The organism is Paeniglutamicibacter sp., assembly GCF_046714615.1.
In the GTDB taxonomy this organism is placed as follows: Bacteria; Actinomycetota; Actinomycetes; order Actinomycetales; family Micrococcaceae; genus Paeniglutamicibacter.
The window spans coordinates 115,344-172,654 of the sequence record NZ_JBKKAP010000146.1 but is presented as its reverse complement, the minus strand read 5'-3'; the positions used below and the strand labels follow the sequence as shown (position 1 = coordinate 172,654).

Sequence of the window (57,311 nt, the reverse complement as noted above, 5' to 3'; positions counted from 1 at the left end):
GCTCGAGGAGGTCCCGAACATCTCCTACGCCGACATCGGCGGGCTCAGCGACCAGATCGAGGCCATCCGCGACGCCGTCGAGTTGCCCTTCCTGCACCCGGACCTCTACCGCGAGCATGGGCTCACCGCGCCCAAGGGCATCCTGCTGTACGGCCCCCCGGGCTGCGGCAAGACGCTGATCGCCAAGGCGGTCGCGCACTCGCTGGCCGAACGCACCAACGAGCGCAACGGCGACACCGGCACCGCCAAGAGCTACTTCCTGAACATCAAGGGCCCCGAGCTTTTGGACAAGTACGTCGGGGAAACCGAACGCCACATCCGGTTGATCTTCTCCCGGGCCCGCGAAAAGGCCGCCGGCGGCAACCCCGTGGTGGTGTTCTTCGACGAGATGGACTCGCTCTTCCGCACCCGCGGCACCGGCATTTCCTCCGACGTGGAAACCACCATCGTCCCGCAGCTGCTGGCAGAGATCGACGGGGTCGAGCGGCTGGACAACGTCATCGTCATCGGCGCCTCAAACCGCGAGGACATGATCGACCCGGCCATCCTGCGCCCCGGGCGGCTGGACGTGAAGATCAAGATCCGCCGCCCCGATGCCCAGGGCGCCGCGGAGATCTTCGCCAAGTACCTCACCAGTGACCTGCCGCTGCACCCGGGGGACCTGGCCGAGCACGGCAACGACGCCGAGGCCTGCGTGCGCGCCATGATCCAGGCGACTGTCGATGCCATGTACTCCACCGGGGAACAGAACCAGTTCCTCGAGGTCACCTACGCCAACACCGAGACCGAGATCCTCTACTTCAAGGACTTCTCCTCCGGGGCGGTGATCCGCAACGTGGTGGACCGGGCCAAGAAGTCGGCCATCAAGGCGCTGCTCACCGGCCAGGAGCGCGGGCTGCGCATGGAGTACCTGCTCGAGGCGGTCGTGGAGGAATTCCACGAGCACGAGGACATGCCCAACACCACCAACCCCGACGACTGGGCGCGGATCTCCGGGCGCAAGGGCGAACGCATCACCTTCATCCGCACCATCGTGGCGGACAAGAACGGACGCGGCAAGACCCTGCAAGCACCCGGGGCCGACGAGACGGGGCAGTACCTGTGAGCGTGCACCGGGTCATGGGGCTGGAGACCGAGTACGGCGTGCTCGCCCCCTCCATGCCCGGGGCGAACGCGACCATGCTCTCGGCCCAGGTCATCAACTCCTACGCCGCCACCATCCGCGAGGCGCGCGGAAGGATCGCCGGGACCCACTGGGACTACACCGACGAGACCCCGCTGAACGACGCCCGCGGCTTCACCCAGCCGCGCGCCACCGCCGATCCCTCCCAGCTCACCGACGTGGAACCGGAGCTCGACGCCGAGCAGGTCGCGCTGGCCGGCGGCGACGTCACCATCGGCTCCACCCTCTACGAGAGCGGGGAGAACGACCACGAGGTGCTGATGAACATGGTGCTGGGCAACGGCGCCCGGCTCTACGTCGACCACGCGCACCCGGAGTATTCCTCCCCGGAGACCACCAACCCCTTCGACGCGGTGCTCTACGACCAGGCAGGGGACCACGTGGCCCTGGCCGCGGTGCGCCGCATCGAGTCGCTTGCAGGGGTGCCGGACGTGCACCTGTACAAGAACAACACCGACAACAAGTCGGTTTCCTACGGGGCGCACGAGAACTACCTGATGCCCCGGTCCGTGCCCTTCGACTCGATCGCCGCCGGGCTCATCCCGTTCTTCGTCACGCGCCAGGTCATCTGCGCCTCCGGGCGGGTGGGCCGCGGCATGCTGGGTTCGCACCCCGGGTTCCAGGTCTCCCAGCGCGCCGACTTCTTCGAGGCACAGATCGGGCTGGAAACCACCATCCGCCGCCCCATCATCAACACCCGCGACGAACCGCACGCGCACTGGGAGAAGTACCGCCGGCTGCACGTGATCATCGGGGATGCGAACCTCGGGCAGGTCTCCACGCTGCTGCGCACCGGCACCACCGCCCTGGTGCTCTCGATGATCGAGGCCGGCACCGCCCCGGCGATCGAGCTGCGCGACCCTGTCGCTGCCCTGCAGGCCATCAGCCACGACCCCACGCTGAAGACGACGGTCGAGCTGATGGACGGACGGCGGCTCACCGCCCTGGAAATCCAGTGGATCTATGCGGAGGCCGCCGCCGAGCACAGCGGGGCCACCGACGCCGCCGACGAGGCCACGGTGGAGATCCAACGGCGCTGGGAGGAAACCCTCCAGCTGCTTGAAACCGACATCCTGGCCGCCGCCTCCACGGTTGACTGGGTGGCCAAGTACAAGCTCATGACCGCCTACGCCCAGCGCCATTCCGTGGACTTCACCGACCCGCGGATCGCGCTGATGGACCTGCAATGGGCTGACATCCGCCCGGAAAAGGGGCTCTACCACCGGCTGGCCGCGCGCGGGCTGATGGAAACGCTCTACTCCCCGGAGCAGATCGCCCGGGCCGCGACGAACCCGCCGACCGACACCCGCGCCTATTTCCGCGGACGGGTGCTCAGCCAGTACCCCGAGCACGTGGTCGCCGCCAGCTGGGACTCGGTGTCCTTCACCGTGCCCGGGGCGCGCAAGCTCGAACGCATCGCCACCCTGGAGCCCCTGCGCGGCACCAAGGCCCTGGTCGGGGACCTGCTGGATGCGCAATTGTCGATTCACGAGTTCATCGCCACGCTGCGGAGCTAAAACCCCTACCCAGTGGCAAGATGGAAGTACCAGCGAAAACAGGGCCGGGCACCGCAGCGAATGCGTCCGGCGCGCGAGACACGGAAAAGAGCGGGACGGCAATGACACAGGAACAGCACTCGGGACAACGCCGCGAGGACACCGGGGCCCAGGAGACCGAGCAGGAAGTTGCCGCCGCGGCCGGCCAGGATGCAGGGGTCGATGACCTGCTCGACGAGATCGACGGGGTGCTGGAGCGCAACGCCGAGGAATTCGTGCGCGGCTTCGTGCAAAAGGGCGGCCAGTGATCGAGCTCGGTCCCGGTCCCTCCTTCATGGAGTACCTGAACCGGGACCGGCCAGACCTCCTGCCCGGGGCCCAGGTGACGGCCCCCGCACCTGCGGGAGCCGCGGGTCAGGTGCCGCACGGCACCACCATCGTCTCCCTGTCCTACACCGATGGCATCGTCATGGCGGGGGACCGGCGCGCGACCATGGGCAACGTCATTGCCAGCCGCCGCATCGAGAAGGTCTTCGAGACCGACAGGTTCTCGGTGGTCGGCATCGCCGGCGCCGCCGGGGTCGCGATCGACATCGCCAAGCTCTTCCGCGTCGAGCTGGAGCACTACGAGAAGATCGAGGGCACCCGGCTCTCGCTGGACGGCAAGGCCAACCGCCTGGCCTCGATGATCCGCGCCAACCTGGCCCTCGCCATGCAGGGCATGAGCGTCATCCCCCTCTTTGCCGGCTACGACACGCTCGCGCAGACCGGGCGGATCTTCTCCTTCGACATCACCGGCGGGCTCTACGAGGAGGTGGAGCACCATTCGATCGGTTCCGGCTCCCCGTACGCCAGGGGCGCATTGAAGAAACTCTGGCAGCCCGGGATGGATGCCACGGCCGCCGTGCGGGTCGCCGTGGAGGCGCTCTACGACGCCGCCGACGACGACTCGGCCACCGGGGGACCGGATGCCGTGCGCAAGCTGTGGCCCGTCGTCTACACCGTGGACTCCACCGGGGCCCACCGCGTCGAGGAGGCGATCCTCGCCGAGATGGCGACCGAGATCATTGCTGCACGGACCGCCAGCGGGAAGGAAGCCTAGATGAGCGCGCAATACTACGTTTCACCCGAGCAACTCATGAAGGACCGGGCGGATTTCGCCCGGAAGGGGATCGCCCGGGGACGTGCGGTCATCGTGGCATCGTGCGCCGACGGGATCGCGCTGATCGCGGAGAACCCCTCGGGCTCGCTGCACAAGATCGGGGAGATCTACGATCGCATCGCCTTCGCCGCGGTGGGCAAGTACAACGAGTTCGAGTCCCTGCGGCAGGCCGGGGTGCGCTATGCCGACACCCGCGGCTATTCCTACTCCCGGCACGACGTGACGGGCCGCGGCCTGGCCAGCGTCTACGCCCAGTCCCTGGGCGCCGTGTTCACCGCCGAGGCCAAGCCCTTCGAGGTGGAACTCGCCGTGCTGGAACTGGGTGCAACCCCCGGGCAGGACACCTTGTTCTCGCTGAACTTCGACGGGTCGATCGCCGAGCAGCCCGGGCACATCATCATGGGCGGTGACACCCCGGCGCTGCGCGCGGCCTGGAACGGGTACTGGGCGAACAAGGACCTGGCCGCCGCCGGGACCGACGAGGTCATCCGCGCCGCTGCCCTGGTGCTGCCCGGGGTCGGGGACAGCCCCGACGACGCCCGGCTGCTGGAGGTCGCGGTGCTCGAACGCGTCATTTCCTCCGGCTCGCACCGCCATTTCCGCCGTCTCGACACCCCCACCATTGCCCGGTTCCTGGGCGCAGGGAAGTAGGCCCGCATGGACCGCAGAATCTATGGCATCGAGACCGAATACGGGATCAACTACTCGGACCCCGATGGCCGCCCGCTCACGCCGGAGGAATCCGCCCGCTACCTCTTCCGCCGGGTGGTGGCGTGGGGGCGCAGCTCCAATGTCTTCCTCACCAACGGCTCCAGGCTGTACCTCGACGTCGGCTCGCACCCCGAATACGCCACGGCCGAGTGCGACGAGCTCACCCAACTGATCGCCCACGACCGGGCAGGGGAGTCGATCCTCAACGACCTGGTGGCCAGCGCCGAGGAGCGGATGGCCGCCGACGGCTTCAACGGCCGTCTCTACCTGTTCAAGAACAACACCGACACCGCCGGGAACTCCTACGGCTGCCACGAGAACTTCCTGATCCCGCGCAAGCTCGAGTTCGCCAGGCTCGCAGAGATCTTGATCCCGTTCCTTGTCACCCGTCAGCTGATCGCCGGGGCCGGCAAGATCGTGAACATCGACGGCGAACCCCTGTACGCCTTCTCCCAGCGCGCCGACCATGTGTGGGAGGGCGTCTCCTCGGCCACCACCCGCTCGCGGCCCATCATCAACACCCGAGACGAGCCGCATGCCGACGCCGAGTACTTCCGCCGCCTGCACGTGATCGTGGGGGACTCGAACATGTCCGAGACCACCCAGCTGGTGAAGCTCGGCGCGACGGACTTGATGCTGCGGATCATCGAGTCGGGAAAGATCATGGAGGACCTGCGTCTGGAGAACCCGATCCGGTCCATCCGCGAGATCTCCCACGACTTCAACGGCAGCACCGTGGTCAAGCTCGCCAACGGCAAACAGCTCACCGCGCTGGCGCTCCAGCGCCGCTTCCTGGCGCTGGCCACAGACTTCGTTGCCCGCGAGGGGGCGCACCACGAGCAGGTGCCGGCGGTGCTGGATCTGTGGACCCGCACCCTGGACGCGGTCGAGTCGGGGAACTTCTCGGGGATCGACACGGAAATCGACTGGGCCATCAAGCACAAGCTGATCAATTCCTACGCCAATCGTCACCAACTGGACCTGGGAGCACAGCGCCTGGCACAACTGGATCTGACCTATCACGACATCGACACCAAGCGCGGGATCTTCCATCTGCTGGCAGCCCGGGGCAGGGTGGCTTCGGTGGTGGATCCGGCGGAAATCGCCTTCGCCGTGGACAACCCGCCGCAAAGCACGCGGGCCAAATTGCGCGGCGACTTTGTCCGGGCCGCCAAGAATGCCGAGCGGGACTTCACGGTGGACTGGGTGCACTTGAAACTCAACGACCACCCGGGGCAAACGGTGCTGTGCAAGGACCCCTTCGCCAACGAGGACCCGCGGGTTGATGCGCTCATTTCCGCCATGGGCGGGCAACCCTAAAGGGGCCCGTTTCAGCGTGCAATAAGGAGATTCACAGTTTCGGCCTTTAAGCTTGCTGTAGACAGTCTCGAAGGCTCACCAATCGCTGTGGGTGTTTCCAGTCCCAAAATCCCCAACTGAAAGTTGATTTCGTGCGCAAAGTAATGGCACTTGTTGCAACGGCCTCGTTGCTGCTGGTGACGGCCTGTGGTTCGACCACCGCGGCGTCCAGCGGTGAGATTGCCCCCCTGGAATCGATCAAGGTCACCCCGGGCGCGGATGACTCCTCGGATCCGACCGTCACCTTCGACACCCCGCTGGTTGCCACCGCGACCGGAGCCAAGGTCATCGTTGATGGCAAGGGCGAGGCGATCAAGGAAAACCAGAACATCAAGTTCAAGTCCATTGCCTACAAGGCAGCGGATGCGAGCCTGCTCGGATCGGGCTTTGCCGGGGAACCGGTCACCTTGCCGACCAATGAGGAATTCAAGGCCCAGCTTCCGGCGCTTTATGAAACCCTCATGCAGGCCAAGGTCGGCTCATGGGTAGCCATGGTCGAGCCCGCAGCCGAGGCAGCACCGGCCGAAGGCGCATCGCCCTCGGCAAGCCCCAACGAGGCAAAGGCCGAAACCGTGGTTGTGATCAAGGTCGTGGCCACCGAGCCGATCCCCGAGGCATCCAAGAAGCTCGGTGCCGATGAGGTCAAGAAGCTCAAGGACGAAGCTTCGCTGCCCACCTTCGAGATGAAGGATTCCAAGCCGGCCATCACCATCCCCAAGGACAAGGATGTTCCGGCCGGCTTGGTCGTTGACATCGTCAAGGAAGGAACCGGCAAGGTCGCCACCGCCACCTCGGACGTCTCGGCCAACTACACCGGCGTCCGCTGGGAAGACGGTAAGCAGTTCGATTCAAGCTACGACCGTGGCGAGGCCTCCGACTTCAACCTGTCCGGCGTCATTCCCGGCTGGACGCAGGGCCTGGAAGGCTTGAAGGCAGGCACCCAGGTCATGTTGACGATTCCGACCGACCTGGCCTACGCCGGGAGCGCCGGAGCCCCGGAAGGCCCGTTGGTCTTCTTTGTTGAACTCAAGGAAGTAAAGTAGCTAGAAGCTTTTAGCAAACAACCGAAGGGATTCCACCATGTCTTTTGGACAGCGTGAATACGACCGCACCAAGCCGGAGATCGAATTTCCGGGCACCGACGCTCCGACCGCGCTGAAGATCGAGGACATCGCCGTTGGCGATGGCGCCGAGGTCGTTCCGGGCTCGAACATCTCGGCCCACTACGTCGGTGTGGCCTGGTCCACCGGCGAGGAGTTCGACTCCTCCTGGGGCCGCGGCACCCCGCTGGACTTCCGCGCCGGTGTCGGCCAGGTAATCCAGGGCTGGGACCAGGGCCTGATCGGGATGAAGGTCGGCGGCCGCCGCCGCCTGGACATCCCCTCGGAGATGGCCTACGGTTCCCGCGGTGCCGGTGGAGCCATCGGCCCGAACGAAGCGCTGATCTTCGTTGTGGACCTGGTGGCCGTGCGCTAAGCACCGCAATACGCATTTGGCCGTGTTTTCCCAAGTTAAACCGGGAGAACGCGGCCAAAGGTCGTTAATGCGGCGTTGCATTGGTCCGGGTTCGATGCCACGGGGTAATCTTGCGAACGTGGCTCAAAATAATTCCGGCGGTCCTTCCCGTGCCGAGAAACTCGTCAGTCTCACCTATGCGTTGATCAACACCCCGCATGGATTTTCCAAGCGCGAACTCCGCAAGATCGTCGATGACTACCAGTCGCTGAGCGACGCCGCCTTCGACCGGAAGTTCGACAGGGACAAGAAGGACCTGCGTGAGATGGGCGTGCCGGTGAAGACCCTGGGCACGGGCTCCGAGGAACGCTACCTGATTACCCCGGCGAGCTACAGGTTGCCCGAGGTGAGTTTCAGTACCGAGGAGGCCGCCGTGCTGGGCCTTGCGGCGCAGCTGTGGAAGGACACCGATCTGGAATCCTCTGCCGCCCGGGCCACCGGCCGGCTGTCGGCCGGGCTGGAGGACACCGGCAGCGGGGTACGGTTCACCGAGTACGTCCCGCGCCTGCATGCCGCCGGCCCGGCATTTGCCGCCTGCCTTGAAGCGGTCTGGGCACACCAGGTGCTCTCCTTCGACTACTTGGATGCCCAGGGACGTGCCAGCGGGCGCACCGTCGATGCCTGGGGGATCGGTTCGCGCTTCGGCTACTGGTACCTGGTCGGTCTCGACCAGGACCGCCAGGACGTGCGGATGTTCCGCCTGACCCGGATCCTCAGTGACATCCGCACCGGCCAGCCGCACTCCTCGCGTCCCGCCGGATTCTCCATGGCGGAGACCCTGGGCCGGCTGGATCCCGACATTGCCGGCGAAACGGCCCGGATTTCGGTGGCCAAGGATTCCGGCTGGGCACTGCGCTCCCGGGCGCAATCCATTACACCGGGCGATGGCCACGATGTAGTCATGCTGCAATTCCACGACCTCATGGGGCTGGCGGCCGATGTGGCGAAGCTGGGGGCTGAGGCCCACGTGCTGGAACCTGCGCCCCTGGCAACGGCGGTGCGCCGCAGGCTGGAGGGGGCACTGGCAGCGCAACAGGCCACGGTTCCCGACTACAAACTCAGCAAGCGCCGCAATGCAGGGCGCCCGCCGTCCACCGAGGCCGTGGCCCGAAACCTCGACATCATTTCCTATGTGGCCAAGTTCGGTTCACCCACCGTTGAGCAAACGGCCACCCACTTCGGGTTGACTGAAAAGCAGCTGTTGGCCCACCTGCAAACGATCATGATGTGCGGGGTGCCAAACGGGCTGCCGGATGAACTGATCGACGTGGAATGGGAGGCGGGAACCATCAGCATCAACAATGCCGAGGCCCTGAATTCCCCCATCCGGCTCAGCCTGACGGAGGCCGCCACGATGCTGGCTGGCCTGGCATCCCTGCGCGGGCTTCCGGACTTTGAACATGCGGGGGCGGTCGACGCGGCCTATGGCAAGCTGCAGGCCGCCGCGGTGGGGTTCGAGGGCCTCGAATCGGTGTTGTCCATCGCGCTGCGCTCAACCGAGGAGAACGAGATCTATGCAACCCTGGTGCGGGCGATCCGCGAGCACCAGGTGGTCGAGCTGAACTACTACAGCGCCTCCAGCGACGCGTTGGGCCTCAGGCAGGTTGAGCCCATCCGGCTCGTCGAGAATGCCGGCCGGCAGTATTTGCGTGCGTTCTCGGTGCCCAACAACGAAATCCGGAGTTTCCGCATCGATCGGATCCAGTCGGCGGCCTTCAGCGGACAGGGCTTCACCCTCGATCCGCGCCGGCACGATGACCAGGACGATATCTTCTTCACCCCCAGCCCCACCGACGAGCTCGTTGTCCTGGGATTCGGGCCGCGCCTGGCTTCGCTGGTGGATGAATATTCCCCGGAGCAGTGGGCCAAGGGTGCGGACGAGAACATCGCAGAGATCCGGATGACCTCCACATCCGCCATCCCGGGGATGGTCGCCTACCACGGCGGGGATCTGCGGGTCATCGAACCGACCTCGTTGCGCACCGAGGTCGAGGCTTGGCTCCGTGCGGCAGTGCCCGGCCTGGAGGTGAAGTAGCGATGTTGCCTTGGTGGTTTTGGCTGTTGCTGTGGATCGTGCTCGCGCTGGGCACGCTGTTGTTCCTTGTCCTGGCAGGAATCCGGCTCTTTCGCGGTTCCATAGCCCTGGTCCGTGAGGCCGGAGATGCCATGGATCGGGTGGGGTCTTCGATGGATGCGGATCCCGAACCGCGCGAGTACCCCGAGGTGACGGAGCGTACTCCGGCGGGCATTGCTGCCCTTTTCCAGGATCCTGACGAAGCCCGCGAGGCGCACGAAGCCGGAAAATTGCGCCGTTCCATCGCCCGGCGCAATGCGCGCATTGAGCGCAAGACCCTGCGAGGACAACCCCAGCGCGTGGGCGACCTCGAACTGTTCTGACTGTAGACTTAACACGATTGAAAGGTAGGTTCCCCATGGGTGGAATCCAAGGATGGCATCTGGTCATCATCGTAATTTTGGCACTCCTGTTGTTCGGTGCCCCGAAGCTTCCAGGTCTGGCGCGCTCCGTTGGCCAGTCCCTGCGTATCTTCAAGTCAGAGGTCCGTCAGATGAAGGACGATGAGAAGGCTCCTGCGGCCGGCGAAGAAACCGTCGAGGGCAAGATCGTTGATCCCGACCGTCGTGAGAACAACGCCTAATCTTTCGTGAGCGAACAAGAAGTGAACTCCAAAAAGGGGCGGAAGACCAATCCCGAGGGCCGCATGGCCCTGAAGGCCCACCTGGTTGAGGCCAGGAACCGTCTCTTCATTTCGCTGATAGCCCTTGTCCTGGGAACGGTCGGCGGATTCTTTCTCTATGACGAGGTTCTTGGGCTGATCATCGCCCCGGTGCGCGCATACGGTGGGGAAGTCAACTTCACCTCGGTCATGGCGCCCTTCGACATCATGCTCAAGACCTCGTTGCTCTTGGGGCTGGTGTTCTCGGCACCGATCTGGATCTATCAGCTCTGGGCCTTCATCGTTCCGGGGCTGAAGAAGAAGGAACGCAACACGGCAATCGCGTTCGCCGCGGCGGCGGCTCCGCTCTTTGTCTTGGGCGTCGGGATGGCCTACTGGGTCCTGCCCCATGCGTTGAAGTTCTTTATCTCGTTGACCCCGGAAAACGCCCAGTCCTGGCTGACGACCGACACCTACCTGCCGTTCGTGTTCCGGCTCCTGATCGCCTTCGGGCTGGCCATGCTGGCACCGGTGCTGATGGTCGGGTTGAACTTGGTCGGTGTGCTGAAGGCCAAGTTGATCCTGCGGCACTGGCGCATCTCCGTCTTCCTCATCGCGCTTGTGGCCGCCATGGCGGCGCCGGGCGGCGACGCGATCACCATGTTTGCATTGGCCGGACCGTTGTTCGTGACCTTTGCCGGGGCAACACTGATTTGCCACTTGAATGACCGCAAGCGCGACAAAAAGCGGGCCCAGCTTGAGGCCGAGAACGCCGCCAGTGCCGGCGAGGGATCCATCATTCCCGATTCGCCGGATCTTCCCTAGGAACCCCGTGTCCTCAAGTACGGACACGGGCGCACCTACTACCCTCCTGAAAGGGGTCGCAGCGTGAGCATGCCGGCCGAGCGATATGACGCAGCCAAGGAACAAACACAGGGGAGCGAAACCGGGCTTCCCGAGTTCCGTGCCACCCTGGGTTTCGACCTTGATCCCTTCCAAGAGGAAGCATGCCGGGCCGTGGCCTCGGGGTCCGGGGTCCTGGTTGCCGCCCCCACCGGCGCAGGAAAGACGGTGGTGGGGGAGTTCGCCATTTTCCAGGCACTCCGCTCCGGCCGCAAGGCTTTCTACACGACCCCCATCAAGGCGCTCAGCAACCAAAAGTACAGCGACCTTGTGGCCACCTACGGTGCCGAACGCGTGGGGCTGCTCACCGGTGACATGACCATCAACGGCGAGGCCGAGATCGTGGTGATGACCACCGAGGTCCTACGCAACATGTTGTACGCGGATTCGGACACCCTGGATTCCCTGGGCTACGTCGTCATGGACGAGGTCCACTACCTGGCGGACAAGTTCCGCGGCGCGGTGTGGGAAGAGGTCATCATCCACCTGCGCGAGGATGTCCAGGTCATCTCGCTTTCCGCCACGGTGTCCAACGCCGAGGAATTCGGCGGCTGGCTCGATGCCGTGCGCGGGGATACCCGCATCATCGTCTCCGAGCACCGTCCCATCCCACTCTTCCAGCAAGTGATGGTCGGCGGCCGGCTCCTTGACCTGTTCGCCGAGGACGTCTCCTTCGACCAGGTCGCGGATGCCCCGGAGCGCGTGGCGGAGGTCAACCCCGAGCTCACCAAAATGGCCCATCGGGGCCTGACCGGCTCCCGGGGCCGCGTGCAGCGCGGCCGTGGACGCCGCGGTGGCGGGGGAGGAACCTGGGGGGAGAAGGGCGAGCAGCTCAGCACCCGCGTCTCGCGGCCGGACATGATCATGGCGCTGGACCGTGCAGGCTTGCTGCCCTCGCTGGTCTTCATCTTTTCCCGCAACGGCTGTGACGCCGCCGTGGCCCAGTGCGTGCGTTCGGGGCTGTCCCTGACCACCATTGCCGAGGCCACCGAAATCGAACAGACCATTGACTTGGTCGCCCACAAGCTCCCGCCGGACGACCTCGAGGTGCTGGGATTCTGGCCCTGGCGCGAGGGACTCATGCGCGGCTTCGCAGCCCACCATGCAGGGCTGCTGCCGATCTTCAAGGAAGTCGTCGAAGACCTCTTTGTCCGCGGCCTGGTCAAGGCCGTCTTCGCGACCGAAACGCTGGCCCTGGGCGTTAACATGCCGGCCCGGTCGGTCGTCATGGAAAAGCTTGAGAAGTTCAACGGCGAATCGCACGTGGCCGTCACGGCGGGGGAGTACACCCAGCTGACCGGCCGCGCCGGACGCCGGGGCATCGACGTCGAGGGCCACGCCGTGGTGCTGTGGCAGCAGGACACCGACCCCGCGGCGATTGCCGGACTCGCCTCCAAGCGGACCTACCCGTTGAACTCGAGTTTCCGCCCCACGTACAACATGTCGCTGAACCTGACCTCTCAATTCGGCCGGGAACGTGCCCGCGGCATCCTGGAAACCTCCTTCGCCCAGTTCCAGGCCGACCGTTCAGTGGTCGGCATGGCACGCCAGGTGCGTTCCCGCGAGGAGTCCCTGGCCGGTTACGCCAAGTCGATGACCTGCCACCTTGGGAATTTCACCGAGTACGCGGCTCTGCGTGAGGAGCTGTCGGTGGCGGAGAAGGACGCCTCGAAAACCATTTCGCGGCTGCGCCGCGCAGCGTCGACCGAATCCCTGGAAACCCTGGCACGGGGGGACATCATCGAGATCCACGGCGCCCGCAAGCTGGGCCGCTGCGTTGTCATCGAGCTGGACAACTCGTGGCACGACCCGCGCCCCACGGTCCTGACCGAAGACAAGCACGTCCGGCGCGTCGGGGTCCAGGACCTCAACGGCCCGGTCGAGGTTATTTCCCAGATCCGGATCCCCAAGGGGTTCACCGGCCGCAGTCCCAAGGAGCGAAGGGACCTGGCTGCGTCGCTGCATAACGCGCTGACCGAGTCCCGCCCACCCCGCAGTGACGCCCCCGGGTTCAACTTCACCGGCAGCGACGAGCAGGAAGCACGCATCGCCGGGTTGCGCGCCGCGCTCAAGGCCCACCCGTGCCATGCATGCCCCGAGCGCGAGGACCATGCCCGCTGGGGCGAGCGCCATTCGAAGCTACTGCGCGACACCAACAAGCTGCGCTCCCAGATCAGCGGCCGCACCAATACCATTTCGAAGACGTTCGACCGGGTCGCCAAGGTGCTGGAGGACTTCGAGTACCTCGTGCCCGCCTCCAACGACCTGGGCCAGGCCCAAATCACCGAGGCCGGGCAGCGGTTGCGACGCATCTATGGCGAACGCGACCTGCTGACCTCCCTGGTCATGGAAACCGGGGCCATGAACGAGATGACCGCCGAGGAACTGGCCGGGTTCATTTCCGCCCTGGTGTTCCAGGCGCGTCGCGAGGACCACGGACCCGATCCGCGCATGCCATCCGCGAAGGTGCAGATCGCCTGGGAGACCTCGGTGAACCTGTGGTCGCGCCTCTCGGACGCGGAGGCAAACGCCGGCCTGCCCGAGACCGCGGCACCGGATTCCGGGCTGATCTGGCCGATCTACAAGTGGGCCCGGGGCTCGGATTTGCGCGAGTGCCTCCGCGGCACCGACCTGGCCGGCGGCGATTTTGTCCGGTGGGCCAAGCAAGTCATTGACGTGCTGGACCAACTGGCCAAGATCCCTGACCTGAACACCGGCCTGGCCCGTTCCTGCAACCAGGCGGTGCAACGGATCCGCCGCGGGGTCGTCGCTTATTCAAACGTCGTCGACTGAGTCCCGCCACTGCGGGACCCGGCACGTCACGGGCAGGATTGAAGGACGCCGACACATCGGGCGTGCTTGAGAAAAGTAAAGGTAAACAATGTCTCTTGAGATGTACCGCAATGGCTCCATCTATTCCCCGGCCGACCCCTTTGCCACGGCAATGCTGGTCGAGGACGGCACGGTGGCCTGGATCGGCACCGAAGCCGCGGCAGGCGCCCTGCTGGACGCGCGGATGACCGAGGTCGATTTGCAAGGTGCGCTCATCACCCCGGCCTTTGTGGACTCGCATGTCCACCTGGCCTCGCTGGGTGCCAGGCTCAAGGGCCTGGACCTGGGTGCCACCCGAAGCGCCGCGGAGGTGCTCGAAGCTGTTGCCGAGGCCGCGGCAACCACCGCCGGGACCATCCTCGGGGCAGGGTGGGACGAGTCGACCTTCGGCACCGGCACCTTGCCCACCGCCGAGGAGCTGCAACAAGCCGCCCCCGACCGCGAGGTCTACCTGGCGCGTGTCGACGTGCACTCGGCCCTCGTCAGTCCCAGGCTCGCACACCGGGTTGGCCTCGTGGAAGGTCCAGAATACGCCGATGGCCTCGTCCGCGGGACTTCCCATGAGCTTGTACGGATCGCGGTCCTCGCCAATGACCCGGGCGCGAACACCGAAAACCGCAATCGTGCCCTGCAGCACCTGGCGGCCACCGGGCACGGGACCGTTGTGGAGATGGCCGCCGAACACATCTCCGGACGCGCCGATCTCGAGGCGCTGCTGGCCCGCACTGACGCCGAAAAGGCAGCCACCCCCGAGATCTACGCCTACTGGGGCCAGGCGGTGGGCACGGAAGACGAGGCCCGCACGCTCCTGGCCTCCTTCAACTCTGCCTCCGTGGTCGGCCTGGGCGGCGACCTGAACATCGACGGCTCGATCGGTTCCCGCACCGCCTTGCTGCGCGCCGACTACTCCGACGCCGCGGGGGAGCGGGGAACCGCCTACCTGGACGTTGACCAGATCAGTGCCCACGTCGCGGCCTGTTCGCTGGCCGGCATCCAGGCTTCCTTCCACGTCATCGGGGATGCCGGGCTGGACCTGGCGCTGGAGGGCTTTGCCAGGGCCGCCGAATCCGTTGGCCTTGCCAAGGTCCAGGCCGGCAGGCACCGCCTGGAACACGTGGAAATGGTCGACGATGCCGCGCGAGCCCAAATGCTCTCCTTCGCGCTGACCGCATCGATGCAACCGAGCTTCGATGCCGCATGGGGCGGCCCGGGCGGCCTCTACGAGCAGCGGCTCGGCGGCTCCCGCGCCGCCGCCATGAATGGCGTGGGACAATTCCTGGCTGCGGGTGTTCCCGTCGTCGTTGGATCCGATGCACCTGTCACCTCGGTGAGCCCGTGGACCACGGTCAAGGCCTGCCTGGAGCTCAGCGATCCGCAGGCACGGATTTCGGCCAGGGCCGCATTCATGGCCCACACCCGTTCCGGCTTCCGGGCCCTTGGTGCGCCGAATCCCATGGCGGGCCAGTTGGTCAACGGCGCCGAAGCCACCTTCGCAATCTGGGATGCTTCCCAGCTGTCGGTGCAGACCCCGGACCTCCGTGTTTCTTCCTGGAGCACCGACGCCCGCGCCGGGACTCCCATGCTCCCGGTGTTGGAGGAGGAGTTGCCCAATTGCCTCCGCACCGTACGTGCCGGGCACGTACTCTTCGATGCGCTCGGCGTGTCCTAGAATCATCTTTTCCGCCGGGGGCGGACTCAGACGATCCGTCCTTTGGCAAGGGTTGAAACAAAGTATTGCAACTTGATTTGTTTAATTTCCGGCAAAGCGCGCCAACCCGCGATTTATCGGTTGACTTGAGTAGATTCAAGAAGCCAGTGGTCCGGAAACGGTTGACAGTTAAAAACTGGACGGTAGGCTTGAACCAATGTCTGATCCTTCGATCCGGCTTACCGGCATTCCGGTGCGCAAGAACAAATCGACCCCGTAGGCACTAGATAACACCTGTCCCGCCGCACGCCGGCGGGACGGGACGGACCGAAGCCAGCGGGGTCGATTTGTGTCCGGGGCCAGAACCGAAGCGTCTTGCGCATCACACGGCGAGGATCCGGGTTTCACGAGGGCGGTTGCGTATAATTGAGCACTGACCCCACCCGATCCCCGAAACCAGTCGCAGCGGGTTCCCGCCTAGCGGCAAATTGGCACTCGGCCCCAGCGGCCCTCTTCCGCGGATCATTCCATCAGCAGAAAGGGACTGCCGCGTGCGCGTAGTCACGATCATTCCGACTTACAACGAGCTTGAATCGCTACCCATCACCGTGGGCCGTTTGCGTGCCGCAGTGCCCGATTCGGATGTCTTGATTGTTGACGACAATTCCCCCGACGGCACCGGCGACCTCGCCGATAAGATGGCCGCCGACGACAAGGCCATTCACGTCATGCACCGCACGGGCAAGGCCGGCCTGGGTGCCGCCTACCTGGCGGGCTTCCGCTGGGCCCTGGACGCCGGCTATGACGTGCTCGTGGAAATGGATGCCGACGGCTCCCACAAGCCGGAACAGCTTCCGCTGCTTCTGGCCGAGATCCCCAAGGGCGCGGACCTGGTCATTGGTTCCCGCTGGGTCAAGGGCGGCTCGGTCGTGAACTGGCCGCTGCACCGCAAGATGATTTCACGCGTGGGCAGCTTCTACTCGCGCACCATGCTCGGGGTAAACCTGCGGGACATCACCGCCGGCTACCGCGCCTTCCGCCGCGAAACCCTCGAGGCCCTGGATTTCAACGCCGTCGAGTCCGTGGGCTACGGCTTCCAGGTCGACATGACCTTCCGCGTTGCCCAGCTGGGCAAGAAGATCGTCGAGGTTCCGATCACCTTCGTGGAGCGCGAACTTGGCGTCTCGAAGATGAGCGGAAACATCGTCATTGAGGCCATGTTGAACGTGACCAAGTGGGGACTAAGCGCCCGCTGGAAGAAGCTCACCGGCCGCAAGTAGTGTCCGGGATGCCCTGAAAAGCATCCGGAAATGGCGAGGGCCCGAATGGATTTTCCATTCGGGCCCTCGCCATTTGTGAAACCAGGGGGTCGTTATCCCTTGAGCGCTGCCTGGGCTGCACCACGGGTGGTGCGCAACTTATCCAGGCGATCCTTCAGGATCGTTTCCAGTTCATCAACGGAGCGGCGCTCGAGGAGCATGTCCCAGTGGGTACGCACCGGCTTCTCGTTGGATTCCTCCGGCTCTGCTTCGCCATTGACCAGCTTGGCAAGCTTGCCGGTCTTGGAAGTCCAGGTTGCCGGGATGTCTGCCTCGGCGGCAAAAATCACGAACACCTGCTCGCCGTCTTCGCAACGATATTCAACGCGCTGGCGCGCTGCTGGCTCGACGCCAGCCTCAGTTTCCATGCTCTGTGCGCCAAGGCGCATTCCTCGCAGGCTGCGATCGCTCATATTGTCTCCCTACTGCGATTACATACGGGTTAGGCTACCGATTTCAACGTCCCGGTTCACCGTAAAATTCCCGCGGGGCGCAAGTCTCGAAGTTTCTATTATACGGCCCCGACGCGAATTCGGGCGGGTGGCCTCGATAAAGAGGCCGCCCGCCCGATTTGCTTCGTCGGAAGCACGTTGTTACATCAGGGTAGTACTCGTGCTTTCCGGCTTGTCGTCGCCCGCACCTTCGGTGAAGTTGCCCAGGGCCCCGCCGATGCCCTTCAGCGCCTCGCCAACCTCGCTGGGGATGATCCACAGCTTGTTGGAGGAGCCCTCGGCCAGCTTCGGCAAGATCTGCAGGTACTGGTAGGCCAGCAACTTCTGGTCAGGCTTGCCGGCGTGGATCGCGTCGAAGACCTTCTGGATGGCTGCCGACTCGCCGTCGGCGCGCAGGATGGCAGCCTTGGCATCACCCTCGGCCTTGAGGATGGATGCCTGGCGCTGGCCTTCGGCGGTCAGGATGGCGGACTGCTTGGTGCCCTCGGCCGTGAGGATCGCGGCACGGCGGTCACGTTCGGCACGCATCTGCTTCTCCATGGAATCCTGGATCGACAGCGGTGGATCGATGGCCTTGAGCTCAACACGGGAGACACGGATGCCCCACTTGCCGGTGGCCTCGTCGAGGACGCCACGAAGCTGGCCATTGATCTGGTCGCGGCTGGTGAGCGCTTCTTCGAGGTTCAGGCCGCCGACGACGTTACGCAGCGTGGTGGTGGTCAGCTGCTCCACCGCCATGATGTAGTTGGCGATTTCGTAGGTCGCCGCGCGTGGCTCGGTGATCTGGAAATACACGACCGTGTCAATGGAGACCACCAGGTTGTCCTCGGTGATCACTGGCTGCGGCGGGAAGCTCACAACCTGTTCGCGAAGGTCCAGCATGGGAAGCAAGCGATCGACAAACGGGATCAAGATCGTCAGCCCGGGAAGCAGGGTGCGGTGGTACTTGCCCAGTCGCTCCACGATCCCGGCCCGCGCCTGCGGCACGATGCGCACTGAGCGCAGCAGAACGATGATCACGAAGATTGCCAGTACTACCAGGACGACCGTTAGGCCAAGACCCGATGTTTGCATCTCTTCTCTCTTTCGTTGGGGCGCCGTGTTTCGGACGCCGAAAAATCTTTCGTTAGGTCCTTAGTCCAGGCCGGGTATCTTGGTCCGCAATGTGATGTAGGCGGTTGCCCCGTCGATGCGGACCACCGAACCGTAGGTCCCCGGCTGCAGGGCAACCTCGTCCTCGGTGCGTGCCGACCAGGTTTCCCCGCCGATCTTGGCCCGTCCGTTCATCCTGGAAGTGGGTTCCAGGACCAGCGCGTCCTCGCCAATGAGTCGATCGACATTGGTACGCAGCCCCTCGGGATCCTTGCGCAGATGTCGCAGCGCGATGGGACGAACCAGCATGATCATGAGCAGGGAGACGACGGAGAAGACCACGACCTGCATCCAGAATTCGCCGCCCAGCAGGGCAACGCTCACACCACCGAGGGCGCCAACGCCCAACATGATGAAGTACAGGTCAAGCGAGATCATTTCGATGATGGCCAGCAAGAGGAAGACCGCGAGCCAGACCACCCAAGCGTTGTCTAAAAGCCACACATACATTTTTACCCCTCAAGTCCCGATGTGTTGGATACACACCAACCTCGTATCTTCCATCTTGCCTGATCGGCATGCCAAATCGAATCAGCACAAGGGAGGATGTTCAGCCGCCGGAAGCTCATCACTGCGATGCCCGACCGTGCGGCGGCGGCGTTTGCGCAGGAAGTCAGTTCCTGCGGAATTCCTGGATGCGGAATGCCGCGGTGATGAGCATGGCGGCTCCCGCATCGGCCAGCCGGCCGCGCAATTCCCCGGGGTCCAGGTGGTGACCGGCCGGGCCCATCATCGCCAGTTCGAAGGCGGCCGCGGCATCAAGCACCAACGGAATTCTTACCTCCTCGGTGGCACTGAGCGTGAAGGCTTCACCCATGGAGGCCACGACCCCGGCGGCCTTGTCCGGAGCGATGGCCAACAACCCCAGCAGTTCCGCACCCTCGGCCAGGTGACCGGGGAGCGGGGTCACCACCAGCGCGGTTCCGCCCGGGCGCAGCACCCTGGCAAATTCCGCGCCGTTGTGCGGAGAGAAGATGTTCAACAGCAGGTCAAACGACTCGTCCTCCAGGGGCAGCTCGCGCCACAGGTCCCACACCAATGCCAAGGCGTTCGGGACCTTCGCTGCGCGCCGCATCGCATACCGGGAGATATCCAGCGCGATGGCGCTGGCCGCGGAGACCGCGGGGAGCGCTTGCAAGACCTGCCGGAGGTAGTAGCCGGTCCCGGCACCGGCATCGAGAATCCGGGGGTCCTCCAGCCCGCGCAAGGCGGCGCGGGCCCGGTGCCCCAGGGACTCGGCCAGCGACTCGTAGTGCCCGGCGTCCAGGAAGGAGGCCCTGGCCGCAACCATCCGGGCCCCGTCTTCCTTGAAATTCGTGCCCTTGCCCGCGAGCAGGTTGAAATAGCCCTGCTTCGCGGCGTCAAAGGCGTGCCCGGCTTCGCAGCCCAGCCGGGAAGGCCGGCCCGGCTGCTTCTGCAGGCGCAAGGCCAGCCGGCATACGGGACAGCGAAGGCCGTCGTCCGGATTCATGTGCTGCTCCAATGGTGTCGTTCCTGTGGTGGTGTCCCGCCGCGACCTGTGCGGTGATTGATCGCGCGGTTTGGCCTGCTGACCACTGTATCGGCGCCGGAGGGCTGCCCTGCCATCCCGGCGAGAGGGCGGGGACGTGGCGTTGACGCCCCCGCGGGGGAGCGATGGCCCGGTGCGCGGTGGCCTTGCTGCGTCGGTCCTAGAACCCGAGCCCGGCCCGTGCCTCGGCGATTCCCGGGTTGGCCCAGCGTGGGTATTCGTGGTTGGCGCACAACGACCGGGTCAGGGCCTTGTCGATGTACACGGTGCCATCGAGGTGGTCGATTTCGTGCTGGAAGATCCGCGCCTGCCACCCGGAAAAGTTCCGTTCGAAGGCGGCGCCCTCGGCATCCCGGAACGTCGTGGCGATGTCGGCGGGACGTTCCACCACACCCTGGTAGCCGTTGAACGACAGGCAGCCCTCGTAGAAGGTCGCGGTGCGTTCGCCGACGGGCAGGTAACGCGGGTTGATGACTTCCAGGTAATCCAGCGGCTCGCGTTCGCGCGCGGCGGCGACCTCCGGGACTGATTCGTATAGGTCCTGCAGCACGGCGATGCGCAGGGGGATCCCCAGCTGCGGGGCCGCGAGTCCGACACCCGGGGCATCGAGCATCACCGCGCGCATGGTATCCAGGAAGGCGCGCAACAGCGCGGGGTCCAACTGGTCGGTGAAGTCCGCCGCCTGCATCCGCAACACCGGGTGTCCCAGCTGCACGATGGGCGGGAAGTCACCGGCTTCATGCAACCGGACCAGCTTGGCGACCTCGCTCCGGATGGCTTCGGGGGAGTAGTCCCCGCGACTTGTCGATTCGTCGTTCGGATTCATGCGTGCACGCCTTCCAGCGAAGTGGTTTTTCCCCCGGACGGTTCAAGGCCCGACCTCAGGGCGTTGACCCGGCTGCGCAGCCGGGCGGCCTCGAGTTCGGGCAGGTGACCGAACGAGTCCACGAATCCATCCTCGACGAACAGGTCCAGGCGCACCTGGTGGTCGTAGAGGACGTCGATGACGTTGGCCAGTCGGCGCAAACCGAAGGGCGTCATGAGACCGGAACCCGGCACGCCGGAAATGATCCAGTGGTCATGGTCGCGCACCAGCTTCAGGTAGTCCAGGGTCGAGGTCAGGGATTCGCAGAGGTCCGCGAAGCCGAACCAGATCTGCCTCCCGTCGATGCGCAGGGCCCGGATCTCGTGGCTGGTCGGCGTCAACCGCACCGTGTCACCGCGGTCCGGTTCGGCCAGCCCCAGGCGTTGGAGCTGGCCAGCGTCCGGTGAGTGCAGCAGCGAGCCGCTGCTGAAGCCTGAACGCTGGCCCTCGTGGCGCTCGATGGTCCGGTAGTCGAGGTGTGCGTCCAGTTCGTGCACAGTCATGTGCTCGCGGATTGTGGTGATCGTCGGCAGGACCAGATGGTGGTAGTACTCGTCCGACAGCAGTTCCTCGGGCGGATAGTTCGACGTGGTGACCAGCAGGATCCCGCGGTCCATGATGTATTTGACGGTGCGCGCCAGCAACATGGCGTCCCCGGGATCGTTGCAGTGGAATTCGTCGAAACACAGCACCTGGACATCGCCGAGCATTGATTCGATGGACTGCTCGATGGCACTGGTACGGGCCTCCACGCGGTCGGCGCGGCCGCGCGTTTCCCCCAGGGAATCCGGTTCGTCTATTTGTGCGAGGGCAAGCGTGGTGGCCTTGTGGGCCGTGGCGTGCAGGTCGCGGAAGAAGTCGTGGAAATGGACACGCAGCTTGCGCTTGGTCGGCAGCGCATCGAAGAAGGCTCCCAGCAGCCAGGTCTTGCCACGACCAGGGGGTCCCCAGAGGTAGACACGATTTTTCCCGGGGGAGCGGTGTGCTGGAGCCAAATGCTCAGCTGCATTGTTGGTCAGCAAGTCAATGGTTTCGAGCTGCCGGGCATCGAGATCCAGGTGTTCGCTTTGGGCCCGTGCACCGACGGCTTGCTGCATGGCGTCACGTACGTGCAGGACCGGGCCGCGGAGGCTCGAACCCCGGACGGGCGACTTTGGGTATGGCATACCATCGAGTTTCCCTGAATAACTATGCAAGTACCAAAACGTGCCAGCAAGTAGTTATGTCAAGTGATTATTATCCGGAGCGGGCACTGCCGGGAGATTGGAAGTTCGGAGAAAACTCATAGATACCCCAGAGGTACTTCGGAAGTTTTCAAGACTCCCGGTGCGCCTGCGTCGCGACGGCCTCGGCTCGCGACGTCGCGCCGCGCCGAGGCCGGGCGCCCGGTGGGCATCGCGAGCCAAACCCGCGCATGCGCACCTGCGATTTAGCCATCAAGAGATTGTCGGGAAAACCCGGGATTTCGCCACTTCCCCGACCGTGGCTAATTCACCGATAATCTACATTATGTCAACTAACGTTTCGGGAACCCCTCTCCAACCCGTGTGAAGTGTCGTGTTGTTGTCCTGTCTCATTACAGGTGAGGCACTCTCATTACACCCGAGGCATTCGCAGGTTTTGTTTCACTACACCTGAGGCATTTGGGTGTTTGCTTATTGCACTGGTGGCCATGGGACGCGCGTTGTTGGCGTCCGACGTTCAAGCCGGGCCCAAGTATCCTGTCGGCTCCCCTCATTTTCAGGGAGCAGTTTTCCGCTGTCACGACCAACGACCTTTTGACGCATTGTTGGATGACCCCAAACGAGCTCAGCGGAAACACCACCCCATAGAAGGCCTCAGAACTCATAGATCTTCCGAATTGCCTCAGATGTCATGAGACAAAACCACGATTTCTATCTCATGACATCTGAGGCAACAGCGAAAAACCGGAGCATTTTGCCTCACTCGTAATGAAACGGGACATGAGGCATTCTCACGCAAGTTGAAGCATTGGGCATCTACTTGACGTTTCAGGTGAGGCATCCTGCGGATTTTTGTCACCCCAGGTGAAGCATTCGCGAGTCATCGTCATTACAGTTGAAGCATGGGCCGCCAGCTGGCTGTACCCGAGGTCTTGGGCCAGCATTCTGTTGTCGAGGGCACTCTGAGTTTCAGGGCGCAATTCTCCTTTGCCCCGACCACCGGAAGGCTTTCAGAATCCTGGATGATCCCGTTCGAGGAATGCCTCCCAATCCGCATCATCGCCCGCTTCAAAGGGCAACGCAATTTTGCGGTCCTGTGGTGTAGCGCGACGAATCAGCGCCACGTCGGGTTTGAGTCCTGGTGCGAACGAGACCAACTGATCCGGCTGGACTTTGATTCCGAGGTGACGGGCTTGGCGATCCAGCCGTTCAGAATCACCCTGCCAAGGATGCTCAACCAATGCGAGATCAGTGCCCGTCGCGGCCTGGTCGTCTCGGGCCCGGGGGTTTCTGGAATTGCAACCGCCATCAAGTTCCTAGGCGCAACCCACGAGCTTCCGACCAGGTGCAAATATCCGACTCCACGGGACCGGATGCCGGCCGTCTCCCTCACCACCCCCCCGAAAGTCTCTCCTCGGAAATTGGCCAGTTAGTTCGCGAAATTCGTCGGCCGATCCCAAAGGCCCCGGCACAACGTTACCGATCAGTACAAAGTGTCAATGTCACACTAATGAATCCAATTTATCTGAGGAGTCCCCATGCGCGTTCTGGTCGTGAATCACATCAGCCTCGACGGAGTCCTGCAAGGTCCGGGGCGACCCGACGAAGACACCCGTGACGGCTTCCGGTACGGCGGCTGGGCCGAACAGGACAACGACCCGGCGATGGGTGCCGCCATGGGCGAGCGGATGGGTAAAGACTTCTCCTGGCTTTTTGGCCGACGCAGCTACGACGACATGCTCACTCACTGGAACCAGAACGGCGGACCGTTCAAAGACGGCCTAAACCAGACAAGGAAGTACGTCGCCTCCTCCACCCCGGACGCCAAACTCCCCTGGCCGAACTCCACGCTCCTCAGTGGCGACGTCCCGGCTCAGGTAGCTGCGCTACGCGAGCAGCCCGGAGGCAACCTCGTAATCATGGGCAGCGGTCAACTCATCCGTTCCCTACTCCCATATGGTCTCGTCGACGAGCTACTTCTCATGATTCACCCGCTAGTGATCGGCTCCGGCCACCGGCTGTTCGGTCCGGACGACAAAGCGCACCGATTGCGGCTGGTCGCCTGCACCCCCACCGCCACGGGAGTACTAATGGCGACATACCAACCGGCCCAGCTGGCGTGAGAAGGCCAGGCATTCGCGAGTGCCATTGTCACAGGAAGGCGTTCGAAAAGTTCACGGCAGTATCGTCGCCAGTTGTGATCAATCGCACCTCAACCGGGCAAACGTTCAGCTTGTGGGCGGCGAACCGTGCTTGCTCACCGAGTTCCCCACGCGGGACGCTCGGCTCGCAAAGTGCGCAATCTGCGTCCCGCGCCCGAACGCAGGCCAGATTCTAAGATTTGGTTCAACTGTAGTCAATAATGGGTGCAATGCGGCTTCCCAACGGTGAAAAAACCCTTAGATTCCGGACTTTTGGTGCTTCAACTACCTGATGTCCCTGGACTTCGACCCGGAAGTCTACGGCTTCCCATCGCAGTACTTCCGGATCGTCTGGGCTTTACCTCTCCCCCAGCATTCCCACGTCCCGGATTTCTTCATCCGCCATACCGACGGGAGCGCCGTCGTCCTGGACGTAAGGCTTGGATGTGAGGCCTGGCGCACCCACCACTGGGTACCAGGTCGAAGCACAAGGCCCACCATCAACGTCAATTGGCATATATTCCACGTCACCAGCGCTGCCAACTGACCTCATGGTCAGCGCAAGAAGTAAAAGTCATCGCAGCTCTGGGCGCAGCCGTTCACCCACTCTTCACCGAAGTGTTCCTGTAGCTGCGCTCGGTGGCTACCTTCAACGGTCACGCTTGACGCGTGAAGATAGCCATAGTTGCTGAATCGTTCTTTCCCGAGATGAACGGGGTCACCCATTCGCTGCTGAAAGTCCTGCAGCATCTGGATGCCCGCGGGGACCAGGTTTTGGTCATCGCCCCGTCGACGCTGGAGAATGCGCCTCCCACAGTGGAAGGTGCAACTGTCAGGCGGCTGCCAGCCGTTCCCCTCGCGGGTTACCGGAACATCCGGGTTGCGATTGGTGGGGTAGTTCGGGTGAAGGCCCTGTTGGCCGAGTTCAATCCCGACGTTGTTCACTTGGCATCGCCCTTTGTTCTGGGCTGGCGTGCAGTCAGGGCCGCAGCGGCTCTGGGCATTCCCTCGGTAGCCGTCTACCAAACCGATGTTCCCGGATATGCGGCCCGATACGGCATGCCATTCCTGGAAAACTGGGCGTGGCAGCGTGTGAAGCGGATCCACGTGGCAGCGACGAAAACACTCGTTCCCTCGACCGCCTCACTGCAAAAGCTGCAGGACCATGGCATCCCGAGGTTGGAGTTGTGGCGCCGTGGTGTGGATACCGAACGCTTCCACCCTGACAAACGCAGCGCAGGGTTCCGCCAAACGGTTGCACCCAAGGGGCAAAAGATCATTGGCTATGTGGGGCGTCTGGCCCTCGAAAAGCAGGTGGAGGATCTGGCTGTCCTAGCCGCGATCCCCGACACCCGGCTGGTGATCGTCGGCGATGGACCGCAGCGGGATACCCTCGAATCACTCCTGCCGAAGGCACATTTTACGGGATTCCTTGGAGGTGACGAGCTGGCCGCCGCCATGGCCTCGTTTGACCTGTTCGTGCATCCGGGCGAACTCGAAACCTTTTGCCAGACCATCCAGGAGGCCATGGCGTCAGGGGTCCCTGTCGTTGCCACCGGGCGCGGTGGCCCAGTGGATCTCGTGGATTCTTCCCGCACGGGCTGGCTCTACGCACCGGGCAATCTAGACCAGTTGCGTGATTACGCGATGGATCTCATCGGCGACGACGCCAAGCGTGCGGCTTTTGCAGCCGCGGCTTTCCAGCAAGTCCAGGGCCGCAGCTGGCAGGTTGTGTGCGAGCAGTTGATGAACCTCTACACCCAGGCCATTGAAGAGCACCCGCGGATTCCGGCAGGCGTGAGAGGAAGCCGATGACAATTTCGGTTACCGGCGCGGGCAACCTTGGCTCTGGGCATGCGCTCACGCTGGCACACATGCGCCATGAGGTCATTGGTCTCGACCCGGATTCCGTTCGGATCACCTACTTGGCCAACTGCTCGGACCCCTCTTCTGTGCCCGGTTTTGCCAACCTGCTCCAGGCAGGGCACCGCGGCGGCCGCCCCACCTTTACCGCCGACCCGGCGGAGCTGGCCGCAGCTGAGACACATTTCCTGTGCGTTGGGACGCCACAGTCCAAGGTGGCTAACGATTCGGATTTGCCGTTCCTGCCGACCGCGGTTGAGGCTCTGTTGCCGCATCTGCGCTCTGCAGCGTCACGGGCACCCGTCTAGCTCCACATGATTGATCGTGAACCTGGCCGCTATGTTGCCGTGGGAGATTCCTTCACGGAGGGAGTCGGGGATAGCAGCAAGCGGCGGCCCAATGGCGTCCGGGGCTGGGCTGACAGAGTAGCCGAGGCTCTCGCTAGCGACTGTCCAGGCTGGGAATATGCGAATCTGGCCATCCGTAGCAAGCGGCTTCGACACATCATCGCGGAGCAGCTGGAGCCCGCCATCGCCATGGAGCCAACACTCATCACGCTGTATGCCGGCGGCAATGACGTCATGGATTTTGGGACGAGGATCGCCGACATCTTGGCCGAGTATGAATTCTTGGTCGGCAGGCTGGCACAGACGGGTGCAACGCTGGTGCTTTTTACCGGTTATGACGTGGAGGTTTCGCCCTTTTTAGGGCCCTTGCGCCGCAAGAATCATGCCTACAACGACGGAGTCCGGTTCATCGCCGCGAAGTACGGTGCTGTCTTGGTGGATTACGCCACCTTCACCGCCTATGCGAATTCCCGCATGTGGGGGCCCGACCGGCTCCATATGTCCAAGGCTGGGCACAAGTACTTGGCGGCGAGGGTCCTGGATGTCCTTTCGGTGCCGCACGGCATCAGGCACCAGGATAAGCGGAAGGCATCGCGCGGCGTGCGACAGCGGGCGCGGGAACACCATGTATGGGTCGCCGAGTGGGTACTGCCGATGTTCGGGCGCAAGCTCCGGCGCACCACGCTGGGCGACACCCTGAGCCCCCGTTGGCCCGAACCGGTGCGGGTGCCACCGAAGAAGGGCCTGAAGAAACTGACCCGATAAGGCGGTGCTGAGACGGTGAACCCTTGCCGCAAGCGCCCCGGCGGGCACGGATCCAGTGGCGCCGGGCACCCCTGGCCTTCACCGAGCGGAATCCTTAAAATCCATGGGTTGGAAACGACTGAATTAATGCCGGCCGCCGGGTCTGGTTCCGGGAACAATCCTCAGCTTTCCGACACAGCACCCCATCGAAGTCACCGATACTTGGATGCTCATCGACGACGTGACGGCAGATGCGTGGTTTTCACTGGTCTGGATCTCGGGCTGCGATCCCGGGCAGATGGAGCCACGGTTACCGGTAGAGGTCCTGAGTGAGAGGATCCTGGGCATCGCGACGCATTTACCGTCCGGCAGAGTTCCCCTCGAGGACGCTCAGTCCCGAGGAAGGCGACCCTCTCCCGGGCCGTGAAATCCTACGCCGAGCGGAGTATCCCCATGACGACGATATCCTCGTACTTTCCGCGCACCCAGGCATGCTGGCGCTGACGACCCTCGATCACGAACCCCGCCTTCTCATACGCACGGATCGCGCTGAGGTTCGACCCGATCACTTGCAGGTGGACGCGGCGCACGTTGCAGCGCACGAAGGCAAACTCAACGATTTGTGAGATGGCTGCGCTCCCGATGCCGTTTCCACGAGCTTCGGCGACCAATGCGATACCGACTTCCGCGTGGCGGGCGAGCCCGTCGAAATCGAAAAGCGAAACACTGCCGACGGCGGTACCGTCCACATCGATCACAAAACGCACGCTCTTACCTGAAGCATCGGCATCGGCCTGCGCCAGCCGGGTCTTGAAGGTTTCCCTATTCAGCGGGGCAGGAGATGCGGCACTCCGTTCCTCCCACGTGGCTAGATCTTCGGCGATTCGGAACAAGACGTCAAAGTCACCATCGGAACGGGAACGAAGCCTGATGGCTCGCGAGCTGGACATGCTCAGGATCCTATCAATCAACGCCAGCGGCCCGAAAGCAATGGGCCCTCAACGCCGCCGACAAGACCTCATCACCACCGGTTAGGTAGCAATCGTTAAATGTTCCTGTCGTGCGGGCTGAGGTAGCGCGTTGCAGACGCATCCATCATGAGCGTGCCGAACATCTCGGTCATATAGACAGCGACACACGCATGTGTGGCAATCAGGTCGGCACCGCCGCCGAGTGCCGCACGCACTGGGTCCAGCGCTGGCGTAGCCGGGTCAGCGGCGGCAGCACGCAACAGTGCCAGGCGCTGCGGACCCGAGATATAGCCGAGTTCGAACAACACCCAATGGAACAGATGCATCAGGGCACTATCACGGTCGTAGGCTTCATGAGTGAGCATGGATGCCTTTTCCTCGGGAGTCAGGGCGAATCCGCCGTAAAGCGCCAGGCCGAAGTCCGTGAATAGCAGCCTGCCCTCCCGTACGAGGATGTTTCCCGGATGCACATCGAAGTGCTGGAACCCTTGCCTCTCCATCCATGCTGTGGCCTCGATGACCTGGTCGACCACGTCGGCGAAGACGGTCTCCCCGGTGCCGGCGGCCAGGCTCCTGCGCAGCCAGGCGCCCAGCGTCTCGGGCACGTACTCAAGGAAAAGCACCAGGCTCTTGGACGCGTCCTTCATCGCAGTGAGTTTCTCATGAACCTGAGGCCAATGGCTCCCCCACTGGCGTGGGGCAGTATCGCCGTCAAATTCACTGAGGTCCGTATCGCACTTCAGATCAACCACTCGCCACCCGAGCAATTGCGGGAAGATATCCACGGCTCCTGCCTGAACCCACTCGGAGGTCACGAGATGTGCCGCCAGTTCCCGCCCGACACCGTGGGTAGGGCTGCCTATTCCGTAGTGGGAGACAAAGGGAAGCTGAATGCGACTGACAGTGGCGGTTGGATCCACCTCTTCAATGCTGGTCAGTGGGAGCTGTTTCACGAAGACAGTCGTTTCATTGATGCAGGCCGTCTTGGTTGTTCCCCCGATACCTACGCCGACCGGATCAGCAGCATTGATGAGCGACCGCACGCTGGCATCATCGAGCCCTGCGAGCACATCGAAGATGCCGCGGGATCTATCTGTAGGAGCCGTCATCACTACACCCTATGGGTTGGCCCTACTCGGGCCCGTCACACCAGTGCTCCTGCCGACGATCCCACTCGAGGTCCATCATGAGGTCAATCAAAATGGGCAATCCAAGCGCCCGTGGCAGGGCAAATGATGTTGGCGTGAATGATCCAGCTGAGCCTGCCGAGCCGGTGCAAGGGCCTTCGGTGCCGCTTCCCCGGCATTTCAGCGAATACAGTCCGGCGGAACCCGCAGAGCTGGGGTCGATTCCGGTGCGCAAGACAATGGAGGCATATGGTGCCGCAATCGGGACCGGATCATTTGCCCGAGCTTTGATTCGGAGGTCGCCGGTCCTATTGCGCATGATCCACGGGAACCAGACTGGCTACCGTGAAAGCATGGTTGGAGCCGAATGGGGTTGGCCCCTCGCCTGCAATGGCTTCACAAGGTTCAGTGGCGGCTCGGCAACGGTCGTGGACGATCCCCCAATGCACATCACGGTGCACGACTAAATGGTCTTCTCCAATCCCACCAAACGTAGTAGGACCCCCCGCGTGGCAGGTGTCTTTTTGCACTGGTCGCTCGGTTGAGAGCGCCCCCGCTGCCTTGCTTTCACAAGGCTGGAGCCGATTTTTCAGGTTTCGGGCCAGGGCCTCCAGGCCGGCACCGATTCACGCCCCCGAAATGAATGAGACGCGTTCTGCGGTTGGCTGGCCGATATTCACCGCGAACTCTGAGGGACGCGGCGTCGAAGTGTTACCGCCGCTATTGTGGCTGACGCCAGGGGGTCACTATAGTAAACACCATCCACCTGAACACCGTTCAATTGGACGGTGTTCAAGTAGGTACCGTTCAGGCTTGAAAAGTAAGAGGACACTTCCCATGACCAATCACCGTACCCTCCCAAACAGTTCCGGCAGCCGGCGGCTCGACGCCACCAGTCTCGCCCGGGTCGCCGTCTTCGCGGCGATTGTCGCCGTGCTGGGCCTGCCGGGCGGCTTCTCCGTCGCCGGCGGCGTCCCGATCACCGTCCAGACACTCGGCGTGATGCTCGCCGGTGCCGTTCTCGGGCCGTGGCTTGGTGCCCTTTCGATGACCGTGCTGTTGTCACTGGTCGCGATTGGCCTGCCCCTCCTTGCAGGCGGCCGCGGTGGCATCGGCGTGTTCTTCGGCCCTTCGGTGGGCTACCTCCTCGGCTGGATCGTCGGCGCGTGTGTCATCGGCTTGATCGTGCATGCGGGCGGGCGCAAGCCGGTGCTGTGGCGGACGCTGGTCGGCGTGCTTACCGGCGGCATCCTGGTGATCTACGCCTTCGGGATCCCGGTGCAGAGCATGGTCACTCGCCTGCCGATCGGCGAGACGGTGTTGATGAGCCTCGCTTTCGTACCAGGGGACCTGATCAAGGCCGTGACCGCGGCGATCATCGTAATGACGCTGGTCCGGGCATACCCCCGCGCCTTCCGCCGCGTGTGGGCCTCGAAGTCGGCTCAGGTCCTGGAGCAGGTCTAGTGATCATCCCGGTGAGCGGCGGGGAAACCGGCCTGCTCGAACATCTCCAACGGATCAGCGAGGCGGGCGACGTCCCCCTCGTCGGTGATCCCCGGTGGCCGCGCGCGCAATGGGACGCCACGGTCGAGGCCGCCGCGAAGGCCGAGGTTCCCGACGGAACCGCCTGGGCGACGCTCACCTCCGGCAGCAGCGGTGCGCCGCGGATCGTGCTGCGCACCGCGCAGTCGTGGGCCGACTCGTTCGCGGCCGTCGGCGGGTTCCTGGACGCCGGGCCCGGGCAGACCGTGGCACTCCCGGCCCCGCCCGCTTCCTCGCTCACCCTCTTTTCCCTTGCGCACTCGCTCTCCGGCGGCCCGCGCCCGATGCTGCGGGTCACCCCGGATGCCGACGCGCTGCACGGCACACCGCAGGCACTTCGGGCCGTGCTCGACGCGGGCGCCCCGCCGCGGCTGCGCGCTGCGTTGATCGGCGGATCCCACCTGGACCCGGCGCTCCGTGAGCGTGCCGAGGCTGCAGGCATCCGCGTGACCGCCTACTACGGCGCGGCCGAGCTGTCCTTCGTGGCCTGCGATGAGGGCGAGGGCTTGAAGCCGTTCCCCGGGGTCGACCTGGACATCCGGGACGGCGAGCTGTGGGTGCGCTCCGCCTTCATCGCCTCCGGCTATGCCGGCGCCCCCGGTCCGCTGCGCCGGGACGGTGCGTGGGCGACGGTCGGCGACCGCGCGGAACTCGTCGACGGCCGCCTCCGCCTGCTGGGAAGGGCCGACGACGCGATCCTCAGCGCTTCGGCGACAATCGTTCCCGAGGAGGTCGAGGCGGTGCTGCGCACGATTCCGGGCGTCCGCGACGCGCTGGTGTTCGGGCTGCCGCGCGGTCCCGTCGGTGCCCTGGTCTCGGCGTTGCTGGAGCTGGACGGCGATGCGCCGGCGGACCTCCGACCGCTTGCCGCCGCCGGGTTGGCACCGGCCCACCGGCCCCGGCGCTGGTTCGCCGGAGAGATCCCGCGGACAGCCTCGGGCAAGCCCGCACGTGCCGAAGCCCTGCGCCTGGTCCTGGCCGGGGAGGTGCAGCACCTTGCAGCCTGAGAACGATCCCGTCATCATCGCCGCCCGGCGCAGCCCCGTCGGCACCCGGGGCCGCGCCCTGGCACAATTGCGCGTCGAGGAGCTGGCGGCACCCGTGATCAGGGCGGCACTGGCCGACGCCGAAGCGGCACACGGCTCTCCGATCGCGGTGGCCGATGTGCTCCTGGGGAACTGCATGGGACCCGGCGGCAACCCCGGCCGCATCGCCGCGCTGGCAGCCGGGCTCGGCCACGAGGTTCCCGGCGCAACGGTGGATCGGCAATGCGGGAGCGGCCTGGCGGCAGTGCTCGATGCCGCGGCCGCGATCCGCGCCGGTGATCGGCGGATGCGCGTGGCCGGCGGCGTGGAGAGTGCCTCCACGGCACCGGTGCGTTCGGTGGACGGCATCCCCTATGGCCGTGCCCCGTTCGCCCCCGCGGGCTTCGACGACCCGGAGATGACCCGGGCCGCCGAGGACCTTGCCGTGCATGACGGCATTTCGCGCGCCCGCCAGGACGCCCATGCAGCGCGCAGCCACGCTCGCGCACGCGCCGCACTCTCCGCCGGCCGGTTCGATGCCGAACTGGTGCCTTTGGCCGGGCTACGGCATGACGACGCGATCGGCGGCGCGGAGCGACTGCTCCCCCGTTTGCCGGCGCTCTTCCCGGGAGGCACGCTCACCGCGGGCACGGCAACGCGGATCGGGGACGGCGCCGCCGCCCTGGTGCTCGCACCTGCAGGCGTCGCGCCAGGGCTGGCGATCCGGGCGTCCGCCGTTCTCGGCTGCGATCCGGCGCTTCCGGGTATCGGGGCCGCCGGCGCCATCCGGGCCGCCCTGCGCTCGGCGGGATTGGAACTGGCGGACATCGCGGCGCTGGAAATCGTCGAGGCGTTCGCCGCGCAGAGCCTGGCCGTGCTGGACCGGATCGGGATCACCGACGACGACCCGCGGCTGTCTGCCGATGGGGGTGCGCTGGCCCTCGGCCACCCGTGGGGTGCCAGCGGTGCGATCGCCGTGGTGCGCCTCTTCAGCCGGCTCGTGCGCGCCGGGGCGCCGGCGGGGACCCGTGGGGTCGCCGCGGCGTCGATCGGCGGAGGCATGGGGATCGCCGCCGTGCTGGAGGTGGTTCGATGAGCGCGGGAGGAATCCACCTCAATGCCGTCGGGGTGCGCCTGGGCGATACGGACGTGCTCCAGGATCTCTCCCTCGATCTTGACGCGCGTACCGTGGCCGTCATCGGGGAGAACGGCTCCGGCAAATCCACGTTCGCCCGGTTGATTGGCGGACTGGTCAACCGGACCTCGGGCGAGATGAGCATCCTGGGGATCGACCCGGCCCGCCGGGCTGCCGAGTTGCGGCGCCGCATCGCCATCGTGTTCAGCAATCCGGACGCGCAGATCATCATGCCAACGGTCGCCGAAGACGTCGCCTTCTCGCTCCGCGCCGACCGGCTCCGAGCGGCCGAGCTCGAGGAACGGGTGGAAACGGCGATGGATAGGTTCGGTCTCACCGCTTTGGCCGAACGGCCGTCCCACGACCTCTCGGGCGGGCAGAAGCAGATGCTCGCGCTGTGCGGCGCGTTCGTGCGCAACCCGGAGCTGGTGATCGCGGACGAGCCGACAGCCTATCTGGACGCGCGCAACGCCAGGCGGGTCGCCGACCACCTGTTCGAGGACGCCGGGCACCGCCTGGTGCTCGTCACCCACGATCTCTCGCTGGCCGCGCGGTGCGAGCAGGCCGTGCTTTTCGCCGGCGGACGCATGGTGGCCCTCGGCGAACCGGAGGCGATCATCGCCAGGTACGAGGCGGTGCTGGCATGCTGACGCTCTACCGGCCGGGCACCGGCTGGCTGCATCGCATGCCCGCCGGCCCGAAGCTGCTGATGATCCTGTCGGTGGTGCTTGCCGTGTCACTGCTGCCCTCGCACTGGTTCTCGGCCGGCCTCGCTGCGGCAGTGGGCATTCTGGGCTACGCGCTGGCCGGCCTCGGCCCAGGCCTGCGCGGGATCCGGGAACTGGGTCGTCAGGTGTTCGCGATCCGCTGGGTCATCGTGATCACCGTCGTCAGCCAACTCATCTTCCTGGGCCCCGAGCCCGCAGTTGCCAATGCCGCCCGGGTCACCTCCGCGATCGTGCTTGCCGCACTGCTCGCCCTCACCACGCGGGTGACCGCGCTGCTGGACGCCATCGAGCGCGGGCTGAGCCCCTTGGAACGGCTGGGCCTGGACTCACAGCGCATCGCGCTGCTGCTCACGGTGACCATCAGCACCATCCCGGTGCTCGGCCGCCGGGCGAGCGAGGTGCGCGATGCGCAGCGGGCACGTGGAGCGCGTAACAACCCGCGCACCTTCGTCGTCCCATTTCTCATCGTGGCGCTCAAGCACGCGGACGAGCTGGGCGATGCGCTCACCGCGAGGGGCGTGCGATGAGCCTGGACCGGCCAAACGTCCTGGGACCCGTCGTCGATGGCCAGACGCGCTGCGTCCACTATCGAACCCCGCTGGACGTCATTGCGATCAAGTTCGCTTGCTGCCGCGACTTCTACCCGTGCCACCTCTGCCACGCGGAGGCCGCGAACCACGTTGCAGCGCAGTGGCCGTCGGATTCCCGCGACGAGCCGGCCGTGCTCTGCGGCGTCTGCGGAAACCTCTTGGCGATCACCGAGTATCTCGGCGTCGACTCATGCCCGGGTTGCGCTGCGGCGTTCAACCCAGGCTGCAAGTTGCACACCGAGCTGTACTTTCAGGTTTGATGCGGTGGCATGGGATCTCCTGTGTAGCCATTTGCAGGCTACCCAACAGTTGGCAATTTCCCCTGCACTCAGTGGCACTTGTTCACGGTGACACATGGCAGCCAAGCCGCCGGGCGCCTGCGCATGTCGGTTGGCGGCCGGCCCGGTTGGGGGCCGCCCCGGTTGGGGGCACCTCGTCACGTCCCAGGCAGATGACCCGCCGCCAAGGGTTCCATTGCCCGTACCGGACTGCCAGCCTAGTTGAACCAAATATTCACGCAGCTACATTCAAGGCGAAGCCTCACATGCGGCGGATCATCAACTCCACCTATGTCTCACTCGACGGCGTCATTACCAGCCCGCAGCATTGGCCCGCCCTTGAAGACCCCGGGGACGAAAGGGCAAGGATCCAGCAGGAGCTCATTGAACAGTGCGACGCCGTGCTGTTGGGCAAGGACACCTACCTGGGCTTTGCTGCGGTGTGGCAGGGCCACTCAAACGAACCATTAACCGATCGCATCAACGCCTTGCGGAAGTACGTCGTATCCACAGAGCTGCAGGAAGCCACTTGGGACAACACCGTCATCATCGGCGACGACGTGGCCGACGGCATTGCCCGCATCAAGTCCGAACCCGGCCAGGACATCCTGACCTACGGGTTCGGACGGCTCGCGGGAACACTCATGGAGCACGGACTGCTCGACGAGATCCGCCTGTGGATCCACCCCTTCTTCCTGGGCGCAACGCCCGATGCCGGCCTCCTGATCCACCACACGGCCGCGGCCCGATTGCACCTGGCAGGTACCCGGATGATGGAAAACGGCACGGTCATACATTCCTATGCCGTGGATCACCCGTCGTAGCGTCGGGAAACGGCGGCCGGCCTTCACGTTCAACTCCATCTTCCGGGCCGGACTGATTGGCGGGAACCCTCGCACTCCCATGTGAGATACGACATGGTCCGGCGTGCGCTACCGGCAATCCTCCATGTGCGGCTGTTAGTCTCAAGGCCGTCAGAGCCATTTACGACCACCGGAAGACCGACAGTGCACCACGACCCCCAGCACGATCCGCACCGGCTGACCCGACGCGGGCTGTTGTCCCTCGCGGCACTGGCCGTCGGCGGGGTCGCACTCTCTCCCCCGCACTCCCCCGCCGAAACGCCGGCGGCGATTCCCCCGAAGCCGGCGACACCCAGTCCGACTGCCAGTCCCACGCCCAAGCCAACACCCCCGGCCAAACCCGGGCCGCCGCCGTGGCGCTCGCGCGATCCCCTGGTGACGACCCCGCTTAAACGGGCATCCAACACCCGCGGCGCCATATCCCGCTTCGAGGGGGCGTTTCCCGCACTGAACGTCAAGGCCGTGGTCCCGCTGCCCGGACTCACCGGGGCACCTGTCCCCTGGCTTGCGGTGTCAATCGTCGGACCCGTCAACCAATTGCAGATCGTCAACCCGGACGCCGGGGTGCCGGTGCACGTGGTGTCCATTTCCGACAGCCACAATGGCGGCATCGAATCCCTGGTCTGGCACCGGGGAAGCAAGACCCTCTATCTCAGCACCGGCGGCAGCCTCCTGTCCTGGAGCCCGGCCAGCCCCAAGGCGGTGCGCCGGATCGGCGTGGTCCCCGGCGCGACCGTGCTGTACGAGCTGCGGCTGGATTCTGCAGGCAACGTCTGGGGCGGCACCTACCCCAACGGGGCCACCTTCACCTACACCGCGGCAATGAAAAAGATCCGGGCCCACAAACGACTCGCCGCGGACAGCGATTACGCCAGGCGCCTGGCCATCGGCCCGGACGATACGGTCTGGGTCGGAACCGGTTCCCGAAACCCGCGGCTGTTCACGTTCCCCGCAAGCCAACCCGGGCGGCGCACCGAGGTCCAGCTGCCCAACCCGATGCCCAACGGCTTCATCTCCTCCATCGACGTGATCGGGGACCGCATCGTGGTGACGGCCAGCGATGTCACCGCCGAGCTGCTGCTTGACCCCGCCACCAAAAAATGGGCCGGCAAGGTCGACCGCGTCTGGGCCGCCCGCCGCGCGTCGGCGGAAGTCACAGGCAGCGGGCGAATCTTCAGCATCTCCAAGGGGATCCTCTACGCGACTGACACCTCGACCTGGCGGGACACGAAGCTGGGTCCGGTCGGCACCAGCGCACCCCTGGTGCTGGAGGCCTCCGCCAAGGCGGTGCTCGTGGCCAGCCAGATCCCCACCGGCCTGCGCCTCGAATCCTTCAACCTCGCCACCGGAACCGTGGACAAGGTCCGCACCGTCTCGCTCACCGACGGCGAATTCACGATCCAGTCGCTGATGGGGCACTCCGACGGGAACGTCTACGTGGGCGGCTACATGGGCGACGGGCTCGCCGCCGTCAACCCCGTCACCGGGGGCCGCTGGGACTCCCCCGACGCCGAAGACCTCGTCAACCAGATCGAGGGCATGATCGAGTTCGATGCCGCGCGCAGCTACATCGGTTCCTACGGCTCGGCTGACATCATCAGCGTCGACAGCCGGAAGAAGGACAAGCCAGAGGGCTACGTGCGGCTGGAGCGGCTGAGCCGCAAGTACCACCAGTCCCGCCCCTTCGGCTGGGCCGTGAACTCCCGCAACGTGTTCTTCGGCACCGTGCCCGATTACGGGCGGGCTGGCGGCGTGCTGGGGATGATCGATCCCCGCGCCAACAAAATCAGCTGGGTGCTCAACGGCGGCGGGGAGGGATTCGTCCGCTCCCACTCCATCGTCGGACTGGCAGCCGACGACCGCTACGTCTACGGAACCTCCTCCACACGCAACGGCTACGGCATCCCCGACACCAAGGGCCCTGCCAAGGTCTTCAAGTTGGAGATCGCCACGAAGAAGAAGATCTGGGAAACCGCGCCGGTCACCTCTTCCGGCGCCCTGTACGCGCCCAAGCTCATTGCCGGGTGGCTGGTGGTGGCCGACATCGAGGGCATCAACATCATCGACCCGGTCAATGGGAAGCTCCTCCGGCGTCACCGCCTCACCGCCGCACGCAATGCCGCCAACCGACCCGGGTGGGCCAACGCCGACATTGCCCAGGTCGGCGACGGCTCCAAGGTCGTGCACAGCGCGGCGGGAACCACCACGGTCGTGGACTTCCGCGGCGGCACCCAGGCCGTGATCGGCAGCCCCAAGGGCAAGCAGCGGTTCGGCAACCGGCTCGCTGCCACTCCGTCGGGCCGGGTCTTTGGCTACACCGACAAGACGGTGCTGGTGGAGCTGGACCTGCTCCCCCGCCCTGCCGTGCGAAAGGCGAAGATCCCAGTCCCCACGCCCACGAAGGCCAGAGAACCTACGCCAACGCCCACGAAGGCAAGGCCACCTGCGCCAACGCCCGCGCCTACCCGGAGCCCGTAGGGCGTCTTCGCCCAACGCCCTCCTACCTGCGGGCACACCGACGTACTACGCCACGTAGAATAGATGCATGACCTCTCGTAAGACCTGGATCGCGTATTTCGCGATCGATGTGGTCCTCGTCCTGATCTTCGCCTTGAGCGGACGGGGCTCCCACCAACATTCACTGACCATCCTGGGTGTGCTCCAAACCGCCACGCCCTTCCTGCTGGCACTGGCCGCCCTGACGCTGCTCTCGCGCCCCTGGGTCAACCACTCACGGATCTGGCCCACCGGAATACTCGTTTGGCTCGGGACCGTGGCCCTGGGGCTCGCCCTGCGCGTGCTTTTCGGTGCCACCGCCGCGGTGCCGTTCATTATTGTCGCGACGATTGTGCTTGGCGTGTTCCTGTTGGGCCGCCGAGCGGTTACCACCCTTATTGCGCGCCGCCGCGTGCGCGCGTCCGAATCCTGAACTAGGCTCAAACCAAGTTCAGGGATCCACTCCCCACAAACATCTGGAGGTATCCACGTGGTCACTGCATTCGTCATGATCCAAACCGCTTCTGACAGCATTCCCGAGTGCGCCGAAAAGATTTCCAACATCGAAGGCATCTCCGAGGTCTATTCGGTCGCCGGCGACTGGGATCTCATTGCGATCGCCCGGGTCCGCCACCACGAGGACCTGGCCGAGGTCATCGCCAACAAGCTCTCGAAGGTCCCTGGCGTCACCGGAACCCAAACCCATATCGCGTTCCGGGCATATTCCAGCCACGATCTGGATGCCGCCTTCTCGCTCGGTCTCGAGTAGCGGGACCGCTTTGGCACTGTGAATGATCCGTGGCGGGTGTGCCGCGACCCCGACAGGGGACCGCGGCACACCCGCCATCGCACTTAACCCGGCGCCGCTCCCCCGCCTGCCCAAGCCTCGAAGTCCGGCAGCCCTGCCACTTGGCCTCGGATCAAAACCCGCACGCCGAGTGCTCCCGAATATGTTGGTGGCGGGTCGCTTTGTTACGCACCGACGACAGTTCGGCTCTTTGCCCCTGCCCCCACGGCAACGCGCTCCCCCAAAAACCACACGACGCTCGCCAGCGAACGCAAAAAGCCTTGGAGGGCGGAGGCCGGCAAAACGGGCGCGGGGCCCCAGAAACGGCACTGGCGCGCCTCCCATCCATACGGGATGGTCGACGCGCCAGTCGGCATGCTGGATCGCACGCCTGAAAACCTAGGCCGTTGCCTGGATCCACTTCTCGAGGACCCGCCGTGCGGAACCTGAATCGATCGACTCGGCCGCCCTCGCGACGGCCTTTTCCAGCCGCTCCCGCAAGGAGCCGGCACCGTCCTGGTCGAAGGCGACCAGCCCGGCAGCGGCATTGAGCAGGACTGCATCGCGGACGGGGCCCTGGGCCCCGTCGAGCACGTCCCGCACCACCTGGGCGTTGTGCTGCGCATCTCCCCCGCGCAGGTCATCAAGCGTCACTCGAGCCATGCCGAGATCCCGTGCGTCGAAACGCGACTCGGTGACCTGTCCGTCACGAACTTCCCAGACCCGGTTGTCGGCGGTCGTGGTCAGTTCGTCAAGGCCGTCCTCGCCGCGGAAGACCAGCGCGCGGACCCCCCTCGCGGCCAGCACGCCGGCCATCAGCGGCGCCATGCCCAGGTCGGCACAGCCGATGGCCGAGGCGGTGGGCTCCGAGGGATTGGTCAACGGCCCCATGAAGTTGAACGCCGTCGGCACCCCCAGCTCGCGCCGGGGAACGGCTGCATTGCGCATGGAGGGATGGAAGATGTTGGCGAAACAGAAAGTGATGTTCGCCGCGTCCAGGACATCATTCAGTTTTTCGACGGGGACGTCGAGCCTCACACCCAACGCCTCGAGCACATCGGCGGAACCCGATGACGACGAGGAAGCTCGGTTCCCGTGCTTCACGATCCGGGCCCCGGCCCCGGCACACACCAGGGAGGACATCGTGGAAATATTAACGGTGTTCTGTCGGTCACCCCCGGTTCCCACGATGTCCAGGTGCTCGCCCTCGATATCCAGAGGCCTGGCATTGGCGATCATCGCCTCCACCAATCCGGTGAGTTCATCAACTGTTTCGCCCTTGGATCGGAGCGCAACAAGGAATCCAGCCACCTGCGCATCGCTGGCATTTCCCGTCATCACCTCGCCCATGGCCCAATACGCTTGGTCCCTGTCGAGGTCGCCACCGGCGATCAGCGCAGAGAGAATTGACGGCCATGTGGGGAACTTTTGGTTCGTTCGAATCGTTGACACGCCTCTAGGTTATCTACGAATCGTAGAAAGTCTGAAATGTTAATCCCGCGTGTTTCCGCGGCTGTAGGCGTGAAGCGGTGAAATTTCCCGCCACGCGGGGCCCAATGCATTGGTGTCAGAGGTACTTTTATAGACATAATGGCTCTGTGACAACTGCGACTCATGCCCTAATTGCCCCGGCGCATCCTGCGCCGAACCGTCCCAACATGGTGTCGGTAGGAACTGTCGTCTGGCTTGCCAGCGAGCTGATGTTCTTTGCCGCGCTTTTCGCCATGTACTTCACACTCCGCGCTGCATCGCCGGAGATGTGGGCGACCGAAACCGAGAAACTCAACGTTCCGTTCGCACTTATCAACACGATCATCCTGGTCTCGAGCTCGTTCTCCTGCCAGTTGGGTGTCTTCCGTGCCGAGGATCTTAAGCCTCGCCGCACCGGCGGACTGTTCAACTTGAAGGAATGGGGAATGGTCGAATGGTTCGTCCTGACCTTCATCCTCGGTGCCATCTTCGTTTCCGTGCAGGCCTACGAGTACACCGAACTGGTTGCTCACGGCATTGCACTGAATTCAAACGCCTACGGCTCGGTCTTCTACATGACCACCGGCTTCCACGGCTTGCACGTGGCTGGCGGCCTCATCGCCTTCCTGCTGATCATCGGACGTGCACTGATTGCACGCAAGTTCGGTCACTACGAGGCAACCGGTGCGATCGTTGTGTCTTACTACTGGCACTTCGTCGACGTCGTGTGGATCGCCCTGTTCGCGATCATCTACTTCCTGAAGTAGCGCAACCCAAAACGTTGCCTACTTTCGGCAACTTCCCCGTTCTAAGAAATAAGTGAGGAACCAGCAAGTGAAGGCTCTTTCGCAAAGGCGCCGCCATCCACTCGCCGCCGTCGCACTGCTGTTGATGGGCCTGCTCATCACTGGAGGCCTGTACATGGCCGCCGGCAGCGTCAACGAGGCCAAGGCGGCCACAGGATATAGCGCAAGTGACATCGAGGAGGGCAACAAGCTCTTCGTCGCGAACTGCGCTACCTGCCACGGTTTGAATGCAGAAGGATCCGCTGACGGTCCTTCGCTGATTGGCGTAGGCGCCGCTGCAGTCGACTTCCAGGTCGGAACCGGCCGTATGCCGATGCAGATGCAGGGGCCCCAGGCTCAGGCCAAGCCGGTACAGTTCGATGACGCCCAGATCTCCCAGCTGTCCACATTCGTGGCCAGCCTCGGTGCCGGTCCGGCAATCCCGTCGGAAGACGTGCTCGATACGACCCATGGTGACTCTGCCGCAGGCGGTACTGTATTCCGCGTGAATTGCGCAATGTGTCACAACGCCGCCGCTGCCGGTGGCGCACTAACGCGCGGCAAGTTTGCCCCGGCCCTGGCCGGCGTATCCGAGAAGCACATCTACGAGGCCATGGTCACCGGCCCGCAGAACATGCCCGTCTTCAACGACTCGAACATCACCCCCGAAGAGAAGCGTGACGTGATCACCTTCCTGAAGGAAGTTGAATCACAGGGTTCACCGGGCGGAGCCAAGCTTGGCTCGCTGGGTCCGGTCGCTGAAGGTCTCTTCATCTGGACCGGTGGTCTGGGCATCATCATTGCCTTCACCATCTGGCTCACCTCGCGTCCTTCCTAGGTCGCTGGCGGCCCGTGCCGCCAACATCACTACGTACTAATGAATCTTGAGAAAAGGATGAGAGACAACATGGGCGACCATAGTCACGGCAGTCCGGACGACTCGGGCACCGTTGCTAAGGCTGGCACGGGAACCCTGGAGAAATTCCAGGATCCCGGCCTTCCGCCGCATCGGAAGCGCTTGGCAGATACCGACCCGCATGCAGAGAAGCGAGCAGAGCGTCAGGTAGCGCTGCTGTTCATCATCTCCATCATCGGAACGCTGTCGTTCTTTATTGCTTACTTCGTTCTCGGACGTCCGGAAAACCTCTCGGACATCCGTGTACAGAACGCGATGCTCGGCCTTGGCACCACTTTTGCCATGCTTGGCATCGGTATCGGCATTGTTCACTGGGCCAAAACCCTGATGCCGGACCACGAAATCTCGGAAATGCGTCATGAGGTCACCACCGAGGCTGACCGCAAGGACGCCGAGGAAATCATTAACCAGGTGATCGAAGAGACCGGCATCAAGCGCCGTCCGTTGATTCGCAACACCCTCATCGGCGCCATTGCCTTGGCTCCGATCCCGGCGATCTTCATGTTCCGCGACCTCGACCGCTCCGGCAAGAACGCCGGCGAAATGATCGAGCAGTTCCGCCACACCATGTGGGACAAGGATGTGCGTCTGACGCGCGATCCTTCCGGCACTCCCATCAAGGCAGCCGACGTCCAGATCGGTTCGGCGTTCCACGTCATTCCCGAGGGGCTCGACGAGGCCGAGGACGTGTTGAACGAGAAGGCCAAGGCAGTTGTTCTGTTGATGCGCCTTGACCCCTCGAAGATGGAAATCTCCGCAGGACGCGAAGACTGGCACGTGGACGGCATCGTTGCCTACTCGAAGATCTGCACGCACGTCGGTTGCCCCGTTGCACTGTACGAGCAGCAGACGCACCACCTGCTGTGCCCGTGCCACCAGTCGACCTTTGACCTCACGCAGGAATGCAAGGTCATCTTCGGCCCGGCCGGACGCCCACTGCCACAGCTGCCAATCACGGTTGACTCCGACGGCTTCCTGGTCGCCCAGAGCGATTTCCATGAGCCTGTTGGCCCGAGCTACTGGGAGCGTGGCTAATCCATGAGCACATCAACTGAGTACACCCCGAAGACCTCCACTGGTCGCATTGCCCACTTCGTCGACCAGCGTGTCGGCGGATCGGTCATCGTCAAGGAATTCGGTCGCAAGATCTTCCCTGACCACTGGTCCTTCATGTTCGGCGAGGTGGCGCTGTACACCTTCGTCCTGTTGCTGATCTCCGGAACGTTCCTGACGTTCTTCTTCGATCCGTCGATGGCACACGTCATCTACGATGGTTCGTACAACCCGCTCAAGGGCATTGGCATGTCGGCCGCCTACTCCTCGTCGTTGGATATCTCCTTCGACGTGCGTGGCGGCATGTTCATGCGCCAGGTCCACCACTGGTCGGCAATCCTGTTCGTCGCCGCCGTGTCGGTCCACATGCTCCGGGTGTTCTTCACCGGCGCATTCCGCAAACCGCGCGAACTGAACTGGGTTGTCGGCGGCGTGCTGCTGATCCTGGCCATGGCTGCCGGCTTTACCGGCTACTCGCTCCCCGATGACTTGCTCTCCGGCAACGGCCTGCGCATCATCGATGGCGTCATGAAGTCGATCCCGCTCGTGGGTACCTACCTTTCGCTGTTCCTCTTCGGTGGCGAATTCCCGGGCACCGTAATTATTCCGCGTCTGTACTCGCTGCACATCATGATCGTTCCGGCGATCATCCTGCTCATGGTTGCCTTGCACCTGTTCATGGTTGTTGTGCACAAGCACACCCAGTACCCCGGCCCGGGCCGCACCAACGACAACGTCGTGGGCTTCCCGGTCGGTCCGGTCTACGCGGCCAAGGCCGGCGGATTCTTCTTCATCGTCTTCGGCATCGTTGCGGCAATCTCCGGATTGCTGACCATCAACCCGATCTGGAACTACGGCCCGTATGACCCGTCGCCGGTTTCCGCAGGCACCCAGCCTGACTGGTACATCGGCTTTGTTGATGGCGCCCTGCGCCTGATGCCGGGCACGTTGGGCAACTTCTCGTTCGAGTGGCTCGTCCCGCTACCGTGGGGCACCAACACCCTGACGCTGAACGTCCTGTTGCCGGCGCTTGTCCCTGCCGGCATCATGTTCACCATCATGTTCGCCTGGCCGTGGATTGAAAGCTGGGTCACCAAGGACAAGCGCGAACACCACCTGCTGGATCGCCCGCGCAACGCCCCGTTCCGTACGGGCATGGGTGTCGCCGGTGTTGTGTCCTACTGCGTGATGTGGGCCGCGGCCTCCTCCGACTTGATCGCCACCCACTTCCACGTGTCGTTGAACGACGTCACCTACTGGTTGCGGGCGCTGTTCTTCATCGGCCCGATCCTCGGCTTCATTGTGGCCCGCCGCATTGCACTTTCGCTGCAGCGCAAGGACCGCGAGATCGTCTTGCACGGTCGCGAAACCGGCATCATCGAGATGTCCCCGGAGGGCACCTTCACGGAACGCCACGAACCGCTGGATGCCTACAAGCTGCACCAGCTGGTCAACTACGAAGACCGCAAGGTCATCGCCGCCCAGCCAAACGCAGCCGGCCACATCAGCCGCAGCGAAAAGCGCCGCGGCGCCCTGTCCAGGTTCTTCTTCGAGGATCGCGTGGCCCCGGTTACGCCTTCCGAGTTGGCTGCACTGCATGCCGAGCATGGACATGGTCCGGCAGAAATCGAAGACTCCACCACGGAATCAATCGAAAAGTAGTATCTGCCAGGAATTCATCCTGACTGCTGGGGCCCACCAATTGGTGGGCCCCAGCAGTTTTTAACGCACATTTGACCGTGCCACTTGAATTCTAGGGGGCCGAGGGCGACGAACACCGGGCACAAATCACTCCCACTCCCCCGGACGCCACGACCCCTTGGTCGTCGTGGCGTCCGGTGTCATTCCAGTCGGCGGCGAGCCAGTACTGGTGAGAGACTGCGAGGGATTCCCCGCGGCAGCTCCTGCTGCCTGATGACCACAAACCCGAAGGAAGCCACCACGCCGACATGCGTGGCCAGCAGTGATGAGCATGAATTCCCCGAGTTCGGGGGATGCCTGCAATTTCCCCGCTCACGTGTTGTTGTGTTGCCCTGAACCCGACGACTGCCCCGCCGGTCCGGAGACGCAGGCATCGGTGGCATCGAGGTGGCTCGTGATCGCCGTCATCACCTCGGTCATGTCGGGGTATGGGAACGGGTGACCCGCGTCGTCCAGCCAAAGGCCGCAAGCGGAAGGGATGGCTGCGGCGAGTCGGTGGCCGTGCTCGATCGGCAAGAACGCATCGGCGTTCCCGTGTATCACGAGGGTGGGTGCCGTGATCATGCCCAGAAGCGGGTAGCGGGAGCGGGTCACGGCGACAGCAACCTGGTGCTGCAGCAGTGCACGGAGGTTCAATCCGTTTCGTTCGCGCAGGTCGTAAAGAACGATCCTGGTCCACTCCTCCACGTCGACAGGTTCGTCTCCGCCTTGCGCGACCAGCCCCGCGAGGAGCTCCTTCACGAGATTTGATTCCCCGCCGAGCAAGCGGTAGCGCAGCAGTGGCAAGTCCGCTATCGCCGACTGGATCAGCGGCCAGGCCCGAGGCCCGGGCATGGAGGTGTCGGTTGGGTCCGCCGACGTTGACATGAGGGTGAGGGAATGGACACGCTCGGGGTATGCGATGGCGACCTCTTGGGCGACGAAACCTCCGAGGGAGAGCCCGAGCACGTGAACGCGGTCAATGCGAAGCTCGTCGAGGACGGCGACCGCATCGTTCGCCATGTCGATCAGCGAGTACGGATGCTTTCGGCTCCAGCCCGTCATCCAACTCGACGCGCCGGTGCCCCGATCGTCGTACCTGACCACGCGGTATCCGGCCGCCGACAGGGCGCGCAGGAACGCGGGCGGCCAGAACAACGAGCCCACACCGAGCGAGGAGTTGAGCAAAACGACTCCCTTCTCCACACCGGCAGGAGGGATGGACTCGTACCAGATCCGGACCGCGCCGGACTGGGCGTACCCCGATTTGCCGTTGACGACTCCCGTGACGGGGCCGGCGCGGATGCGGGCAATCGTTCTCTCGGTGCCGGGCGGCAGACGGGGCCCTCGCCACGCCAGAAGCGCCGCGAGTCCGCCAAGTCCCAGCGCCGCCGATGCCAGCGCCACCCACTTCCTCATTGACTCAGCATAAATGACGGCCCCTGCTCGCGTCCTCACCCCGCAGATGCCACTCCTTGCGCTGATTCATCGTCACGTTCCCATGGCATCCACCTCGCTGAGGGGGAACCAGCCTGTTCGAGTGCACCGATCACAACCACCGGCTTGGCGCCACGACCATACAGCTGGCCCCCACGGCCGGTCTCGGGGCCACGGCACCAGGGCTGTCGCCGCCGCCATGCGCCCCGGCCCGGGTTCAACGCCTGAACCCGGGGATCCTGCATCCGCGGGCCGCCGGTCCCGATGCCACAACTGATGTGGGAGTGCGGCGATTCATGTCTCGGTTGGCAACGGCCACCTACATCGCCGTGCTGCGGACCCCACACGACGACACCCGGAATTCAAGTGAGCACCATGAAAAAGCCGGCATTCGCTACATCGTGGACGACGTTGCCGCCGCCCTCGATTTCCATGTCAACCATCTCGGTTTTGCCGTGGAGTTGCACCCTGGACCGGGCTTCGCCGTCCTGGGCAGGGCGCCCTTGAGGCTGATGCTCAGCGTTCCGTCCGGCAAGAACCCCGCCGGTGTACCCCTGCACGCGAATGTGATCACCGGGGCGGGCCGCAAGCAGCCGCTGCTGGAAAGATCCCCCGGGGAACCTGGCGGAGCTCTTTGAACCGCCTCCGACCGCCGCTTCCGGCACAGCCCCCACGGAGCCCACAACGTCGCCGGGTTTTGCATCCCCGCAGCCGCAATCGCCGCGCCGAAGCCACACTCGGTTCCGCAGCGCGTCGGCGCACCGGCGCCCCCCGCCGCCGAGGGTCGGCCGCACGGATGCCCTCAAGGCCGCTGCGGACCGCTCTGGAGCGCTGGAACTAGCGCACGGTGGTGTAGCGCGGGCTGCGGGTTCCCTGGCGCTGCAGCGGGACGAAGAGCTTGTAGCGGTCCGAGCGGTACAGGGAGATCGAATAGTCGACGAGAACCTCGCCGACGAAGGCGTAGCGGGTGATGCGCAGCAGCGGGAAGCCCACATCGACCTGCAGCAGTCCGGCATGTTCGCTGGTCGCCGCGGTACTTTCGATCTGGTCCTCGCCCCATTCCAGGATCAGGCCGTAGCGTTCATGCAGCGACTGGTAGAGCGAAATGGGTGGAGGGTCGTTCAGGAAGCCGGGCACCAGCTCGCTGGGCATGAAGTTCTCATCCAGGCTCATGGGCTTGCCATCGGCAAGCAGGAGGCGGCTGAAGCGGATCACGGGTTCACCCTCATCGATCTCCATGTGCCGCGACAGGCTGCTGGAGGCGGGCGCTTCCTCGAAACGCAGCACGTGTGCATCGGGGACCATGCCGCGCCGGACCATTTCCTCGCTGTATGAGTTCAACCGGATCTGCAGGTCAAGCTTCGGGTGCGCCACGAACGTCCCCACGCCGACCACGCGCTTGAGCACCTGGTCCTCGACCAGCGAGTCGATGGCCTGTCGCAGGGTCTTCCGGGCCACGTTGAATCCCTCGGCCAGCTCGCGTTCGGGCGGCAGCCGGTAGCCGGGCTGGCAGACCGTCGCTGCGTGGCTGCGAAGGATCTCGCGAATCTGCCGGTATTTGCTGACCGGCGAGTCCTCGTCGATCGTGCCATGCACCTTTGGCTGCGGCGCGTAGGGTTTCACGTTTGCTCCATTGTCGTCGGGCCGGCACCCGGCCCCTCTGGATACCATTCTCCCGCATTCGGTCGCTGGCCGCTTAAACAGCGGAAGCGGTGTTTCCCTCCCCGCGAGGGGAAAGAAGCACCGCTTCCACCGATGAACTTCGTTTGTTACGCGCCCGGGTTAGTGGGCGTGGTTACCGCGGCTGAACTCGTAGACCCAGCCAACAAGGGCGATGATCGTGAGGCCAACACCGATGTACACGACCCAGAAGCCCAGTGCCAGACCGGCAAAGCCGATCGCGGCACCCGTACCCAGGGCCAGCGGCCACCAGCTCCACGGAGCGAAGAGGCCGACGGTGCCGGCGTTCTCGTGGATGTCGCCGTCAAGACGGTCCTCGGGACGGGCACCCACGCGACGCGAGGTGTGCAGCAGGTACCAACCGATCATGATGCACATGCCCGAGAGCATGAATAGTGCGAGGAAGCCTACCGGCTCCTCCCAGTTCACCATGATGCCGTAAACGATCCCCACCGGGGTGAAGAAGAAGATGCCGCCCAGGAAGAGCCAAGATTCTATTTTCATCTCTACTTGTCCTTCTGGTCTGCCGGGCCGAAGATCTTGGCAACCGCGGTGTCCGGGGTCGAGCGTGCGCTCAGTTCCGGGTGGTGGAGGTCAAGAGCCGGGCGCTCGGAACGAATGCGCGGAATCGAGTGGAAGTTGTGGCGCGGCGGCGGGCAAGAGGTTGCCCATTCCAGCGATGCACCAAAGCCCCACGGGTCATCCACGGTGACCTTCTTGCCGTGGCGGTGCGTGGTCCAGACGTTCCAGAAGAACGGGATCATCGACATGCCCAGGATGAAGGCGAACACGGTGGAGAACTGGTTCATGGTGGTGAACCCGTCTTCCGGCATGTAGTCCGCGTAGCGACGCGGCATGCCGATGACGCCCAGCCAGTGCTGGATCAGGAACGTGCCGTGGAACCCCACGAACAGCATCCAGAAGTGGATCTTGCCAAGGCGCTCGTTGAGCATCTTGCCGGTCCACTTCGGCCACCAGAAGTAGAAGCCTGCGAACATCGCGAAGACCACGGTTCCGAAGACCACGTAGTGGAAGTGGGCGACCACGAAGTAGGTGTCCGAGACGTGGAAGTCCAGCGGCGGGGCCGCCAGGATGACGCCGGTCAGGCCGCCGAAGAGGAAGGTCACCATGAAGCCGATGCTCCAGAGCATCGGGGTCTCAAAGGTGATCGATCCCCGCCAAAGTGTGCCGATCCAGTTGAAGAACTTCACGCCGGTCGGTACCGCGATCAGCATCGTCATGAAACCGAAGAACGGCAGCATGACAGAGCCGGTCACGTACATGTGGTGTGCCCACACCGAGACGGACAGCGCAGCAATCGAGATGGTTGCGAAGACCAGGCCCTTGTAGCCGAAGATCGGCTTGCGGGAGAACACCGGGAAGATCTCAGAGACGATGCCGAAGAACGGCAAAGCAATGATGTAGACCTCTGGGTGGCCGAAGAACCAGAACAAGTGTTGCCACAAGACCGGTCCGCCAGCTTCCGGATCGAAGACGTGCGCTCCGAACCTCCGGTCCGCGCCAAGCGCGAACAGTGCTGCTGCCAGCGGCGGGAAGGCCATCAGGATCAGGATCGCGGTGATCAGCGTGTTCCAGGTGAAGATGGACATGCGCCACATGGTCATGCCCGGTGCACGCAGGCAGATGATCGTGGTGATGAAGTTGACCGCGCCCAGGATGGTACCGAAGCCCGAGAGCGCCAGGCCGAAGACCCAGAGGTCTCCACCCACGCCGGGGCTGAAGGTGGTGTTCGACAGCGGCGCATAGGCGAACCAGCCGAAAGAGGCTGCACCCTGCGGAGTCAGGTAACCGGCCAACGCAATCGTCGAGCCGAAGGAGAAGAACCAGAATGCCAACGCGTTCAGGCGCGGGAAGGCGACGTCCGGTGCACCGATCTGCAGCGGCATCATGACGTTGGCAAAGCCCGCGAACAACGGGGTTGCGAACATCAGCAACATGATGGTGCCGTGCATGGTGAACAGCTGGTTGTACTGTTCCTTGGTCTGCAGGATCTGCATGCCCGGTTCGAACAGCTCGGCGCGGATGACCAAGGCCATCACGCCGCCGATGCAGAAGAAGATGAACGACATGATCAGGTACATGTACCCGATCGTCTTGTGGTCGGTGGAGGTGATCCAGTTGACGAAGATCCGTCCCTTGGAAACCGGAACCACGCGCGGCGAGAGGGTCTTGGCCTCATCGGTTGCGTATTCGTAAGTAGTCACGATGGATTACTTTCCTTCCGATGCGTGGGCCGAAACCTGGTTGACCTCGCCGGCCTTACGGTCGTACTCTTCACCGATGTGGCCATCCTTCATGGTGGCCAGCTGGTTCAGGAATTCGCCTTCGGAGACAACCTCCACGTTGAAGAGCATCTCCGAGTGGTATTCACCGCAGAGCTCAGCGCACTTGCCGTCGAATCGTCCTTCGACCTGTGGCGTGAGGTAGATGTAGTTGGTCTTGCCCGGGATCATGTCGAGCTTCTGCAGGAATGCAGGAACCCAGAACGAGTGGATGACGTCGCGGCTGTTCAGCTCGAGCGTGACGGTCTTTCCAACAGGCAGGTACAAGGTGGGCAGAGTTTCCTCGACGCCCGCTTCACCGGTCAGGTGTGCCTGAACGGTGGATTCGTACTTTTCCTGGCCCTGGTACGTGTAGTTGTAGTCCCATGCCCACTGCTTGGCACGGACGTCAACGACAAGCTCGGAATCCACGGGGGTGTTGATCGTCTTCTCGGTGCTGTCCGAGAACGTGAAGAACGTCAGAACCAGCACGAGCGGCACGGCCGTGTAGAAAATTTCGATGGGCAAGTTGTAGCTGAGCTGGCGCGGGTAGCCAGTGTCGTTCTTGCGGCGGCGGTAGGCGATGATGCACCAAAGCATCAGACCCCACGTCAAGATACCGATCACAAGTACGGTTATCCACGTGTTGACCCAGAGATCCTGGACCATACCGGTGTGGTTGGTGGTATCACGTTCGACGTTTGGGAGCCAACCTCGCTGGACTTCCGCTGAACATCCCGTCAACAACAACGCGCCGGCGCCGGCAATCGCCAAGACTTTGGCTATGCCTTTCCGGCGGCTGCTGGTTCGGTCTTGCGAACTCACAGACGGCCCTTCCTCTTTGTTGGTGCTGAATGAGTCTTCGACACCCAGCGGCCGGACTCAAGTGAATCAACGCTGATGAGGTCGAAGAAAACCATAGTTTTACTACTTATCGTAGAGCTTACCCTCTCGGGCATGCCAATGCCGACCAAAACACCGCCCAGGGACGAAGATGTCTCAACGTATGGGCGGTGCATTTGGTTCCGTCTTAGTGGAAGGAATCTCCACAGGCGCAAGAGCCCCCGGCGGAGGGGTTGTCGATGGTGAAACCCTGCTTGGAGATGGTGTCTTCGAAGTCAATCGAAGCGCCGTCCAGGTAGGGAACGCTCATCTTGTCCACGACAACCTCAACGCCGTCGTAGTCCTTGACGGCGTCGCCCTCAAGCAGGCGCTCGTCAAAGTAAAGCTGGTAAATCAGGCCCGAACATCCCCCTGGCTGAACGGCGACGCGCAAACGAAGATCGGTGCGGCCTTCCTGTTCAAGCAGTGAACGGACCTTTTCTGCTGCGAAATCCGAAAGCTTGACCTCGTGGCTCGGAAGCTCGGTGGTGTCCGCGGTGGTCTCATTGGCTGCAGTTGTCATGCGTGATCCTCCATATACTGCTCACTTGGGCGACGCCTCAAGCGTGGCCCCTCATCTTCAATGGTACGACGACTCCGCAAATGCTGGCGCGGCGACCTCGTGCTGGCCCTATAGCCCGTGGTTGTTCAAGCGTGCCAAGAGCAACGCCTCGGCCAAAATTGCATGACGGAAATCGCCCAGGTGCAGCGACTCATTGGCCGAGTGCGCCCTGGAGTCCGGGTCCTCGACGCCGGTAACCAGGATCTGGGCGGCAGGGAAGACTTCCAGCAAGTCGGAGATGAACGGGATGGATCCGCCGATGCCGGTTTCCACGGCCGGAACGCCCCATGCCTCCCCCAGTGCCCAGAGGCTTGCCTGGGCCGCGGGTGCCGAGGTGTCGGTGGCAAATGACTGTCCGGCCTCGTCCGCCTCGAAGGAAACCTGCGCGCCGCCGAGGTCCTGGCCCATGATGTGCTCGCGCACCGCCGCGGTGGCGGCCTCCGGGTCCTGGCCGGGGGCCACGCGCAGGCTCAGCTTGAACCGCGTGGAGGGCAGCAGGGTGTTTGACGAAAACGCGACCGAGGGAATGTCCATGCCGATGATGGACAGGGCCGGCTTGTTCCACAGCCGGTCGGCAATGTTGCCGCTGCCGGCCAACGTCACCGAGTCCAGCACCGAGGAATCTGCGCGGAACGCGGCTTCGGGGTAGTCGACGTTCGCGTGCTCGTTGGAGACCAGCCCCTTGATCGCGACGTTGCCCTGCGCGTCGTGGAAGGTGGAGATCAGGCGCGCGGCCACGGTGGGGGCATCGAGCACCGGCCCGCCGAACATGCCGGAGTGCACCGCGTGGTTCAGCGTGCGGACCTCGACCACTCCCCCGACCATGCCGCGCAGGGACGTGGTCAACGCCGGAACCCCGACCTTCCAGTTGCTGGAGTCGGCGACCACGATCACGTCCGCCTCCAGCCGGTCGCGGTGGGTCTCCAGGAATTGGCGGAAGCTGGGCGAGCCGGCCTCTTCCTCCCCTTCGAGGAAGAAGGTGACGCCCAGGCCGAAGTCGGCAATGGTGTCGAGCACCGCGCGCAGGGCGGCAATGTGCACCATGATGCCTGCCTTGTCGTCGGCCGCGCCGCGTCCGTAGAGTCGGCCGTCGATCTCGGTGGCCGTAAAGGGCTTGGTGTTCCACAGGTCCTCGTCGCCCGGGGGCTGCACATCGTGGTGCGCGTAGAGCAGGATGGTGGGCTTGCCGTCGCTGGCCGGGCGGCTGGCCACGATCGCCGGCCCTCCCATGGCACCGGTGGCGGTGGGTACGCGGAGGATCTCGACATTTTCCATGCCAGCCTCGCGCACCAGCTGCGCCACGGCCTCGGCACTGCGGTCAAGCTGGGCGGGGTCGAACGATTCCCAGGCAATGCCGGGAATCGCCACCAGCCTGCCCAATTCGGAAACAATGCGGTCAAAATCCGCATCGACGTGGGTGCTCAAGGCGTCCCGATCCACGCCGAAAGACGCAGGGGTCGCGGTGTTCTTGGTAGTCATACGAAAAAGCCTACAACCGCGCCGTGTGCCCAATGCCGATGGCGTGCCGGGTGCAAGCTAGACTGGCTACGTGTTTGGACGCAAGAAAGATCAGGCAGCTTCCGTAGAAGCGCCCACAGATGAGACCACAAAGCCCGCCGGCAAAAATGCCCCGACCCCGAAGCGCAGTGCGCAGCAGGCGCAAAACCAGCGCCCGCTGGTGCCCACCGACCGCAAGCTTGCGCGCGAGGCCGAGCGTGCCCAGCGCCTGGAGGCGCAGAACCGCATGCGTCTGGCCAACGAGACCGGTGACGAGCGCTTCATGGCGGCCCGGGACCAGGGACCGCAGAAGCGCTTCGCCCGCGATTACGTGGACCGCCGCTTCATGATCGGCGAATACCTGATGTTCGCCGTATTCGCGTTCCTGATCGTCTCGCTGAGCCTCTCGAAGTTCCCGCAGGTGACCGTGTACGTGACCTTCGCCCTGTGGATCCTAGTGGGCCTGGTCGCAGTCGATGCGTTCATCATGTCGCGCGGCCTGAAAAAGGCCCTGGTCGCCCGCTTCGGCTCGAACGACCGCGGAGTGCTCTATTACGGCATCATGCGCGGACTGCAGTTCCGCAAGCTGCGTCTGCCCAAGCCGCAGGTCCGCCGCGGCGAGGACCCGCGCTAAACCACGCAAAGCGTTCAACTATCCACACCAAGGCGTGTGGCACCCACCGGGACTTGATTCCGACCCGGGAGCCACACGCCTTTTCGCTGCCCGGGAACCACCGGAAGGCATCGGCCCGACTCCCCCCGCTGGCCGCCCAAACGCCGTGGGCCCCATCACCGATGGTTCGGTGAAGGGGCCCGCAAAGCCAAAGGCTACTACTTCTTGGCCAGTGGCCTGCCCTGGGCCTGTGCCGTGGCGAGGGCCTTGTTGATGCCGCGGACCCAGAGCGGTCCCTCGTAGAGGAACGCGGTGTAGCCCTGGACCAGGTCCGCGCCGGCCTGGAGGCGTTCGATGACGTCCTCCCCGGTGCTCACCCCGCCCACCGAGATGATCGCCATTTCGGCGGGGACCTTTTCGCGCAGCACCTTGAGCACCGCCAGCGAGCGGGCCTTCAGCGGCGCGCCGCTCAGTCCGCCCGCCCCGATCTCGGCGACCTTGAACGCGTCGGAAACCAGCGGTTCGCGGGCAATGGTGGTGTTGGTGGCGATGATGCCGTCGAGTTTCAGCTCGGTGGCCAGCGTGGCGACCTCGGCAAGGTCCTCGTCATTGAGGTCCGGGGCGATCTTGACCAGCAGCGGAATGTGGCGCCCGGCGACCCGGTCGGCCTCGGCGCCCACCGCGGTCAGCAGCGGTCGCAGCGTCTCCACGCCCTGAAGCAGACGCAGTCCCGGAGTGTTGGGAGACGACACGTTGACCACCAGGTAGTCGGCGTGGGCCGCCAGTTCGCGGGTTGAGACCAGGTAGTCGGCGACCGCGTCATCGAGTTCCACGGTCTTGGTCTTGCCAATGTTCACGCCGATGACCGGGCGGCGGGCGCCAAAACGGGAGCCCAGGCGCAGCCGTGCGGCGCGGATGCGCGGTGCCACCGCGCGCGCGCCGTCGTTGTTGAACCCCATGCGGTTGATGACGGCCTTGTCCTCGACGAGGCGGAACAGCCGGGGCTGTTCGTTGCCCGGCTGCGCGACACCGGTGATGGTGCCGACCTCCACGTGGCCGAAGCCCAGGTCCGCCAGGGCAGGGATTCCTGCCCCTTCCTTGTCGAACCCGGCCGCCAGGCCGAAGGGCGAGGGGAAGTCGATGCCCATCACGGTGCGGCGCAGCGCCGGATCGGGGGCACACAGCTTGCGCGCGATGACCGACACCCCAAGCTTCTCGGCCAGCCGGAGGGCATCGAAGGAAAAGTGGTGTGCCTTCTCGGGGTCCATCTTCGTGAAAACAAGACGGAAAATCGTGGGGTATATGCGCATGACTCCTAGTCTTCCCCGCAACCCCGCTTCCAAACAACTTCAAGTTCGTTATGCTCAACACATGTCGCACGCCTCCTCACTCGGCTCCAGGCCTGCATTTCCGCCCCGGGACGATCCCAGCGCCGCCTGGCCGGAGTACAGCGCAACGACGCGGCCCGGTGCCTGGGAGCCAGACATCCTGGGCGAGGGGTTCAGCTACACGACCCTGCCGATGGGCGAGGATGCCGAGGGCGAGCTGTGCGCCACGTTGGTGCGCCATCGACGCCCGGCCACAATCCCCGGCCACGTGCGGCCCACCCAGGGTTCCCGGTTGCGCGCCGCCCTTGACAGGCTGTGGCCCAGGCCAACCTCCCCCGCGCCGGTCCCTGCCCCCGGGGCATCCGGGACAGCGGGCAGCCCGGCCGGCTTCGTGCTGGCGGTGCACGGCTGGAGCGACTACTTCTACAACAACGAACTGGCCCGTTACTGGACCGACCGCGGCTACGCGTTCTACGCGCTGGACCTGCGCCGCTACGGGCGCAGCCTGCGCGCACACCACCTGAACCCCGGCTTCACCGCAGCCCTGGACGAGTACGACGCGGACCTGGAAGCGGCCCTGGAAATGATCCACTCGGTGGAAGGGCCGGACGCGACGGGGATCTGCGTGGCCCATTCCACCGGCGGTCTGGTGGCGAGTCTGTGGGTCAACCGGCACCCGGAGGCCTTCGAGGCGTTGATCCTCAACAGCCCGTGGCTGGAGCTGCAGGGCAGCTACCTGGTCCGCTACGCCGCCCAGGGGGTGGTCGAACCCATTGCGCGGCGGCGGCCGCGGGCCAAGCTGCACCTTCCGGAGTTGGACAACTACTGGCGCTCGATGAGCCGGCAGGCGCTTGGTGCCTGGGACCTGCATCCGCGCTGGCGCCCACAGATTTCCTTCCCCGCGACCGCCGGCTGGATCACCGCGGTCATGGCAGGGCACCGGGAGGTGGCCAGGGGGCTGGACATCAAGGTCCCGGTGCTGGTGCTGACCTCGAAGACCTCACACCTGGGCACCAGCTTCGACGAGTCGATGCTGCACAGCGACAGCGTCATCGAGGTCAACGTGGTGCGCGAGCGGTCACTGAAACTTGGCCGGGACGTCACCAACGCGGTGGTCGCCGGGGCCATGCACGATGTGTTCTCCTCCCGGCCCGAACCGCGGGCCGCCGCCTACGCGGCCATCGACCGCTGGGGCGCCGGCTACCTGCCGGGACACGGGGTCCGCGCGGATGCGGCCGCGTAGGCGGCGCTGACGGCCGCCGGTCAGCCGTTCGCCGCCGGCGCCTTGGCGGCCGCCGGCTTGTCCACCGCTCCCCCGTAGCGGCGGTCGCGGCTGGCGTATTCGCGCACCGCATCCCACAGCGTCGTGCGGTCGACGTCGGGCCACAGCTCGTCGATGAACACCATCTCGGCGTAGGCCGACTGCCAGAGCAGGAAGTTGGAGGTGCGTTGCTCGCCGCTGGTGCGCAGGAACAGGTCGACATCCGGCATGTCGGGCTCGTCCAGGTGCCTGGCCACGGTCTTCTCGGTGACCTGCGAGGGCTTCAGGGTGCCGGCTGCGACCTGTTCGGCGATGGCCCGCACGGCGTCGGCGATCTCCGCCCGCCCGCCGTAGTTCACGCACATGGTCAGCTGGCAGGTCTGGTTGGCGGCGGTGAGCTTCTCGGCGTCCTTGAGTTCGTTGACCACCGTGCGCCAGAGCCGCGGTTCGCGTCCGGCCCAGCGGACCCGCACGCCCCAGTCATTGAGCGTGTCGCGCTGACGGCGCAGGACGTCGCGGGAAAAGCCCATGAGGAAGCGCACTTCCTCGGGGCTGCGCTTCCAGTTTTCGGTGGAGAAGGCGTACACCGAGACGTACTTGATGCCCATTTGCACCGCTCCGGCCATCACGTCCAGCAGCGCCGCCTCGCCGGCGCGGTGGCCCTCGGTGCGGGGAAGCCCGCGCGCATTGGCCCAGCGGCCGTTGCCGTCCATCACGATGGCCACGTGTTGCGGGACCAGTTCGGGGCGCAGGACGGGCATCGGGGCATCGCCCGGGCGCACCGCGGGGATGACGGGTCCGGGCTTGCCGGTGATCTTGGGGGCTTTGCTCATCTTCGCTCCACGAGTTTGAGGGATTTCACTGCGCGTTCCAGGTGCCATTGCAGGTAATTGGCCACCACCGCGGCGGCCTGGGCACGGGTGGCCGCGTCCGCTGCGTCGATCACGGCCCATTCGCCGTCAAGCAGGGCAGCGAGCAGGGTCACCGTTGCAGGTGACGGGGACATCGACCCGGCGGGCCGGCAATCGTGGCAGACCACCCCGCCCAGGGGCACGTTGATGGCCTGGTGCGGGCCCACCGCCCCGCAGCGCACGCAGTGGGTGAAGCTCGGCGCCCAGCCCGCGGTGGCCAGGGCCCGCAGCAAGTAGGAATCCAGCACGGTTCCGGGTTCGTGCCCGCCGCGGGCCAGGGTCGCCAGGGCGCCATGCAGCAGGCGGTATTGCGGGGCGATGGATTCGGCATCGGCGTCGGTGAGCCGTTCG

The 57,311-nt window shown here is 64.5% G+C and carries 56 protein-coding genes (2 of these 56 cut by a window edge); 36 read left to right on the top strand and 20 right to left on the bottom strand.

Annotated elements, in window-relative coordinates; genetic code table 11:
* From arc to ACLQ7E_RS17720, 15 genes are all read left to right on the top strand, one after another.
* Positions 1-1,105, top strand: partial view of a proteasome ATPase gene (gene arc / locus ACLQ7E_RS17790; protein ID WP_411733901.1) — the 3' portion only. Its footprint begins 629 nt before the window's first position; the window shows 1,105 of its 1,734 coding nt (coding positions 630-1,734); its start codon lies off the left edge, out of view; its stop codon occupies positions 1,103-1,105.
* A 14-nt stretch (positions 1,106-1,119) separates the two neighbouring features.
* Complete coding sequence (dop, locus tag ACLQ7E_RS17785; RefSeq protein WP_411733942.1) at positions 1,120-2,700, top strand: depupylase/deamidase Dop; 1,581 nt, start codon at positions 1,120-1,122, stop codon at positions 2,698-2,700.
* 101 nt (positions 2,701-2,801) lie between these two features.
* Positions 2,802-2,987, top strand: coding sequence for a ubiquitin-like protein Pup (locus tag ACLQ7E_RS17780; RefSeq protein WP_411733900.1), 186 nt, complete (start codon positions 2,802-2,804; stop codon positions 2,985-2,987).
* A gap of 26 nt (positions 2,988-3,013) precedes the next feature.
* Positions 3,014-3,781, top strand: a complete 768-nt coding sequence (gene prcB, locus ACLQ7E_RS17775; RefSeq protein ID WP_411733941.1) for a proteasome subunit beta — start codon at positions 3,014-3,016, stop codon at positions 3,779-3,781.
* On the top strand, positions 3,782-4,492 hold the full coding sequence (gene prcA, locus ACLQ7E_RS17770) for a proteasome subunit alpha (protein ID WP_411733899.1): 711 nt from the start codon (positions 3,782-3,784) through the stop codon (positions 4,490-4,492). It begins immediately after the preceding gene.
* A 6-nt stretch (positions 4,493-4,498) separates the two neighbouring features.
* Positions 4,499-5,872, top strand: coding sequence for a Pup--protein ligase (gene pafA, locus ACLQ7E_RS17765; RefSeq protein ID WP_411733898.1), 1,374 nt, complete (start codon positions 4,499-4,501; stop codon positions 5,870-5,872).
* 131 nt (positions 5,873-6,003) lie between these two features.
* A complete protein-coding gene (locus ACLQ7E_RS17760; RefSeq protein ID WP_411733897.1) occupies positions 6,004-6,954 on the top strand; it encodes an FKBP-type peptidyl-prolyl cis-trans isomerase in 951 nt (316 codons plus the stop codon).
* 37 nt (positions 6,955-6,991) lie between these two features.
* A complete protein-coding gene (locus tag ACLQ7E_RS17755; protein ID WP_411733896.1) occupies positions 6,992-7,387 on the top strand; it encodes an FKBP-type peptidyl-prolyl cis-trans isomerase in 396 nt (131 codons plus the stop codon).
* A 118-nt stretch (positions 7,388-7,505) separates the two neighbouring features.
* Positions 7,506-9,461, top strand: a complete 1,956-nt coding sequence (locus tag ACLQ7E_RS17750) for a helix-turn-helix transcriptional regulator (RefSeq protein WP_411733895.1) — start codon at positions 7,506-7,508, stop codon at positions 9,459-9,461.
* A gap of 2 nt (positions 9,462-9,463) precedes the next feature.
* The gene (locus ACLQ7E_RS17745) at positions 9,464-9,823 is read left to right on the top strand and encodes a hypothetical protein (RefSeq protein WP_411733894.1); all 360 of its coding nucleotides are present in this window, start codon (positions 9,464-9,466) and stop codon (positions 9,821-9,823) included.
* Between the two features lie 35 nt (positions 9,824-9,858).
* Positions 9,859-10,083 (top strand): Sec-independent protein translocase subunit TatA, encoded by a 225-nt coding sequence (gene tatA, locus ACLQ7E_RS17740; RefSeq protein WP_411733893.1) that lies wholly within the window; start codon positions 9,859-9,861, stop codon positions 10,081-10,083.
* A gap of 6 nt (positions 10,084-10,089) precedes the next feature.
* Positions 10,090-10,926, top strand: coding sequence for a twin-arginine translocase subunit TatC (gene tatC / locus ACLQ7E_RS17735; RefSeq protein ID WP_411733892.1), 837 nt, complete (start codon positions 10,090-10,092; stop codon positions 10,924-10,926).
* Positions 10,927-10,995: 69 nt separating this feature from the next.
* Positions 10,996-13,797 (top strand): DEAD/DEAH box helicase, encoded by a 2,802-nt coding sequence (locus ACLQ7E_RS17730; protein WP_411733940.1) that lies wholly within the window; start codon positions 10,996-10,998, stop codon positions 13,795-13,797.
* 88 nt (positions 13,798-13,885) lie between these two features.
* Complete coding sequence (locus tag ACLQ7E_RS17725; protein WP_411733891.1) at positions 13,886-15,505, top strand: amidohydrolase; 1,620 nt, start codon at positions 13,886-13,888, stop codon at positions 15,503-15,505.
* Between the two features lie 530 nt (positions 15,506-16,035).
* Positions 16,036-16,764, top strand: coding sequence for a polyprenol monophosphomannose synthase (locus ACLQ7E_RS17720; protein WP_411733890.1), 729 nt, complete (start codon positions 16,036-16,038; stop codon positions 16,762-16,764).
* Between the two features lie 92 nt (positions 16,765-16,856).
* Here the strand turns inward: ACLQ7E_RS17720 and ACLQ7E_RS17715 are convergent, their stop codons facing one another.
* The 7 genes from ACLQ7E_RS17715 to ACLQ7E_RS17685 all read right to left on the bottom strand — a co-directional run bounded on the left by ACLQ7E_RS17715 (position 16,857) and on the right by ACLQ7E_RS17685 (position 23,207).
* Entirely contained in the window at positions 16,857-17,216 is a 360-nt protein-coding gene (locus ACLQ7E_RS17715) for an RNA polymerase-binding protein RbpA (protein ID WP_217388015.1), read from the bottom strand.
* A gap of 180 nt (positions 17,217-17,396) precedes the next feature.
* Entirely contained in the window at positions 17,397-18,329 is a 933-nt protein-coding gene (locus ACLQ7E_RS17710; RefSeq protein WP_411733889.1) for an SPFH domain-containing protein, read from the bottom strand.
* A 60-nt stretch (positions 18,330-18,389) separates the two neighbouring features.
* A complete protein-coding gene (locus ACLQ7E_RS17705) occupies positions 18,390-18,857 on the bottom strand; it encodes an NfeD family protein (protein WP_411733888.1) in 468 nt (155 codons plus the stop codon).
* A gap of 163 nt (positions 18,858-19,020) precedes the next feature.
* A complete protein-coding gene (locus ACLQ7E_RS17700; protein WP_411733887.1) occupies positions 19,021-19,878 on the bottom strand; it encodes a methyltransferase domain-containing protein in 858 nt (285 codons plus the stop codon).
* A gap of 199 nt (positions 19,879-20,077) precedes the next feature.
* Positions 20,078-20,743 carry a peptide deformylase gene (locus ACLQ7E_RS17695; protein ID WP_411733886.1) on the bottom strand — a complete coding sequence of 222 codons (666 nt, stop codon included), beginning with the start codon at positions 20,741-20,743 and terminating at the stop codon, positions 20,078-20,080.
* Complete coding sequence (zapE, locus tag ACLQ7E_RS17690) at positions 20,740-21,948, bottom strand: cell division protein ZapE (RefSeq protein ID WP_411733885.1); 1,209 nt, start codon at positions 21,946-21,948, stop codon at positions 20,740-20,742. The genes ACLQ7E_RS17695 and zapE overlap by 4 nt, the downstream gene beginning before the upstream one ends.
* Positions 21,949-22,976: 1,028 nt before the next feature.
* A complete protein-coding gene (locus ACLQ7E_RS17685; protein WP_411733884.1) occupies positions 22,977-23,207 on the bottom strand; it encodes a hypothetical protein in 231 nt (76 codons plus the stop codon).
* 312 nt (positions 23,208-23,519) lie between these two features.
* Here ACLQ7E_RS17685 and ACLQ7E_RS17680 point away from each other — a divergent pair, with 312 nt between their 5' ends.
* From ACLQ7E_RS17680 to ACLQ7E_RS17665, 4 genes are all read left to right on the top strand, one after another.
* Positions 23,520-24,089 (top strand): dihydrofolate reductase family protein, encoded by a 570-nt coding sequence (locus ACLQ7E_RS17680; RefSeq protein ID WP_411733883.1) that lies wholly within the window; start codon positions 23,520-23,522, stop codon positions 24,087-24,089.
* Positions 24,090-24,776: 687 nt separating this feature from the next.
* Complete coding sequence (locus ACLQ7E_RS17675; RefSeq protein WP_411733882.1) at positions 24,777-25,922, top strand: glycosyltransferase family 4 protein; 1,146 nt, start codon at positions 24,777-24,779, stop codon at positions 25,920-25,922.
* Positions 25,919-26,278 carry a hypothetical protein gene (locus ACLQ7E_RS17670; RefSeq protein WP_411733881.1) on the top strand — a complete coding sequence of 120 codons (360 nt, stop codon included), beginning with the start codon at positions 25,919-25,921 and terminating at the stop codon, positions 26,276-26,278. Before ACLQ7E_RS17675 ends, ACLQ7E_RS17670 begins: the two co-directional genes overlap by 4 nt.
* Before the next feature lie 6 nt (positions 26,279-26,284).
* Positions 26,285-27,082 carry an SGNH/GDSL hydrolase family protein gene (locus tag ACLQ7E_RS17665; RefSeq protein WP_411733880.1) on the top strand — a complete coding sequence of 266 codons (798 nt, stop codon included), beginning with the start codon at positions 26,285-26,287 and terminating at the stop codon, positions 27,080-27,082.
* Positions 27,083-27,492: 410 nt separating this feature from the next.
* Here ACLQ7E_RS17665 and ACLQ7E_RS17660 read toward each other — a convergent pair whose 3' ends face one another.
* A complete protein-coding gene (locus ACLQ7E_RS17660) occupies positions 27,493-28,011 on the bottom strand; it encodes a GNAT family N-acetyltransferase (RefSeq protein WP_411733879.1) in 519 nt (172 codons plus the stop codon).
* A gap of 95 nt (positions 28,012-28,106) precedes the next feature.
* Complete coding sequence (locus tag ACLQ7E_RS17655) at positions 28,107-29,141, bottom strand: protein kinase domain-containing protein (protein ID WP_411733878.1); 1,035 nt, start codon at positions 29,139-29,141, stop codon at positions 28,107-28,109.
* Between the two features lie 855 nt (positions 29,142-29,996).
* Between ACLQ7E_RS17655 and ACLQ7E_RS17650 the strand changes: the two genes are divergently transcribed.
* The 10 genes from ACLQ7E_RS17650 (at position 29,997) to ACLQ7E_RS17605 (ending at position 38,585) form a co-directional block, all read left to right on the top strand.
* Entirely contained in the window at positions 29,997-30,623 is a 627-nt protein-coding gene (locus ACLQ7E_RS17650; RefSeq protein WP_411733877.1) for a biotin transporter BioY, read from the top strand.
* Complete coding sequence (locus ACLQ7E_RS17645; protein WP_411733876.1) at positions 30,623-31,708, top strand: AMP-binding protein; 1,086 nt, start codon at positions 30,623-30,625, stop codon at positions 31,706-31,708. Before ACLQ7E_RS17650 ends, ACLQ7E_RS17645 begins: the two co-directional genes overlap by 1 nt.
* Positions 31,698-32,822 (top strand): thiolase family protein, encoded by a 1,125-nt coding sequence (locus tag ACLQ7E_RS17640; protein WP_411733875.1) that lies wholly within the window; start codon positions 31,698-31,700, stop codon positions 32,820-32,822. Before ACLQ7E_RS17645 ends, ACLQ7E_RS17640 begins: the two co-directional genes overlap by 11 nt.
* Positions 32,819-33,511, top strand: a complete 693-nt coding sequence (locus tag ACLQ7E_RS17635; protein ID WP_411733874.1) for an energy-coupling factor ABC transporter ATP-binding protein — start codon at positions 32,819-32,821, stop codon at positions 33,509-33,511. Before ACLQ7E_RS17640 ends, ACLQ7E_RS17635 begins: the two co-directional genes overlap by 4 nt.
* A complete protein-coding gene (locus tag ACLQ7E_RS17630; protein WP_411733873.1) occupies positions 33,505-34,116 on the top strand; it encodes an energy-coupling factor transporter transmembrane component T family protein in 612 nt (203 codons plus the stop codon). The genes ACLQ7E_RS17635 and ACLQ7E_RS17630 overlap by 7 nt, the downstream gene beginning before the upstream one ends.
* On the top strand, positions 34,113-34,439 hold the full coding sequence (locus ACLQ7E_RS17625; protein WP_411733872.1) for a CHY zinc finger protein: 327 nt from the start codon (positions 34,113-34,115) through the stop codon (positions 34,437-34,439). Before ACLQ7E_RS17630 ends, ACLQ7E_RS17625 begins: the two co-directional genes overlap by 4 nt.
* A 284-nt stretch (positions 34,440-34,723) precedes the next feature.
* The gene (locus tag ACLQ7E_RS17620) at positions 34,724-35,281 is read left to right on the top strand and encodes a dihydrofolate reductase family protein (RefSeq protein WP_411733871.1); all 558 of its coding nucleotides are present in this window, start codon (positions 34,724-34,726) and stop codon (positions 35,279-35,281) included.
* Between the two features lie 183 nt (positions 35,282-35,464).
* Complete coding sequence (locus tag ACLQ7E_RS17615; RefSeq protein ID WP_411733870.1) at positions 35,465-37,798, top strand: hypothetical protein; 2,334 nt, start codon at positions 35,465-35,467, stop codon at positions 37,796-37,798.
* 67 nt (positions 37,799-37,865) lie between these two features.
* The gene (locus ACLQ7E_RS17610; protein ID WP_411733869.1) at positions 37,866-38,249 is read left to right on the top strand and encodes a DUF3054 domain-containing protein; all 384 of its coding nucleotides are present in this window, start codon (positions 37,866-37,868) and stop codon (positions 38,247-38,249) included.
* A 57-nt stretch (positions 38,250-38,306) separates the two neighbouring features.
* The gene (locus ACLQ7E_RS17605; protein WP_411733868.1) at positions 38,307-38,585 is read left to right on the top strand and encodes an Lrp/AsnC family transcriptional regulator; all 279 of its coding nucleotides are present in this window, start codon (positions 38,307-38,309) and stop codon (positions 38,583-38,585) included.
* Between the two features lie 417 nt (positions 38,586-39,002).
* On the opposite strand, the gene trpD is transcribed toward ACLQ7E_RS17605, so the two are convergent.
* Positions 39,003-40,055, bottom strand: coding sequence for an anthranilate phosphoribosyltransferase (gene trpD, locus ACLQ7E_RS17600; protein WP_411733867.1), 1,053 nt, complete (start codon positions 40,053-40,055; stop codon positions 39,003-39,005).
* Between the two features lie 146 nt (positions 40,056-40,201).
* On the opposite strand from trpD, the gene ACLQ7E_RS17595 reads away from it, so the two are divergent.
* From ACLQ7E_RS17595 to ACLQ7E_RS17580, 4 genes are all read left to right on the top strand, one after another.
* Positions 40,202-40,840, top strand: coding sequence for a heme-copper oxidase subunit III (locus tag ACLQ7E_RS17595; RefSeq protein WP_411733866.1), 639 nt, complete (start codon positions 40,202-40,204; stop codon positions 40,838-40,840).
* A 67-nt stretch (positions 40,841-40,907) separates the two neighbouring features.
* Positions 40,908-41,696 (top strand): c-type cytochrome, encoded by a 789-nt coding sequence (locus ACLQ7E_RS17590; protein ID WP_411733865.1) that lies wholly within the window; start codon positions 40,908-40,910, stop codon positions 41,694-41,696.
* 69 nt (positions 41,697-41,765) lie between these two features.
* Positions 41,766-42,809, top strand: a complete 1,044-nt coding sequence (locus tag ACLQ7E_RS17585; RefSeq protein WP_411733864.1) for a Rieske 2Fe-2S domain-containing protein — start codon at positions 41,766-41,768, stop codon at positions 42,807-42,809.
* 3 nt (positions 42,810-42,812) lie between these two features.
* Entirely contained in the window at positions 42,813-44,489 is a 1,677-nt protein-coding gene (locus tag ACLQ7E_RS17580; protein WP_411733863.1) for a cytochrome b, read from the top strand.
* Positions 44,490-44,840: 351 nt separating this feature from the next.
* Here the strand turns inward: ACLQ7E_RS17580 and ACLQ7E_RS17575 are convergent, their stop codons facing one another.
* Entirely contained in the window at positions 44,841-45,926 is a 1,086-nt protein-coding gene (locus ACLQ7E_RS17575; RefSeq protein WP_411733862.1) for an alpha/beta fold hydrolase, read from the bottom strand.
* Between the two features lie 314 nt (positions 45,927-46,240).
* Between ACLQ7E_RS17575 and ACLQ7E_RS17570 the strand changes: the two genes are divergently transcribed.
* Positions 46,241-46,582 carry a hypothetical protein gene (locus ACLQ7E_RS17570; RefSeq protein ID WP_411733861.1) on the top strand — a complete coding sequence of 114 codons (342 nt, stop codon included), beginning with the start codon at positions 46,241-46,243 and terminating at the stop codon, positions 46,580-46,582.
* 199 nt (positions 46,583-46,781) lie between these two features.
* On the opposite strand, the gene ACLQ7E_RS17565 is transcribed toward ACLQ7E_RS17570, so the two are convergent.
* From ACLQ7E_RS17565 to ACLQ7E_RS17540, 6 genes are all read right to left on the bottom strand, one after another.
* Entirely contained in the window at positions 46,782-47,567 is a 786-nt protein-coding gene (locus ACLQ7E_RS17565; RefSeq protein ID WP_411733860.1) for a GntR family transcriptional regulator, read from the bottom strand.
* 159 nt (positions 47,568-47,726) lie between these two features.
* The gene (locus tag ACLQ7E_RS17560) at positions 47,727-48,128 is read right to left on the bottom strand and encodes a cytochrome c oxidase subunit 4 (RefSeq protein WP_411733859.1); all 402 of its coding nucleotides are present in this window, start codon (positions 48,126-48,128) and stop codon (positions 47,727-47,729) included.
* 2 nt (positions 48,129-48,130) lie between these two features.
* Positions 48,131-49,849 carry a cytochrome c oxidase subunit I gene (gene ctaD, locus ACLQ7E_RS17555; protein WP_411733858.1) on the bottom strand — a complete coding sequence of 573 codons (1,719 nt, stop codon included), beginning with the start codon at positions 49,847-49,849 and terminating at the stop codon, positions 48,131-48,133.
* Between the two features lie 6 nt (positions 49,850-49,855).
* On the bottom strand, positions 49,856-50,731 hold the full coding sequence (gene coxB, locus ACLQ7E_RS17550; RefSeq protein ID WP_411733857.1) for a cytochrome c oxidase subunit II: 876 nt from the start codon (positions 50,729-50,731) through the stop codon (positions 49,856-49,858).
* Between the two features lie 205 nt (positions 50,732-50,936).
* Positions 50,937-51,311, bottom strand: coding sequence for a HesB/IscA family protein (locus ACLQ7E_RS17545; RefSeq protein WP_411733856.1), 375 nt, complete (start codon positions 51,309-51,311; stop codon positions 50,937-50,939).
* A gap of 108 nt (positions 51,312-51,419) precedes the next feature.
* A complete protein-coding gene (locus ACLQ7E_RS17540; protein WP_411733855.1) occupies positions 51,420-52,829 on the bottom strand; it encodes a dipeptidase in 1,410 nt (469 codons plus the stop codon).
* Between the two features lie 70 nt (positions 52,830-52,899).
* On the opposite strand from ACLQ7E_RS17540, the gene ACLQ7E_RS17535 reads away from it, so the two are divergent.
* Positions 52,900-53,481, top strand: coding sequence for a DUF3043 domain-containing protein (locus ACLQ7E_RS17535; protein WP_411733854.1), 582 nt, complete (start codon positions 52,900-52,902; stop codon positions 53,479-53,481).
* Between the two features lie 197 nt (positions 53,482-53,678).
* Here the strand turns inward: ACLQ7E_RS17535 and ACLQ7E_RS17530 are convergent, their stop codons facing one another.
* A complete protein-coding gene (locus tag ACLQ7E_RS17530; protein ID WP_411733853.1) occupies positions 53,679-54,770 on the bottom strand; it encodes a quinone-dependent dihydroorotate dehydrogenase in 1,092 nt (363 codons plus the stop codon).
* Between the two features lie 61 nt (positions 54,771-54,831).
* Between ACLQ7E_RS17530 and ACLQ7E_RS17525 the strand changes: the two genes are divergently transcribed.
* Positions 54,832-56,031 (top strand): alpha/beta hydrolase, encoded by a 1,200-nt coding sequence (locus ACLQ7E_RS17525; protein WP_411733852.1) that lies wholly within the window; start codon positions 54,832-54,834, stop codon positions 56,029-56,031.
* Positions 56,032-56,051: 20 nt separating this feature from the next.
* Here ACLQ7E_RS17525 and ACLQ7E_RS17520 read toward each other — a convergent pair whose 3' ends face one another.
* On the bottom strand, positions 56,052-56,882 hold the full coding sequence (locus ACLQ7E_RS17520; protein ID WP_411733851.1) for an isoprenyl transferase: 831 nt from the start codon (positions 56,880-56,882) through the stop codon (positions 56,052-56,054).
* On the bottom strand, positions 56,879-57,311 hold the 3' portion of the coding sequence (gene recO / locus ACLQ7E_RS17515; protein WP_411733850.1) for a DNA repair protein RecO. The gene runs 320 nt beyond the window's last position; only the last 433 of its 753 coding nucleotides appear in the window; its start codon lies off the right edge, out of view — the gene reads right to left on this strand; its stop codon occupies positions 56,879-56,881. Before recO ends, ACLQ7E_RS17520 begins: the two co-directional genes overlap by 4 nt.

Coding starts and splice junctions, on each gene's coding strand:
- ACLQ7E_RS17655 (WP_411733878.1), bottom strand. CDS start 29,141: ATGACGGCTCCTACAGATAGATCCCGCGGCATCTTCGATGTGCTCGCA.
- prcB (WP_411733941.1), top strand. CDS start 3,014: ATGGAGTACCTGAACCGGGACCGGCCAGACCTCCTGCCCGGGGCCCAG.
- ACLQ7E_RS17745 (WP_411733894.1), top strand. CDS start 9,464: ATGTTGCCTTGGTGGTTTTGGCTGTTGCTGTGGATCGTGCTCGCGCTG.
- ACLQ7E_RS17520 (WP_411733851.1), bottom strand. CDS start 56,882: ATGAGCAAAGCCCCCAAGATCACCGGCAAGCCCGGACCCGTCATCCCC.
- tatA (WP_411733893.1), top strand. CDS start 9,859: ATGGGTGGAATCCAAGGATGGCATCTGGTCATCATCGTAATTTTGGCA.
- ACLQ7E_RS17580 (WP_411733863.1), top strand. CDS start 42,813: ATGAGCACATCAACTGAGTACACCCCGAAGACCTCCACTGGTCGCATT.
- ACLQ7E_RS17530 (WP_411733853.1), bottom strand. CDS start 54,770: ATGCGCATATACCCCACGATTTTCCGTCTTGTTTTCACGAAGATGGAC.
- ACLQ7E_RS17625 (WP_411733872.1), top strand. CDS start 34,113: ATGAGCCTGGACCGGCCAAACGTCCTGGGACCCGTCGTCGATGGCCAG.
- ACLQ7E_RS17560 (WP_411733859.1), bottom strand. CDS start 48,128: ATGAAAATAGAATCTTGGCTCTTCCTGGGCGGCATCTTCTTCTTCACC.
- ACLQ7E_RS17610 (WP_411733869.1), top strand. CDS start 37,866: ATGACCTCTCGTAAGACCTGGATCGCGTATTTCGCGATCGATGTGGTC.
- ACLQ7E_RS17665 (WP_411733880.1), top strand. CDS start 26,285: ATGATTGATCGTGAACCTGGCCGCTATGTTGCCGTGGGAGATTCCTTC.
- ACLQ7E_RS17670 (WP_411733881.1), top strand. CDS start 25,919: ATGACAATTTCGGTTACCGGCGCGGGCAACCTTGGCTCTGGGCATGCG.
- ACLQ7E_RS17620 (WP_411733871.1), top strand. CDS start 34,724: ATGCGGCGGATCATCAACTCCACCTATGTCTCACTCGACGGCGTCATT.
- ACLQ7E_RS17545 (WP_411733856.1), bottom strand. CDS start 51,311: ATGACAACTGCAGCCAATGAGACCACCGCGGACACCACCGAGCTTCCG.
- ACLQ7E_RS17695 (WP_411733886.1), bottom strand. CDS start 20,743: ATGAATCCGAACGACGAATCGACAAGTCGCGGGGACTACTCCCCCGAA.
- ACLQ7E_RS17780 (WP_411733900.1), top strand. CDS start 2,802: ATGACACAGGAACAGCACTCGGGACAACGCCGCGAGGACACCGGGGCC.
- ACLQ7E_RS17630 (WP_411733873.1), top strand. CDS start 33,505: ATGCTGACGCTCTACCGGCCGGGCACCGGCTGGCTGCATCGCATGCCC.
- pafA (WP_411733898.1), top strand. CDS start 4,499: ATGGACCGCAGAATCTATGGCATCGAGACCGAATACGGGATCAACTAC.
- prcA (WP_411733899.1), top strand. CDS start 3,782: ATGAGCGCGCAATACTACGTTTCACCCGAGCAACTCATGAAGGACCGG.
- zapE (WP_411733885.1), bottom strand. CDS start 21,948: ATGCCATACCCAAAGTCGCCCGTCCGGGGTTCGAGCCTCCGCGGCCCG.
- ACLQ7E_RS17700 (WP_411733887.1), bottom strand. CDS start 19,878: ATGAATCCGGACGACGGCCTTCGCTGTCCCGTATGCCGGCTGGCCTTG.
- ACLQ7E_RS17715 (WP_217388015.1), bottom strand. CDS start 17,216: ATGAGCGATCGCAGCCTGCGAGGAATGCGCCTTGGCGCACAGAGCATG.
- ACLQ7E_RS17525 (WP_411733852.1), top strand. CDS start 54,832: ATGTCGCACGCCTCCTCACTCGGCTCCAGGCCTGCATTTCCGCCCCGG.
- dop (WP_411733942.1), top strand. CDS start 1,120: ATGGGGCTGGAGACCGAGTACGGCGTGCTCGCCCCCTCCATGCCCGGG.
- ACLQ7E_RS17540 (WP_411733855.1), bottom strand. CDS start 52,829: ATGACTACCAAGAACACCGCGACCCCTGCGTCTTTCGGCGTGGATCGG.
- ACLQ7E_RS17585 (WP_411733864.1), top strand. CDS start 41,766: ATGGGCGACCATAGTCACGGCAGTCCGGACGACTCGGGCACCGTTGCT.
- ACLQ7E_RS17650 (WP_411733877.1), top strand. CDS start 29,997: ATGACCAATCACCGTACCCTCCCAAACAGTTCCGGCAGCCGGCGGCTC.
- ACLQ7E_RS17725 (WP_411733891.1), top strand. CDS start 13,886: ATGTCTCTTGAGATGTACCGCAATGGCTCCATCTATTCCCCGGCCGAC.
- ACLQ7E_RS17570 (WP_411733861.1), top strand. CDS start 46,241: ATGTCTCGGTTGGCAACGGCCACCTACATCGCCGTGCTGCGGACCCCA.
- ACLQ7E_RS17730 (WP_411733940.1), top strand. CDS start 10,996: ATGCCGGCCGAGCGATATGACGCAGCCAAGGAACAAACACAGGGGAGC.
- ACLQ7E_RS17705 (WP_411733888.1), bottom strand. CDS start 18,857: ATGTATGTGTGGCTTTTAGACAACGCTTGGGTGGTCTGGCTCGCGGTC.
- ACLQ7E_RS17755 (WP_411733896.1), top strand. CDS start 6,992: ATGTCTTTTGGACAGCGTGAATACGACCGCACCAAGCCGGAGATCGAA.
- ACLQ7E_RS17575 (WP_411733862.1), bottom strand. CDS start 45,926: ATGAGGAAGTGGGTGGCGCTGGCATCGGCGGCGCTGGGACTTGGCGGA.
- ACLQ7E_RS17710 (WP_411733889.1), bottom strand. CDS start 18,329: ATGCAAACATCGGGTCTTGGCCTAACGGTCGTCCTGGTAGTACTGGCA.
- ACLQ7E_RS17660 (WP_411733879.1), bottom strand. CDS start 28,011: ATGTCCAGCTCGCGAGCCATCAGGCTTCGTTCCCGTTCCGATGGTGAC.
- ACLQ7E_RS17635 (WP_411733874.1), top strand. CDS start 32,819: ATGAGCGCGGGAGGAATCCACCTCAATGCCGTCGGGGTGCGCCTGGGC.